Consider the following 57,671-nt stretch of genomic DNA (forward strand, 5'->3'; position numbering starts at 1 on the left):
GACGGCCGATGCCCAGCTGGGCGGAGAACCCGCCGTCGACGCAGAGCAGTTCGCCGGTGGTGTAGCCGGAGTCGGGTCCGGCCAGGAACACCGCTGCCGCGGCGACCTGCTCGACGGTGGCGAAGCGGCGCAGCGGTATCTGCCGCTTGATGCTGCGGCCGCCGTCGCGCTGCATCACCCCGTCCACCAGGTCGGTCGGGGTGAACCCGGCCAGGACCGCGTTGACCCGCACGCCGAAGCGGGCGAGTTCGATCGCCGCGCAGCGGGTGAAGGAGTTCAGCGCGCCCTTGGAGGCCGAGTAGTTGGCCTGGCCGATCCAGCCGCGCTCGCCCATGGCCGAGGAGATGTTGACGATCGTGGCGTCGCCGTGGGCCATGAACTGCTCCATGACGGCGTGCGTGCAGTGGTACGCGCCGCCGAAGTTGACTTTCATGACGTTCAGCCAGGCGTCCGGCGGCGCGTCGTAGATGAGGCCGTCGTCGCTGGTGCCCGCGTTGTTGACGAGCACGTCGAGGGAGCCGAGGAGGCGGGTGGCCTCCTGCACCAGGCGGGCGGCCTGCTGCGGGTCGGCGACGTCGGCGCCGATCGCCACGGCCCGGCCGCCCGCGGTCTCGATCTCCTTGACGACCGCGGCGGCGTCCTCCTGCCGGGAGCGGTAGTTGACGGCGACGGCCGCCCCCTGCTCGGCCAGGGCCAGGGCGATGGCCCGGCCGATGCCGCGTGAGGCACCGGTGACCAGGGCGGTGCGGTCCTTCAGCTTCATCTGTCTCTTCCCGTTTCTGCTACGAGGTGGGCGGCGGCTGCCGGGGCCCGCGCGGACAGGGGCCGCACCCCGGCCGGCCGCTGGCAGGGGAGGGGCGGGAGGCGACAGGTGGTGCGCGGGACGCCGCCTGCCCGCACACCACCGGCCGGGTGGGGTCAGGCGGCGTTCTGCGCCGCGGCCCGCTCGGTCAGCAGGTCGGTCAGGTTCTGCACGGTGAACAGGCCCAGCACGCCCTCGGCGGTCAGCGGCTCGGCGAGCTGGCTGCGGTCGAACTGCGGCAGGACCTTCTCCAGGTGGGTGAGGCCGGTGTCGTTGACGACCTCGTTCTCGTCACCGAACTCCTCGTCGGGGATGCCGCCCTGGAGCAGCGCGGCGATGTCGGCCACGGTGATCTTCACCTTGGTGGCGCGCTCGATGCGGAAGAGGATGTCGAGCAGGTCGATCGACTCGGCGCCCAGCTGTCCGAGCAGGGTCGCCTCGGCAACCGCCTCGGACTCGTCGATGCCGAGGGCGTCGGCGATGGCGGCCTGGACCGCATGGAAGTAGTCGGTCGAGGTGGAAGTCAGGGTTTCGGACACCGTTGGCTGCCTTTCGGATGGGTCGTTCTCCGGTGCCGGCACCGGAGGCCGGCACCGGACGGACGGGAACGGGAGAGGGAAGAAGGAGAAGAGGGAACAGGACGGGAGCAGGACGAGCAGGACGAGCAGGACGAGCAGGACGGGCAGGGGGAGCAGGTGCGGGGGCGGGGGGCGGGGGCCCGTGGGTCGGGGGCCGCCCCGCGCGGCGGGTCAGGCGGCGGCGTCAGGGGCGGACTCCTGCCTCAGCTCGCGCAGCAGCGCGGTGATGCGGCGCGCGTCGTGGGTGCTGCGCACCACGGAGTGGACGCCGGTGCGGTTGGCGAAGCCGCTCAGCACCCGGCCGGGGCCGGCCTCGAGGCAGCCGCCCGTCCCGTGCGCTCCCGCGGCGCCCAGCACGTCCACCCAGCGCACCGGCCCGGCCAGCTGACGGCGCAGCAGGTCCCGGGCGTGCGCGCCGTCGCGCACCAGGGTGCCGGTGACCGAGCTGATCACCGGCAGCCGGGGTGCGGCGAAGGTGACGCGCTCCAGTTCGGCGGCGAACTCGTCCTCGATCGCCCGCATCAGCGAGCAGTGGAAGGGCGCCGAGACCTTCAGCGCCACCACCCGTTCGGCGCCGGCCGCCAGCGCGCGGCGGGCGGCCTCCTCGACCGCCGCGCGCTGCCCGGAGATCACCGTCTGGCCCGGCTCGTTGTAGTTGGCGATCTCCACCACGCCCAGCGGGGCACAGCCGGCGCAGATCTCCTCGATCCGGGCGGGGTCGAGGCCCAGTACGGCCGTCATCGCCCCGCCGGCCCGGCGCGAGACGCCGGCCATCAGCTCGCCGCGGCGGCGCACCAGCCGCAGCGCCTCGTCGGCGCCCAGCACCCCGGCGGCGACCAGCGCCGTGTACTCGCCCAGGCTGTGCCCGGCCACCACGGCCGGCACGAACCCGGCCTCCTCGCGCAGCACTTCGAGCACCGCGAGGCTGGTGGCGACGATGGCGGGCTGGGCAATCTCGGTCGGGGCCAGCTCCTCCTCCCCCGCCGTGCTGCACAGCGCGGTCAGCGGCAGGCCGGTGGCGTCCTGCGCGCGCGCCAGGACGCGTCCGGCGGTGCGGGGGTGCTCACGCAGCAGATGCCCGGCCATGCCCGCGCGCTGCGAGCCCTGCCCGGGAAACATCGTGAAGAAATTGTCGATCATCCCCGTTCCTGCCTCACTGAGTTGACGAAAGCGCCGGAGAAAGGTCATCGAGCCGTCGGCGAGCGGATCTCGATTCTGTGAATCTGGCACGGAGTTCTGGCGCATTCCTCGAATGCGTCTGGACCGGCACCACCGCGCGGGATTTCCTCCACCGGATTCCCCCGTCCCCGGGGGGCGCTTTTCCCGCCGGGGTCCGCCGGGATTCCACCCGGATTCCACCCGGGCCGGGCTTTCCGCCCCGCCCCCCTTGACCGAGTTAGTGATCAACCACTAACTTTCGGTCATGGTGAGGATGAGTGCAGACGAGCGGCGCGAGAGCGTCATCCGCGCGGCCCTGAGCGAGTTCGCCCGGGGCGGGTACGACGGCACCTCCACCGAGGCCGTCGCCCGGCGCGCGGGGGTGTCGCAGCCGTACCTCTTCCGCCTCTTCGCGGGCAAGCGGGCGCTGTTCCTCGCGGCGGCGCGGCGCTGCCTGGCCGACACCACACGGCTGTTCGCCGAGGCGACCGAGGGGCTGAGCGGCGAGGAGGCGCTGGGCGCGATGGCCAACGCGTACACCCGCGTCATTCTCAAGGAACCGGAACGGCTGCTGATGCAGATGCAGGTGTACGTCGCGGTGGCGGCGTGCGAGGCGCGGGGCGACGCCGGGTTCGGCGAGGCGGTCCGCGCCGAGTGGCAGCGGCTGTGGGACACCGTCCATCTGCCGCTCGGCGCGGACACCGGCCGGACCACCACGTTCATGGCGTACGGGATGCTGGTCAACGTCCTGGTCTCCCTGGGGTTTCCGCCCGACCACCCGGTCTGGGACGGCCTGTACCCGGCGGCACGGGCCGCGGCGCGGCCGTCGGCGCCGCAGCGGGCGGCTCCGCCGGACTGACCCGGAGGCGGTGCGGGGTTTCGGCCGGGGGTGTTTCCTGGCGGGGCGTCCATGTCGTTGCTTCGGGTCCTGTTGCGGTTCGGTGCCATCCCGGGGAGCCGGCCCTGGGTGCGGTGTTCCGGGCGGGCTCCGGCGCGTGGGCGGGGCGGGTGCGGTCGGTCCCGGCGTGGATCGTGAGGCCGTGCCCTGCGGGGCGTGAACGCGGGCCGTGGCGGCGGGGAGTTGAGGGTGCGGCCGAGGTCCCGGAAGTGCCGTATCGGGGCGGGGCGGGCGCCGTGGCCGGCCGGTGGCTTCGGGAACGGGCCGGGGTACGCAGGCGGGGGTGCTCGGGCGGGCCCCCTCGACGGCTGCGGCAGGCGGGCGCTCCGGCCGCCGCTGCCCTCCCCGGCGGGAGCGCGGCCCGGGGCCGATGCCTCGGCGGCCGACGCGCGCGGGCGGCCGGGTCCGGAGCGCTCGGGTCCGGAGCGCTCGGGCGCGCCCCGGACCGGAGGCGGAGCCCGGACCGGAGTGCGCCCCGGACCGGAGTGCGCCCTGGAGCAGAGTGCGCCCTGGAGCAGAGTGCGCCCCTGTCCGAGTTGCACCCCTGGCCAGGGCGCGCCCCCGACCGGCCCGGGGCCCGGGCCGGGCCGGGGCGTTGGCCCAGGACGGTGCGGGCCTGGGGCCGGTGCACGGCGGTTCGGGCCTGGGACGGGTCCACGGTGCTGCCGGCCTGGGGTCAGCCCAGCGGGGTTCGGGCCTGGCATCAGCCCATTGGGGTTCGGGCCCGGGGCCGGTCCACCATGGCGCGGCCCAGAGCCGGCCCGCAGTGACACGAACCCGGAGGCGACCCACCGGGGTACGGGCCCGGGCCGGTCCGCGATGGCACGAACCCGGGGCCGGACCACCGGAGTTCGGGCCCGGGGCCGGTCCACCATGGCGCGGCCCAGAGCCGGCTCGCAGTGACACGAACCCGGAGGCGACCCACCGGGGTACGGGCCCGGGGCCGGTCCGCGATGGCACGAACCCGGGGCCGGACCAACGGAGTTCGGGCCCGGCGTCAGTCCACGGTGGTGCGGGGGGCGGGGACCGGGTGGTCCGGGCGGGTCTCGCGGGCCCAGCGGGTGCCGTAGGAGACCTGGCCCTTCTCGGCCGCGGCGAAGGCCTTGGTGTTCCAGTTCTTGCGCATGAACGCCTCGCGCGCCCGGATCAGCAGCGGATTCTCCACCGCGCCCATCCGCCCGATCCGCCACGCGATCCGCTGCAGCGGCGCGGTGCGGGCGCGGCGCTCCTGCTCGTAGCGGCGCAGCGCCGCGACCGGGTCGCCGCCGGCGGGTGCCAGGTGCTCGGCGAGCACGAGGGCGTCCTCCAGCGCCTGACAGGCGCCCTGGCCGATGTTGAAGGTGATGGGGTGCGCGGCGTCCCCGAGGAGGGTGACACGGCCGCGGCCCCAGCGGCGTTCGGGGCGGCGGCCCTCGACGTCGCCCCGGATGATGCCCTCCTCCGGGGTGGCGGCGAGGATGTCGGCGACCGGGCCGCCCCAGCCCCGGTGCCGGCGCAGCAGCATCTCACGCACGCCGGGCTCGTCGCGTCCGCCGGCGGGCCCGTTGGCCACGCTCATCCAGTGCACCAGGCCGGGCGCGACGTCGTAGTAGGTGAACCGGACCCCGGGCCCGAACATCGCGTTGAAGGTCCCCGGCGGGATGTCGGGGTGCTGGAGGGGGGAGCGGCCGCGCCAGGCGATGTAGCCGCTGTAGCGGTTGCCGGCGGGGCCGAACAGGCAGTCGCGGACGGTGCCGTGGATGCCGTCGGCCCCGATGAGCAGGTCGCCCCGCTCGCTGCCGCCGTCCGCGAAGCGCACGGTGACCCCGTCCTCGTCCTGATCGAAGCCGACCACGTGCGCCCCGGTGCGCACCGGGGAGCCCTGCAGGGCGTCGCGCAGCACACCGTGCAGGACGGAGCGCTCGACGGCGATCGTGGGCGCTCCGTAGCGCTCGACGAAGTCACCCACCGGCCAGGCGCCCAGCACCTCGCCGCGGTGGGTGCTGAAGTGCGCGACCTGCTGCGCGGGGGCCGTCTCCAGGACCTGGCCGGCCACGCCCAAATAGTCCAGCGCGAGGACTCCGTTGGTCCAGATGTGCAGGCCCGCGCCGCCGTCGCGCAGTTCCTCGGCCCGTTCGAAGACCACACACTCCACACCGCTGCGCTGCAGCGCGAGGGCCGCGGCCAGGCCGCCGATCCCTCCGCCGGCGATGAGTACGCGACGGGCACGTCCAATGGCCATCTGGGTGTCTCCTCGTGGCGGTGCGGGCGGATGTCCTCGCAGGGCGCGGTACGGCGGACCGCCGCGGCCGGGCCGTCCCACGTCCCCGCTGAATCCCTTGCGAACCAATGCAGTTGTCAACGCTAGCATTCGAAGCACTGAACTTGATAGTGTCGGCAGGACATCTAGCATTGATATATCCACGGGGCGGCAAGGCCCTTGTGGCAACCGGCAGACGGACAAGGGTGGTTGTGATGGAAGCGCTCGTACAAACCCTGGCCGTGGTGGCCACGATGGCCAACGCGGTGGTCTACGGCACCGACGTCTTCTCCGCGATCGTCCAGCGGCCCGCCCTCGCGCACGTCGACGACGCGGTGCTGACCAGCACCATGGGGCAGATCCACCGCTTCGGGGACCGGCGGATGCCCGTCCCGGGCGTCTTCGGCCTGGTCGCCACCGTGGCCACGGCCGTCGCGGCCGGCTTCGGCGGCGAGACGGCGCCGGCCGTCGCCGCGGCGGTGGCGGCGCTGGCCCTGGTGGTGTGGCTGGCCGTCTACAACAAGGTCAGCGCGCCGGTGAACAAGGAGCTCACCGGCGCGGCGCTGGACTGCCGCACCGCGCCCGACGCGCGGGGCCTGCAGCGCACCTGGGACAGCGTCATCAACGCCCGGGTCGTGCTGCAGGCGGTGGCCCTGGGCGCGATGTGCGTGGCGCTCGTGACGTCCTGACGGCACCGGCCGGCGGACGGGACGAGGGGAGACGAGGGGAGGGGACCCGCCGGGCGGGTCCCCTCCCCCGTGTCCGCCCGCCGTCCTGCTGCGCGACGCCGCCCTACTGCAGGGCGATGCTGCCCAGGACGTCCGCCTCCGTGTCCTCGTCCAGACCGTCGGTGACCTCACTGCCGAAGGCGGGGATGAGCTCCGGCTCGGGTCCTGCGGGATTCCTCTTCTTGCTGACCACGATGGTGTCCCTTCGGGCGTGAACGGCCAGTACCGTACCGAGATTCACGAACCGGCACTCCACACGTCAAGGCAACTTCCGCCCCGTCCACCGGAATTCGAGGCGCCGTCGAGAAAAACCCGGAAAAGCGGGAAGGTCGGGAAGGCGGGAAGGCGGGAAAGCAAATCCCCCGGGGCGGCGGGAAATCCGCTGCGCCGGCCATCCGAATTTCCCGCCCCGCCGGCTGCCGGCCCCGGGACCGGGACCGGGACGCACGAGGGTGGGCGTGCCGGGGGGGGTGAGCGTGCCGGGCGGAGTGTGCGGGGTGGGGTGTGCGGGGTGGGGTGTGCGGGGTGGGGTGTGCGGGGGGGGTGTGCGGGGGGGGTGCGGGGACAGTCCTCAGGCCGGCGGGGCGGGGGTGAGGGCGTCCGCGAGGGTGCGCCAGATCTCCGCGGCGAGGTCGATGTTGGCGTCGGCCTGGGCCTGCTGGGCGAGGGTGCGCAGCCCGTCCACGCCGGAGACGTCGCCGCCCAGGATCAGCAGCTGCTGGCGCAGGATCTCCAGCCGGACCCGGTCGCGGTAGGTCATCCTCGGCTCGTCCCCGGCCAGGCCGCCCAGCAGGGCGCGGGCATCGTCGTAGCGGCCGGTGGCGAAGGCCAGATCGGCCTTCAGCGCGGTCAGGTCCTGGCGCAGGGCGGGGGTGCCGACGAAGGTGAGAGCGGCCTCGGCCTGCTCGGCGCAGCGCTGTGCCTGTGCGGGGTCGGCGGGCAGTTTCTGCAGGTGCAGCCGGCCCGCGGCGAGCCGCAGTCTCAGCCACAGCACCAGGTCCTCCTGGCTGCTGAAGCGTTCCAGGGCCTGGTCGAGGCAGTGCTGCGCGCCGGTGTGGTCGCCCTGGCGCACCCGCACGGCGGCGGCCGTCCACATCGCCTCGGCCCACAGCGTGTCGCTGCGGCCCTCGACCAGGGCGGTGAGTTCGTCGGCGTGCACCCGGGCCTCCGGCACCTGCCCGGCCTCCGCCTGGACCGACACCAGGGCCAGCAGCGCGGCGGCACGGTCCTCGACGCCCAGGTCCTCGCCCAGGGCGAGCCGGTGGGCGGCGACGGCCGCGTCCAGGGCGGGGGTGATCTCGCCGAGCGAACGCAGGCAGCGTGCCAGCCGGGTCAGGCCGCGCACCCGCAGCTCGGCCAGGCCCACCTCGTCGCCGAGCGCGACCAGTTGGGCGAGGTGGGCGCGCTCCGCGGCATGGTCGCCCTGCAGGCGTGCGGCCCTCGCCAGCAGCCACAGCGCCTGCCAGCGCAGCACCGCGCTTTCGTGGCCCTCGGCGGCGAGTGCCGCGCGCAGCGCCTCGATGGCGTCCGCGGAACCGGTGGAGGAGGCCAGGGTCAGCGCGTGGGCCAGCGAGCCGGTGACCGGCTCCTCGAAATCGGCGACCTCAAGGCCCAGCCGGTCGGCGAGGTAGCCCACGGCCCGGTCGGTGGGCTGGCGCGCCCCGGACTCCAGACGGGAGAGGTAGCCGGTGGACATGCCCTCACCGGCCAGGGCCGTCTGCGACAGCCCCTGGGCCATCCGGAGCTTCTTCAGGCGGTGTCCGAACGCGGGCTGTCGCAGCATGATTCGAATCCCCTGGGGTGAGCGGGCAAGAAAGTTTCGCCGGGAGCCGCCCCGAGCGTAGGGCGCCGGGCAACACGCGGGCAAACCTTTGCCAGGCCGGGGGCGGAAATCTCGTGCGGACCTCACGCCCGCCTCACGCCCCTCTCACGCCCCTCTCACGTCCGTCTCACGTCCGTCTCACGTCCGTCTCGTGCACTTCTCCAGCGTTCCTCCAGCGCGGCCGGGCACGCTCGGCATCATCCGGCCGGCACACCCGGCCGGCGTGGAGTCCTTGCGCATGTCAAACGTCCGGGAGTCGACGATGAGGCCATCGGTGTGCGCGCACCGGGCGGCGTGGACGGCCGCCGCGGGACACGGCAGCCGGGCCCGGGCACCGGGCGCCGGCGGGCCGGCCGGAGAGGCACCCGCCCCCTCCGACGAGGACATCGGCTGGCCCAGACGGTGCGCCGTTGCTAAGAGCCTCAGCTGCTCTCAGCATTCCGGGCATTTCGGCCCGGAAGGTCCGTCTCGTCACCAAAGCGTGAGGGCTTCGGCGTGAGTACGGTCTCTCGCTTCCTCCTGCCGCTGGTGCGGCAGGGGTGCGCCACCTGCCCGCCCCGCGCTCGCCTTGCGGCGGGTGCGGGTGGCGCGGGTCTTCTGGTCGGCTCTACGAGGCTTCGACACCACCTCGGTGGCGTCCTGGTCTCCAGCCACTCCGGTACCAGTCAGGCAGGCTGCCGCGAGAGCGGCGAGGTTGAGTGCGGCGTTGTCGTCCCGGTCGATGACCAGGCCGCAGGTGTCGCATTCGTAGGTCCGGACGTGCAGCGGCAGCTTGGCTTTCACCGCGCCGCACCCGGAACAGGTCTTCGAGGAGGGGTACCAGCGGTCCGCGGCCACGAGGTGGGTGGTGTGGCGCTGGCGGGTTTTATAGGTGAGCTGGCGTCGGATCTCTGCGAATCCGGCGTCGGCGATCCTGCGCGCGAGGCGCCGGTTGCGGAGCATCCCGGCGACGTTCAGGTCCTCGATCACGACCGTGCCGTACTCGGCCGCAACGCTCGTGGTGAGCTTGTGCAGGGCGTCCGCGCGGAGGTTCGCCACCCGGTGGTGCACGCGGTTGCGGGCGGCGTTGGCCTTCTCCCACCGCTTCGACGGCTTCTGTCCGGTGCGCCGGTCGGGGCCCTGGCGGCGGGAGACGATGCGAGAGGCGCGGCGCAGCTGCTTGCGTGCCCGGTCGTAGTGTCCGGGGTTCGCGACGGTGCGGATCTCACCCGTCGAGTCGGCCATGACCGCGAGGGTCTTCACGCCGAGGTCGATGCCGACCGCCACGTCCGGCCGCGCCACACGTTCGAGGTCGCGCTTGACCTCGGCCTGGAAGGCGACGTACCAGCGTCCGCGCTCGTGCCGCACGGTCGCGGACAGGATCCGGGCCGTCCCGGCCTCAACGCGCGCGAGGAGCTTCACCGTGGGCTCGTGGGTACGGATCGTGCCCAGCCTCGGCAGCGTCACGTGCCGGCCGCCCGTGTCCACGCGGATCGCGCCGGTCGTGAACCGGCAGGAAAGACGGGCCTTCCGCTTCGACTTGAAGCGGGGCGTACCCATCCGCTTGCCGTGCCGCTTGCCCTGCTTGGACTTGGTGTAGTTGTCGAACGCCGCCGCAGCGTTGGCGAGGCCGGTGTTGTACGCCTCTTTGGAGTTCTCCTCCCACCAGGCGGCGAACCTGGGGTCAGCGTGCTTGGTCTCGTTGAACGCCTTCCTCAGTGCGGGCAGCGACCACGGCCGCCACTGCGTCAGCCCGGCCTCGGCGATGCCGTAGGACTCCTCCGCGCGGCGCTGCCACCACGACGCGGTCACCCAACCGACAGCCCAGTTGTACGCGGCACGCGCCGCGCCGCAGTGCGAGCGCAGCGCGTGCTCCTGAGTCGTGTTCGGGTCCAGGGCGAACCGGAACGCCTGAACCTGGAACCCGGGCTGTGGCTGGAATTTCTTCACTCGGCAGCCTCGCCGGTCGCCACGGCCACCGCGCGGGCGGCCCGGTCCTTCGCCGCCCGCCGCCCGTACAGGCGGGCACACATCGAGGTCAGCACCTCGGTGATGTCGCGCACCAGGTCATCGGCGGTCTCGGTGGGGTCGAGGACAACCAGGCGCCGCCCGGAGGCGGACAGGACGGCTTCGAGATGCTCGACGCCGAACCGGGCCAGCCGGTCCCGGTGCTCGACCACGATCACCGCGGCCCGCGGATCGGACAGCAGGCGGTGCAACTTGCGCCGACGCCCGTTCAGCCCCGAGCCGACCTCGGTCACGACCTCCGCAACCGGCAGGCCGAGCCCGGTAGCCCCCTGGACCACGCGGGCCACCTGCCGGTCAAGATCCGGCTTCTGGTCCGCCGACGAAACCCGGCAGTACGCCACGACACGGCCGGACGTCTCCGGGGCGGGCTCGTCGACCAACCACGTACCAGACGGCGTCTGGCGCACCGGGACCGGCATGCGGCCCTCTTTCGCCCACGTCCACGCGGTCTGGTAGTGCACACCGTTGCGCGCCGCCCATTCGGAAAGCTTCACGCGATCAAGATAACAGATGAGAAAAGCTGATATTTACTGATGGATCATGCAACAGTTGAAAGCCCTACCAACTCCACGGCTGGGAACCCGTCTCCGCTTCCAAATGGATCTCCTGGGCCCTGCTGATCAGCGTCACCTTCGTCATCTGCCGGGCCCGTCACCCCGCCCGGCCCGGCGCTCCCGCGGCCGTCCGGCCGAAGACCCAAACCCTGAAGACCGGGCTCGAAGGCCGCACTTGAGGGCCGGGCCAAGCGAGACGGGCTGGAGAGCCGCCTTCGGGGGACGGGCTTGAGGGCCGGGTCCGGGGGACGGGCTTGGGCGGGTCAGGCGGAGGGGCGGGCGGCCGGGGGGCGCAGGCCTGATTCGAAGGCGTAGATGGCCGCGTGGACGCGGTTGCGCAGGCGCAGCTTGTGCAGCAGGTTCTGCACGTGGGTCTTGACGGTGTGCTCGGACAGGGTCAGGGCCTGGGCTATCTCGCCGTTGGACAGGCCGCGGGCCAGCAGGTCGAGGACCTGGCACTCGCGGTCGGTCAGCCGGTCGGGGCTGACCGGTGAGATCGGCGGGATGGGCGCGGCGGCGGATCGGCGTCCGGCCGGGGCCGGGGCGGGTCCGTGCGCGAGGGTGTAGCCGGCCGCGGCCAGCACCACGGCGGAGGCCAGCTGGCCCGCGGTGGCGGTGGCCGGCAGATGCCCGCCGGCCGGCCGGCCGGCACGGTCGGTGCGGGCCGGGCCGCCCAGGACCAGCAGCGGCAGGTCCCCGCCGCCGAAGGCCAGGGCCTCGCGCTGGTCGCCCGCGAACGCGCCGTGGGCGACCAGGACATGGGGCGGCCGGGCGGCCAGCGCGCGCAGCAGTTCCGGCCCCGGTTCGCTCTCGCCGGTGACACGGATACCGGGGTGGCCCTCGAGCAGGGCCGTGATGCCGCGGCGGGCGAGCGGGTCCTCGCCGACCACGTGCACCCGCACGGCGGCCGTCGCGCCGGGCCGGGGGGCCGGGGCACGGCCGGCGTGTTCGTCGTGTGCGGGGGCTGGCGCGGGGAGCACCCGGAGTGCGGCGTGCCGCTCGTCCATGGCGGCCTCCTCCCTGTCGTCCGGGGATGTCCCGCCGGATCCCGGGATGTCCCGCCAGGTCACCGTAGGCGGCGGGCGGCGCCGTGTCCGGTGCGCTCCAGCGGGCCACGACCGGTCCGCTACCACGTCTCACCCCGCCGGCCCGGCCCCCGCCTGCGGCCGGCCTCCGATCTCTCCGGCCCTGTGTCCCCGGCCCGTTGACCTCCGGGCCGCCGGGGCCGGGATGCGCGGGCTCCGGCCCGGTCTCCTCCGGGCGGCGGGCGCGGGGCCGTTGCCCGCGGGGCGGGTCCGGGGTCCGTCGCCCTCAAGTCCCCTTGTCCGCAAGTCTCCTTGTCTTCTTGTCCCCGGGCTGGTTGTGCCGCGGTCCGTACCGGGGGTGCCGGCCGGGGTGGGTCAGGCGGCGGCTTCCCCGGCGGCCAGGGCGTGCAGCCGCAGGCGCAGTTCGCGGCGGGCGGGCCGGCCGCCCGGCCGGCGGGGGACGGCGTCGAGGGCCTCCAGGCGGCGGATCTGCTCGCCGGGGCCGAGCCGGGCGTTGGCCTGTTCGGCGACGGAGTCGAGGACGTCGAGGAGACCGGGGGCATCGCCGTCGGGCGCCTCGCGCAGCACCACGCCGGCCCAGACCAGGGCGCCGCGCGCCGGGTCGGGCCAGTCCGCGACGATGCAGTCGGCCACCCGCGGGTCCTGGCCGATGACCCGCTCCACCACGCTGGGCGCGACCAGCGCGTCGTCGCAGGTGAACACGGAGCGGTGCGCGTCCACGAGGTGCAGTCCGCCGTCCGCGTCGAGGTAGCCCGTGTCACCGGTGGCCAGCCAGCCGTCCGCGTCCCGCGGTGCCGGGCCGGGTCCGTCCGCCGGGCCGGGGCTCAGCTGCGGTCCGCGGATCTGCACCTCGCCGGTCGACCACACCGCGGCGGGCCGGGTGCTGCCGGGCAGGACGACCCGGCACTCGGTGCCCGGCAGCGGCACCCCGACCGCGCCGAGACCGGGCCGGGAGCCGGGCGGCTGGTGGTGGGAGAGCGTGAAGACCTCGGTCAGGCCGTAGCCCTGCAGAACGGACACGCGCAGCGCGTCGCGCAGCGCACGGGCCCGTTCCGGCGCCAGTACCCCGCCGCTGACATGGATGGCGCTCAGGTGCCGGCCGGGCAGGTGCGCCCGGCCCGCGGCCAGCCGGGAATCACCCGCCAGCCGGTCCAGCCGGGCGGGCAGCCCGTAGTAGTGCGTGGCCTCCGCCCGCGCTGCCTCCGCCAGCGCCCCGAAGGGGTCGGGGTCCGTGCACAGCACCTGCCGGGCTCCGGCGTGCACGGCCGAGTTGAGGTGCACGGCGTGGTACTGCGGCAGATGGTTGAGGACGACGGAGGAGGCACCGAGCCGGTGGGCCAGGGCGGTCTGGGCGGCGCCCGCGACGAGATTGCGGTGCGTCATGCGCACACCTTTCAACCGCCCGCCGCCGTCCGGCGCGAACTGCAGGCACGCCACCGCGTCCACACCGGGCCGCGCCCTGCGTACGGACCCGGTGGCGGGCACCGCCGCCAGAGCCGCGGACAGCGCCACCACCGCGCAGGCCCCCTGCCCACCGGACACCGCAGCACCCGACACCGCAACATCCGACACCGGGACACCGGACGGCTGGACACCGGACAGCTGGACACCGGACGGCTGACGGTCCGGCACCCAGCCGCCGGATACCGAGCCGCCGGGTGCGGGGCGCACGGGTGCGGGGCGGCCGGTGGGGTCCGTGGGGTCGGTCACCACGATGGTGTGCAGCCGGGGCAGCCGGTCCGCGAGTGCGGCGAGCAGCGCGGCCAGCGCTCCGGGTACGAAGGCGATCTCGACCCCGGCCGCCGCGCACACCTCGTGCAGCGCGGCCGGCCCCATCCGCGGATCGAGCAGGGCCAGCAGCCGGCCGCTGCGGACGGTGCCGTAGTACACGGCGGGGAAGGCGGTGTCGAGGGTGGTGGCCGCGGCGACGACGGCGTCGGCCCGCCGGACGGTGCGCCCCACGTAGCGGGCGATGCGGTCCGCCTCCCGGTCCAGGGCGGCGTACGTCACCGCGGCCCCGGCCGTGACCACGGCCGGGGCGTCGCCGTCACGGTCCGCGGCCCGCCGCAGCAGGTCGTCCAGCGGGCTCTGCGGATACCTGAGGATGGGCACGGCGGCCTCCTGGCTGCAGACAGCAGGAACAGCGGACGCCTCACGGTAGGTGTCCCGGCTCAAGAGGTCTTCGAAGCCCGCTGGAGATGCCCCCGGGCCGCCGCACCGGCCCGGGAAGTCACGCCGGGACCGCGGCCAGGCGGCCCCCCACCGGCCGGGGCAGCGGGAAACTGCGGAGCTCCGAGCGGCTCCAGGGGAAGCCGTAGCCGAGGTGGAGCACCGGGTCCTGGGCCGCGTCGGCGGGCACGGCGACGGCGACCAGCACGCCGGGCACCGGCTCCAGTTCGACGAACCGCCACGGGCGGGCCGTGTCGTCGGCGGGCGGCGTGAAGGCGCGTACGCCGCGTTCGTCGTCCAGGGTGAAGACGAACGCGTCGAAGGGCAGTCCCAGGCCGAGCCCGCGGGCCTTGGAGTAGGCCTCCTTGAGCGTCCACACCCGCAGTGCCCGCCGGTCGCGGTCCGGGCCCTGTGCCGCCTGCTCGACCCACTCCCGCTCCGGGGCGGCGAAGGTGCGCACGATGGTGGTGATGGCCCGCTCGTCCCGGTCCTCCAGCCGCTCCACGTCCACACCGATGCGGTGGCGGCGCACGATACCCAGCAGGCTGTAGCCGCCCGCGTGGGAGAGGTTGAAGTCCAACTGCGCTCCGCCGCGCGGCAGTTCACCCGGAGCGGGCCGCAGGAAGGGACGGCCCCGCGCGGAACGCCAGATGACCAGCTCGGCCTCGGCCAGGCCCGCCTCCAGCGCCAGCGCGCGCCGCACCAGGGTGTGCGCGAGCAGGTACTGGCGCCGGTCGCGTTCGAACAGGAAACGGCTCGCGGTCTTCTGCTCCTGCGCGTCGAGCCAGTGCGCGGCGAGCAGGCCGGCGACCGCGGGCGGCAGGCCGTCGTTGGGACACAGCCACAGCTTGACCGGCTCGTCCGTGCCCGCGTCCGCACCCGCGACGCCAACCGGAACGGACGCCGGGACCAGGGCCGGAGCCGGGGCCGGGGCCGGGAACGAGGACGAGGGTGCGACCGCGGACAGCGACGGTGACGGGGGCGGGGATGTCAGGGGTGCGGTCACCGCCGTGCTCCGTCCGTGCCGCCGTCGGGTGCGGGCACACCCGCGCCGGACGCCGTCGCGTCCGGGCCGGACTCCACCGGCCGTTCCTGAGGCCCGCGTCGAGACCGGAACTGCACCTGAGACCGGGCGTGGACCTGAGACTCGGGCTCGGGCTCGGGCTCGGGCTGAGAGTGGGGCTCAGGCTGAGAGTGGGGCTCGGGCTGGGGTTGGGGCTCGGGCTGGGGTTGGGGCTCGGACTGGGGTTGGGGCTCGGACTCGGGTTGGGGCTCGGGTTGGGGCTCGGGTTGGGGCTCGGGTTGGGGCTCGGGTTGGGGCTCGGGTTGGGGCTCGGGTTGGGGCTCGGGTTGGGGCTGGGGTTGGGGCTGGGGTTGGGGCTGGGGTTGGGGTTGCAGGACGGTGGGGGGCAGTTCGATGCCCGCGGATCCGGGGTGCGCGGGCAGTACGGCGCAGATGTCGGTGCCGGCCAGCCACAGCCGCGCCAGCTGTTCGAGGCGGCCGCCCTGCCACAGGGCGGCCACGTAGGTACGGGTCTCCGCGAGCCCGTCGAGCAGCAGCGGGTCGCCTGCGTCGCGCAGGTCGGCGCTGTGTACGCCCGCCGGGTGCCGGCCGGGGCCGGCGGCCTCGGCGAAGGCGGCCAGCTGTGCGGCCAGGCCGGTGACCGTGTGGGCGACCACCGCCAGACGGCAGCGCAGGGCCGCGCGTCCCAGCCGCAGTTCGTGCGCGACCGCGGCGAGGTCCGCTCCGGGCGGGCCGCCGTGCGCAGCGGCGCCGGTCAGCCAGCGGGCGAACCGCGCCGCGGTGGCGGCCAGTTGCCGGGGCGTGGCGGCGGACAGCAGTACCAGTTCCGCGTCTGCGGGGCGGCGGGCGGGCCGCGCGGGGGGACGGTGGGCGGGGGGTGCCTCCTCCACGACCAGCACGGCGTCCGCGGCCGGCGGCCCGGACACGCCGACCAGGGCCCTGCGGGGCACCGTGGTGCCGTCGTCGCGGCGGGCCGGCTCCCAGCCGGCGGGCGCCGCCCGGCCGGGCCCGGGCAGCAGCGTGGCGTGGCGCAACTGCCCCACGGCACGGACCAGGGCGGCCGCCCCGGCGACCACCCCCGGGCCGTCCCCCGTGTCACCCGCCGGGTCCGCCGTCCGGGCGCTCTCCCGCACAGCGATGCCCAGCGCCTCCAGTCCGGCCCCCGCCACCAGGCCCGCCCCCGGGCCGTCCGGACCGGGGGCGGCGGCCGGCGCCGGCTGCCGAGTGATCTGCGGCGGCGGCCCGGTGCGCGTCCCGTGCGGATCGGCGGCCGGGGCGGTCAGGCCGGCCGCAGCCAGCGCCCGGCCGACCAGCCGGGCGTGGTGCGGTACGGCTCCCAGGCGGCCCGGGTGACCGGCCGCGCCGGCGCGGATCACCGCGTACACGCGGTCCCCGGCGGCACGGGCCGCGGCCAGCGGCTTGAGCAGCACGACCACCACTCCCCCGCCACCGTCCCCGACACCACCACCCCCACCATCGGCATCGACACCGGCATCCGTGCCCGCACCGGTGTCGGTGTGGGTGCCGGTGTCAATGTGGGTGCCGGTGCGGGGCGGCCGAGGTGCCGGACGCGGTGGCAGCTCGACGGCGCCGGCCAGCGCCGCCTCGCACTCCCCCGCGCGCAGCGCGCCGAGTGCGAGGTGCAGCGCGGTGAGGAAGGAGGACGCGCCGGTGTCGACGCTCAGGCTGGGCCCGCGCAGGTCGAGCAGCCGCGACAGCCGCCCGGCCGGTCCGGGCCCGCCCGGCGTGTCCCCGCCCGGCGCGTTGTCTGCCGGGCCGGCGGCGAGGTAGACACCGACGCTGCGCCCTGCGTGGTCGGGGCCGGTGAGCCGGTCGGTCCGTACTCCGGCGTATCCGGCGCTCTCCAGGGTCTGCCACGCGCTGCGCGCCAGCAGGCGTTCACGGGAGTCCAGGACGGCCGCGCCGGCGGTGTCGAGGCCGAACAGGGCGAGCAGGCCGGCGTCGAACTCCCGGATGCCGTCCGCGAATCGGTCCCCTCCCCGCGGGGACGATGCCGTGGGGGTGTGCTGTTCCAGGGCGTGGCGCCAGAAGGCGTCCAGGTCGTCGGCGTGCGGGAAACAGCCCTGCATTCCCACGACGGCGCACGGCTCGGCGCCGCCGGCACCGGGGCCGGCCGGTGGTTCACGCTCCGCCGCGGGCCGCACCGCGGGGCCGGGCCGCGGCGGTGCTCCGGCCGGCGATGCGGCGCCGCGCAGCAGGGCCACGGCGTGCTCGCGCTGCAGGGTGCCGCCTTTGAACCGCGTCAGGATCTCGCGGGTGTCCGTCACCGTGTGCCCTTCGTGTCAGGCGGAACGGGCCGCCAGCAGGGCAGCCGCCTCGTCGATGCTGAGCACCTCGTCGCGCACCGCGTCCAGCAGGGCGTTCAGGTCGATCTCCACGGCCCGCGGCGGCTGCGCGGGGGCGGGGCCGGACGCGGGTGCGGGTGCGGAGCCGGACGCGGGTGCGGGGCCGGTGGTGCGGGTGTCCGTCACCTGCGCGGTGACGTGTGCGGCCATGGCCGCGAGGTCGGGGTGGTCGTAGAGCAGGTCGGTCTGCTCGCTGAGGCCGTAGGTGCGGTTGATGCCGGCCAGGAACTCCGCGGCCAGGATGGAGTCCAGTCCCAGCGCGGCGAACGGCGCGCTCACGTCGATGTCCTGCGCGGCGCAGTGCAGGATCCCGGCGAGCTGCGTGCGCAGGGTGTCGGTGACGGTGTCCGGCCCCGCGACGGGCCACGGGCCGGCACCGCGCACCGCAGCCGCAGCCTGAGACGGGGCCTGGACCGGGTCGGGCTGCCCGTCACCGTGCCGCGGGGCGGGGCCGGTGCGCGGCAGGGGCCCGGGCGCGGCGAGTTCGGCCGCGACGTGCCGGGCCAGTGCCTCCGGGGTGGGGTGGTCGTACAGCGCGGTGGCCGCAATCTGGGTGCCGTAACGGGCGTTGAGCGCCGCGACGAACTCGAGGGACAGCATCGAGTCCAGGCCCAGCAGCCGGAAGGACTCCTGCGTGTCGAGGGACTGCGGCTCGACCCGCATCATGCCCGCCAGTACCGCGGTGAGCTCGGCGAGCACGTCGGCCGCCGGCGTCGGCGAGGCCGTGTGCGGATGAGGGGCGGAGGTCATGGTGGGCGTCTCCAAGGGTCGGATCCCGGGTGGCCGTCCTGGCATTGTGGGCGCCGCCGCCACCGCGCCACATCCCCGGCCGTGGTGATCCCGCCGAAGGCGACTGGCTCCCGGGAACCAGCCGGCGCCCAAACCCTCCGCCCAAAGAATGAGCCGCCCGCCCACCTGCCTGCCCCTGCCCGCCCACGGCAGCCGCAACGGCGGCTGCCGGCCCGCGCGCCGGTCTCCCGGCGGGCATGGGCTGCGTGCGGCGCCCGCCGGGCCCGTCCGGCAGGCGACCCGCGGTCCGGGCAGGGGAGTCGCGCCACTGGTCCCGTGGCGCCGGGGGTGCCGTCCATCCGGCCCGCGGATACGGCGCGTTCAGCCGCTTCCCGCATCCGCGGGCAGCCCGCGCACCACCCGCACCACCCACCCCGTCCGTCCGCACCATCCGCTCCGTCCGTCCGCACCATCCGGCCCGTCCGCACCGCTCGGACGGTCGGTGCGGCCGGACGGTCGGGGCGGCCCGAGGTGCCCGAGGTGCCCGAGGTGCCCGAGGTGCCCGAGGTGCCCGGGCGGCCCGAGGTGCCGAACCGCCTTGCAGTCCGGCGCAGTTGCTGCCGGCCGCCCGCACGGCGGTGGCCCGTGCCGCCGCCGCGTGGGCGGTGCGGGTTCAGCGGGCCCGTGCGGGCGCGGGGGGTCCCGCGCCGTCGAACGGTGCGGGCGCCGCCGCCGTCTCCGGCGCCGCCGTCTGGATGGAGTGCTGCAGCCGCCGCAGCCGCGGCGAGGGCTCCAGGCCCAGGTCGTTGACGAGGGTGGCGCGCAGCTGGTGGTAGACGCTGAGCGACTCGCTGCGCCGGCCGGAGCGGTGCAGGGCCAGCATGAACTGCGCGTGCAGGTTCTCGTGGGTGCGGTAACGGCTGGTCAGCACGGTCAGTTCGGGCAGCAGTTCACGGTGGCGGCCCAGCCGCAGATCGGCCTCGATGCGCTGGTCCAGCGCGCACAGCCGGCTCTCCTCCAGCCGCCGGGTCTCCATCGCCAGCTGCGCCCCGGCCTGCACGTCGGCGAACGCGGCCCCCGTCCACAGCCGCAGCGCCCCGGCCAGGGTGCGGGCCGCCTCGGCGAAGGCCCCCTGGTCCATGGCCCGGTAGCCCTCCCCCGCGAGCCGCTCGAACTCGCGCACGTCGCTGCTGCCGCCGCCGGAGACGAGCAGATAGCCGCCCGGCAGGGTCATCAGGACGTCCTTGGCGCCGCTGCGGCCGTGCTCGAGCGCCTGCGCGATGAGCTCGCGCAGCTGCAGCACGTACGTCTGCAGGGTGGTACGGGCGCTGCGCGGCGGGGAGTTGCCCCACAGTTCCTCGATGAGGGCCGCGACGGGCACCACCTGGTCGGCACGGAGCGCGAGCAGCGCCAGGACCTGCCGCGGTTTCGGCGCCGTCGGGGTGATGGACACCCCGTTCTCCCGCACTGCCAGTGCGCCCAGTACGTCGATGTCCACGCCGTCTCCCCTGCTCGGTGTCCCGTGCCGCACCCCCGATTACAAAACAGCGCATCCGGTCTGTCAATACCCGACCGGTCGTGCTGTTTTAATGGGGGTGGGGGAGGCTGTCCGTCCGCGGCCCGTGCGCCGCCGGGGAGGGGCGGCTGCCAGGCGTCCTGCGCAACTCCGGTCCGGTTCCGGCCTGTTCCGGCCCGCTCCGGTGGGGCGGGGAGCGGCGGGGCGGGACCGGTCGGCGTCCCGCAAAGCAGACCGTGGGGTCTGCTCCTGGTGCGGAATGCCGGGCGGAAAGCGGAGCGGCGGGGAGTGCGGGGGGCGGGAAGTGCAGGGGCGCGGGGGCGGGTGCGGTGCGGGCGGGTGCCGTGGCGGTGCGGGGCGGTGCGGGCGGGTGCGCCGTGGCCGGTCCGCGGGGTTACTGCGGGGGGTTGCCGTGTTTGCGGGAGGGCAGGTCGGCGTGTTTGGCGTGCAGCATCGCCAGCGCGCGGATGAGGACCTCGCGGGTCTCGGCGGGGTCGATGACGTCGTCGACCAGGCCGCGCTCCGCCGCGTAGTAGGGGTGCATGAGTTCCGCCTTGTACTCCTTGACCATGCGGGCGCGCATGGCCTCGGGGTCGGCGGCGTCGGCGATCTGGCGGCGGAAGATGACGTTGGCGGCGCCCTCGGCGCCCATCACGGCGATCTCGTTGGTGGGCCACGCGTACGTGAGGTCCGCGCCGATGGACTGGGAGTCCATCACGATGTAGGCACCGCCGTACGCCTTGCGCAGGATCAGCGAGATCCTCGGCACCGTCGCGTTGCAGTACGCGTACAGGAGTTTCGCGCCGTGCCGGATGATCCCGCCGTGCTCCTGGTCCACGCCGGGCAGGAAGCCGGGCACGTCCAGCAGGGTGAGGATGGGGATGTTGAAGGCGTCGCACAGCTGCACGAACCGGGCGGCTTTTTCGGAGGCTTCGATGTCCAGGACGCCGGCGAGGGTCTGCGGCTGGTTGGCGACGATGCCCACCACCTGGCCGTCCAGGCGGGCCAGCGCGCAGATGATGTTGCGGGCCCAGCGTTCGTGGACCTCGAGGTAGTCGCCGTCGTCGACGAGTTCCTCGATGACCTTCGTCATGTCGTAGGGCCGGTTGCCGTCCGCGGGCACCAGGTCGAGGAGGATCTCGCCGCGCCGGCCGGCCGGGTCGTGGGCGGTGGTGTGCGGGGGGTTCTCGCGGTTGTTCTGCGGGAGCATCGACAGGAGGTAGCGGACCTCGGCGAGGCAGGTCTCCTCGTCGTCGTAGGCGAAGTGGGCCACGCCGCTGGTCTCGGCGTGCACGTCGGCGCCGCCGAGCCCGTTCTGGCTGATCTCCTCGCCGGTGACGGCCTTGACCACGTCCGGGCCGGTGATGAACATCTGCGAGGTCTCACGGACCATGAACACGAAGTCGGTCAGGGCCGGCGAGTAGGCCGCGCCGCCCGCGCACGGGCCGAGCATCACCGAGATCTGCGGGATGACGCCGGAGGCCTTGGTGTTGCGCTGGAAGATGCCGCCGTAGCCGGCCAGCGCGGAGACGCCCTCCTGGATCCGGGCGCCCGCGCCGTCGTTGAGGGAGACCAGCGGCGCCCCGGCCGCGATGGCCATGTCCATGATCTTGTGGATCTTCGTGGCGTGCGCCTCGCCGAGCGCGCCGCCGAAGATACGGAAGTCGTGGGCGTAGACGAAGACCGTACGGCCCTCCACCGTGCCCCAGCCGGTGATCACACCGTCCGTGTACGGCTTCTTGGCCTCCAGGCCGAAGCCGGTCGCCCGGTGCCGGCGCAGCTGCTCGACCTCCTGGAAACTGTTCTCGTCCAGCAGCAGGGCGATGCGTTCCCGGGCGGTCAGCTTGCCCTTGGCGTGCTGGGCGGCGGTCGCCTTCTCGCTGGGGCCCAGCCGGGCCGCCTCACGGATCGCGTGCAGTTCCGCCACGCGTCCGCGGATGTCGGTCGGCCCCGGCTCGACGGGGGCGGGGGCAGTGGTCATTGCCATGTCAGATCCCTTTCTGGGCGAGGTCCGTATCACTGCCAGCCGCGCGGGCCGCGGTAGGCCCGGGGCCTCCTCCACCAGCGGGAGCCGTTGACCGGCCTGCCCCGGCGGGCGGGTGCGCCGCCCGCGCTGAGCGCGAGCAGCACCACGGTGAGTGCGGCCAGTTCCTCTTCGCCGGCCCGCCCGCGTTCCACGCGCAGGACGGGCTCGTACTGGTTCGGGGTGCCCATACCTCCTCCCTCCTCCTCCTTCTTCTTCAGCCTTGGGGGACACCATCGGTCACCGCGCTCAAGAACCGCTCTCACTGCGCTTGAAGAGCGCTCCACGCCGCCGCCCGCGACCACAGGACGGCCCGGCACACCCGCGCCGCGGGGCCGCGGCGGCCGGACACGGCCCGCACGCAGCAGCACAGGCCGGGACGGGACGGCCGGGGCGGGGCGGGGCGGGGCGGGGGGAAACGCTTCGGCCAGTTGCCGTGGGTGCGGGGCGGGCGGGAGGTGTCCGGCGGGGCGGGCCGGGAGCGCGGGGGCGGGGCGTGCGCTCCGGTGCGCGGCGGGTGCGGGGCGGGGCGCGGACGTGATGTCTTGACGGCGCCCGCGGCGGTGATTACGGATGCCGCCGGCAGCGGCGCGGGCGCGTGGAAATGGCCGACGGTAACCGTCTGGAGTGCGGCGACGGCGGAATCAGGAGTTCGATTCGAGCCGCGCTGCAAGCGTCCTCCAGCGCCCCGGACAGCGGGCGTGACACCGGACTTGGAAGTCCGCTCGAGAACGGCTCCAGGAAATCGCTGGGGAGGGACGGCCGCGGCTAGCGTGAGCGGCGGCGCGGATTTCTGGCCACAAAAAGGAACGGGACAAGGAGCTCGACGACATACGGAGGAGACCGGTGAGGATTCAGGTTCTGGGTCCGTTGAGTGCCGAGGTCAACGGGGGATCCATCGTTCCGAGCGCGGGCAAGCCGCGGCAGATCCTGTCGCTGCTGGCGTTGTATCCCGGACGGGTGATGCCCGTCCCGACCCTCATGGAGGAGATCTGGGCGACGCAGCCCCCGCAGAGCGCACTGACGACCCTGCAGACCTACATCCTGCAGCTGCGCCGGCGGCTGGGCACCGCGATGGGGCCCGGCGCGCCGGGCGGCGCCAAGGAGGTACTGGCCACCCGGCACGGCGGCTACCTGCTGCAGATCCCGCCCGACAGCGTCGACGTGCACCAGTACGACCGGCTGACACGGGAGGGACAGACCGCGTTCGAGAGCGGCGACGACGAGGTCTCCGCCGCCCGCTTCCGCGAGGCCCTGGGACTGTGGGAGGGACCCGCCCTGGTCGACGTACGCCTGGGGCCGGTCCTGGAGATCGAGGTGGTCCGGCTGGAGGAGAGCCGGCTGGTCACCGTGGAGCGGCGCATCGACGCCGACCTGCGGCTGGGCCGGCACGCCGAACTCATCGCCGAACTCATCGAACTGACCGCCCGTCACCCCCAGCACGAGGGGCTGCACTCGCAGGCCATGGTGGCGCTCTACCGCTCCGGCCGGCAGGCCTCCGCCCTGGAGGTCTACCGCAGACTGCGGGTCCGGCTGATCGAGGACCTGGGCGTGGAACCCTCCCCCCAGCTGCAACGGCTGCACCAGGCCGTCCTCACCGTCGACCCCCAGCTGGACGTACTGGCCGGACCGCGCCACAGCTCCACCTACGACCTGTTCACGGCCTGAGCCCGAGCCCGAGCCGAACCCGCGAGCAGGAGGGGCGAAAGCGGGAACGGGAGCGTGGACGGAGGCGGAGGCGGGGGACGGGCGACACGGCCGCCGCCGGGCAGCCTGCGGCCCCCGACCGGCCGGTGACAGCACGACAGGAAACCGGCCCGGGCCCGCCACCCCCGCCCCTGACCCCGGCCCCGGCCCCGGCCCCGGCGCTGGTTCGGCACCGGGTCTGGGCGGGGCGCGGGGGGCCGCCTGCATTTCCGCCCGCCACGGGCCGGGGGCCGCGCGGGGCGCGGGGCGCGGGGGCCGCGTGACTTCCCCGCCCGGTCCCGGCTCGGCCCGATGCCGGGCGGTGCCGGGACCGGGCGGTGCCGGCACCGGGCCGTTTTGGGCGCGTGCGGATGCCCCGCGGAACCGGCGCGCTCTCCCCGGCCCTTCAACTCCTCGACGGGAACGGGGTACGGGCGCATCCGTGCCGTGCGGGTCCGCCCACGGTCCCCGAACCTGCCGCAACGGCGGCGGGCAACGACGGCAGGGACGGTCCGCCCCGGCGGTGTCCCGGCAGCGCCGCGCAGCGGTGGCCGCCGGGACACCGCCGTCCGCGCCCCGCCCGGCCCGCCCGGCCCGCCCGGGGCGGCCGGGCGCGAACACACCGCCGCAGCCCCCTCCTTCACGGCCCCCTCCTTCGCGGCCCCCTCCTTCGCGGCCCCCTCCTTCGCGGGCCCCCTGCTTCGTGGACCCCGCTGCTTCGCGCGGGCGGCGGGGCCGCTGGTGCGCCCGCCCGGGCAACGCCCTGCCCCCGCCCCGGCAGCGCCCTGCGCTCACCGGACTTGCGCGCGACGCCGGCCCGGGGCCGGGTTCAAAAGGGCGGAGTTCAGGGGGGCAGGGTTCAGGGGGCGGGGTTCAGGGGGCGGGGTTCAGGGGGCGGGGTTCAGGGGGCGGGGTGAGGACGGCGCGGACGCCGCGGGCGAGGGCGGACGCGCTGGCGGCGGCATCGCCGATGCCGGTCATGACCACGGCCGGAGCGGGGCCGGCGGCATACGGCATGTGCTGGGCGAGTTCGTAGGCCGCCCGCCCGCCGGGCCCGCACCCGCACAGCACCAGCCGCCGGCCCGGCCCCCGGGCCTGGTGCAGTACGGCCTGCGGGGCGCCGGGGGCACCGTCGGCGTGCACGGCCACGATCTTCTCCGGGCCCCGGTGGCCGCGGACGAACAGGTCGTAACCGCCCCTGGGCACACCGGGGACGACGACCAGGCAGATCACGTCCGCGTGGGGGTGTCCGGGCCGCAGCACGCTCAGCGCGGGACGCGGCGGGGGCGGGGCGGGGCGGGCCATGCGCGGGACCGCGGCCCGGGCCAGCACGTCCAGCAGCTGCCCGGCGGTGGCCGCGGCATCCCGGTGTCCGGGCAGCGCGCCCAGCAGACGCACGCACTGGGCGTGCAGGGCGGCGGCGTCCTCGTCGGCCAGGCGCGCCCGGTCATAGACGGCAGTGAGGGCCAGACCGCCCCCGGTGTCGTGGCGGGCGGTGAGGGTCAGGGGCCGGCCGGTGGCGCCGGCCGCGGTGCGCGGGCTCTGCACGTCGATGCCCTGGGCGGCGAGTTCACCGCGCAGCGCCTGCGGCAGCAGGAGCGGGCCCTCGAACCGCACCAGGGTGTCGGCGCAGGGGTCGGTGAACGTGTCGGCGAACAGACCCGACCCCGCCCCCGACCCCGACACCGACGCAGACACGGACCCGGACACGGCTGGGGGCGGGGAGGGTGGTCTGCCGCTCCACGCGCGGATCGACTCGGCGCCGGCCCACGGATAGGCGGCCAGGTCCAGGAGTGTGTCGCGGACCTGGTGCAGCAGGTTGGTGAGGGGTTCGTCGGGGTCGACGGTCACGGTCATCGGCAGCGGCCCGTCCAGCGGGCCGGGGATGCCCGCGGCGCCCGGCAGGGCGATGTCCCGGCCGGACAGCTGCACCCCGAAACTCACCGGCAGCGGACCTTGCGCGTCCGCCGCCCGGTACAGCAGCAGCGCCCACACCAGGTGCAGGGCGCTGCTCTCCGCCACGCCGCGCAGGGCCGCCCAGGAACGCAGCCGGAAGGTCTGGGCCGCCCGCAGCCGGGTGTGCAGGAGTCCGGGCCCGTGCTGCCCGGTTTCCCCGCCCGCCCGGCCCGGACGGGTCGCGGCGTGCCGCGGCGGCGCGGCCCGCGCCCACAACTGCCGTGCGGCGTCGGTGTTCTGGCCGGCCAGCCAGCGGGCGTGATCACGCAGGTCGGGGCGGCGTTCCCCGCCGGGCAGCACACCGCCCGCGGCGTAGGCGCGGTAGAACTCCCGCAGCAGCAGGTGCACGCCCCGCTCGTCCAGCAGCGCCGGGTGGTAGGTCAGCAGCACCCGCGGGGGCGGGGCCGGCACCGCGGCCGAGGACGCCCCCCGCAGCAGGGCCAGGCGCAGCAGGCCGGGCCGGTGCAGTGCAAAACCCCGCGCCCGGTCGCGCCGCAGAAGCCGCGCCCAGGTGACGGCGGTACGGGAGTGGACGGCGATGTCGGCATCGGCGCGGGCGTGCAGCACCAGACGCGGTGAGGCGACCCAGTCGAAACAGGCCCGCAGCACCGACTCCCGGTCCACGACCGACTGCCACGCCGCGGCGAACCGGGCCACGTCCAGCGGCCCGGACCAGTCCCAGTACAACTGCTCCAGCTGACCGTCCCCGCCACCCGCGCCGCCCGTACCGTCCCCGCCGCCGGTGCTGTCCCAACCGTCCGTACCGCCGGTGCTGTCCGTGCCGTTGGCGGGGCCGGTGTGATCAATGTGGTCGGTGTGGTCGGTGGCGCCGGCGGGGGCGAGGGCCGCGATCAGCAGGGTCTGCTGGTGTCCGGTGACCGGGAGGACCTCACCGCCCGGCGGGGGCGGGGCCAGCACGTCGGCCAGCAGTTCCGCGGGCAGCGGGACGGGGCCCGGCGCGCCGGCGGGCGGGGTCAGGCGCAGGGTGTGACGGCCGGGCCGGTGACTGTCCAGCGCGACGTCGAAGGCACGGTGGCGCTGCGCGAGGCGGGCGGCGACGCTCTCCGCGTCGGCCGGGCCCAGCGGGCCGCACAGTTCCAGCACGAGCGGGCCCCCCGGCGGGGGCGTACCCGGCTCGTGGACCACGGCAAGAACGGCGCCCCGCGGCGCGTACCGGCTGCTCATCCGCCCTCCCGCGAACCAGGGACCACACCCGCGGCACACCAGCGGACCGGCCCCCCGCTCCCCCTACCGCACCCACCGCACCGGCCAGACCGGCCGGACCGGCCCCGCGCAGCCAACACACCCGGCACACCCGGCAGTACCGGCTGGGCGGGCAGTAACGGCTGGGCGGGCCGAAGGGATCGTGGGGACAGGCGGGATCGTGGTGCCCGGCCGGTATCCGGCCGGGCGGCGGCGAAAGCTGCCGCCCGGCCTGCCGCCGGCGGCACGGGGCCGCGCGGGGGCGGGCGGGGCGGTGTGCGGTGGGGTGGCTGCACGGTGGTTCACGACGCCCGCCTCTCGTCATGTCGGCTGTGCGCCGGAGCTGCCCGGCAGCGGCCAGCCTAGCGTCGCCGCAGGTGGGAGGCCTGTTTCCTCGAGCGGGTGTGGAGCGGGCCGCGAAGGGGTCTCGACCGGGAACAGCGGATGGTGGGCGGCACTGACCAGATAGCGGCCGTGGACGAGGTGGGTGGCGAGAATCCACCGCGGCGCGCCGGCCGGTTCGTCGGCCAGGACCGTACGGCCCTGCTCGTCGCGGCTGAAGCCGAACGCGGCGAAACGGCGCCGCATGCCGTGCCCGAGTGCCTTGGTGTAGGCCTCCTTGAGCGTCCACAGGTGCAGCAGCCGCGCCGTGCGGTCGTCCTCGGGCAGCGCGGCGAGTTCGGCGGCCTCGGCGGGGGTGCACACGTAGGGGTGCAGCAGCTCGAAGGACGGCCGGCGGGTGACGGGCTCGGCGTCCACCCCGATCGGCCCGGTGCGGCTGACGGCGACCACGATCAGCTCGTCGGTGTGGGCCAGGCTCACCTCGGTGCCGGCCAGGCCGCGCAGATGGGGGCGGCCGCCGGGCCGGTAGGCCAGGTCGAGGGCGTCCGCGGGCAGTTGCAGGGCGGCGGCCGCGGTGTGTTTGAGGACCATCCGCGAGGCGGCGAAACGCAGCCGGCCGGCCGGCGCGGCCGTCTGCCGGTAGCGCGGCCAGTCACGGCCGAGCAGGCCCCGCAGTCCCGGATCCAGCAGCGCGGCCGCCAGCCACTGCCCCCAGGTGGTGTGCACCAGGACGTGACCGCGGCCGGTGAGCTGGTCATGGACCTCCTCCCAGGGACCCTCGGGACCCGCCACGTGCAGCGGCGGCCCGAGCAGCCCCCCGCTGCTCCCCCGCCCCTGCCCGCCCCCCGGACCCACCCGGCCCACCCGGCCCACCAGATCCGCCGGTTCCGCCAGTTCCGCCGGTTCCGGCAGACCCGGGCCGCCCGTACCCGGCCCGCCCGTGCCCGGCCCGTCCGGGGCGGGGACGTCCGGGGCGGGGACGTCCGGGGCGGGGACGTCCGGGTGGGAGGGGTGCGGGCGGGACGACGGGCGGGGGCGGGCGGGGCCGGTGCTGCCCGGGGCGGCCGGGCCGTGTCCGTTCACCACAGCAGCCGGGTCGCGTAGATGTCGCAGTCCACGCCGTGCCGGACCCGGTCGGCGAGTTCCGCCCAGACCTGTTCGCGCGGGTCGGCGGCCGGGCCGGGCAGCGGCACCCCGAGCCGTTCGGTGATGCCCGACAGTGCCAGCAGCGCCCAGTGCGGGCCGCCCAGGAACAGACCGCGCCCGTCGTCGGCCGCCTCCTGGACCCCGAGCACGGCCGCGGCCAGCCACAGCAGCGCCTGACGGTCCGCCAGCGCCCGTACGGCCGGACCGTCAGGACCGTCCTGGCCCGCCGCGCGGCACGGACGGCGCAGCGCGCGCTGCTCGCTCAGCAGCCGCCGGGCCGCACCGGCCAGCGCGGCACGGTCCGGATCACCGCCGCCCGCACGGGCGGCAGCACGCAGCAGCCCCGACAGCACCACACCGTCCCCGCCCTGCCCGCCCCCGCCCTGTTTGTCCCCGCCCCGCCCGTCCCTGTCCTGCCCGTCCCTGTCCCGCTCCTGCCGGTCCTGCCGGTTCGCGGCGGTGACGGCGGGGTCGGAGCCGGGGTGGGGGTCGGAGGCGGAGCCGGGGTGGGGGTCGGCGAGCCGGAACAGGGCCGGGAGGGCGGTGGGGTGCGGGGGGCGGGGGCTTTCGGCCAGCGCCGGCAGAGCCCGTACCAGGTGGGTCTGCCAGGACCCGGCGGCTGCCGCGTCCACGCCGGCCGCCGGGAGGTCACCGGCCAGTTTCGCCAGCATGCGGCCCTCAGGACCGGCGGGCCCGTGGCCGCACTCGGTCAGCACCAGTTCGAGCTGGGCCAGTACGTCCGCCACTACCGTCGGCACCACGTAGCCGGCCACCGCGGGCAGCAGCGCACCGGACGCGGGACGCATCGGGCGGCGCAGCGCCACGCTGGTCAGGCTCTCGCAGGCCAGCAGGTCGGCGAAGACGGTGGCGAGCACCGGCCGCCACTGCCGCAGGGCCGGCTCGCTGTGGCAGCGGCCGGCCACGATCCGCGCGGCCTGGCGCAGCACGGTACCGGTGGCGGCCAGCAGCGCGGCCGGCCCCAGCAGGGCGGCGGGCACCGGGCACGCCCGCACGGCCGATGCGCAGGCCTGTCCCAGGGCAACGTCCCGGCGCAGGACCGGCCGCAGGGCACGGACCAGCTGGTCGGCGGCCCGTATCCGGCCAAGGCCCGCCGCCGCCAGGAGCCCGGCCCGGTCCTCCCCCGCACCACCCGCACCACCCGCACCACCCGCACCACCCGCACCACCCGCACTGCCGGCGGTGCTGCCGGTGGTGCTGCCGGTGGTGCTGCCGGTGGTGCGGGTGGTGCTGCTGCCGGTGGTGGTGCTGCCGGTGGTGGTGCTGCCGGTGATACGGGTGGTGGTGAGGGCGGGCAGGCCGTAGGGGTTGGCGGCATCCCGGGGGTCGCCGAGCAGGGCGTCCAGGCGCAGTGCGGCGAGTGCCACCTCCAGGGGCGGGGGCAGTGCGGCATAGCGGTGCGCGACGCCCCGGCGGGGCCCGGGTATCACCGCACCACTGCCACTGCCACTGCCACTGCCACTGCCGCTGCCTTGGCCTTGGCCGTGGCCGGGCCGGGCGGGCGGGAGGCCGGCGGGGACGGTGCGGGGGGCGGGACGGGTGACGGCCATGGGCGGCCTCCTGTTCATCTGTTCATCGCAGACGGCGGACGGTGCTCTCCGCATGCCACTTGGCCAGGCCCAGTGCCTGTCTGTCGGCCCGGGACAGCCAGCCGTGCACGTACCGGCGGGCCTCCAGGAGGCTGGTGTTCTCGCCGAGTTCCCGGGCGACGGCGTCCTGCCGGAGCATCGCCCGGTGGGCGGCGACGACCGTCACCCCGGAGGCGTCCGGCAGCAGGGACCACTCGCCGCTGTGGGCGGCGAGCAGGCGGGGCGTGAGGGTCTCCTTGTAGACGATGCGACCGGCGTGCGGGAAACACAGCCGTACCGCCCGGGTGGTGACGGTCCCTGCGTCCTCGGCGGCGCAGGTGTCCACCTGCACCACCTGGACGCCCGGCGCGTCCTCGCGCACGCGGGTCCCCTCGACGTGCGGCAGCCGTTCCTGCCAGTCCCCGATCCGGTAGAGGAAGTCGTAGACCAGCTCGGCGGGGCCCTCGACACGGATCCGGTCCTCGAAGGACAGCAGCAGCTCGTCGAGTTCCTCCCACCGTTCGGCCGCCCCGCGGACCTCGCCGAGCCGGCGCCGTACGCCGGCGGCCGCGTCACCGCGCAGGCGGCTGTCGCCCGCGGCGAGCAGCACGGGCAGCACCCGTTCCTGACGCAGGCTCAGCACGCACCGGGTCTCACCCGCCGGGCGCACCGTCCACACCCCCGAGGTCACCATGCCCGGGCGGGCCTGGTCCTCCTCCTCGAAGACGACACTGCGGTCCTGCGGCCGCAGGACCCGCCGGGTGTGCCGGGAGCGGACGTGGCCGCCCGGGGCACCCGCCTCGTCGGCCACCTCCCACACCAGCAGCCGTTCCCGCACGCCGTCGAAGTCCAGCCGCTCGACGTGCACATGAGAGGGCAGGAACACCGGCCAGCGCACGGCATCGGCCAGCAGGCCGTAGACCACACCGGCCGGAGCGGCCACCTCCACGGCGTCCTCGCCGGCGTGCACGCGCGACGACATGCCTGCCCCTCCTCCTGCGGATACCCCCACCCTGCCCCACCCCACTCGAGCCCGCCTCGCGCCCGCACCGACCCCCCGCACCCCGCCACCCCGGCCGGCACCCCGAACCCCGAACCCCGAACCCCGAACAACCACCGACCCCGCCAACCCCGCCGGCCCCGCCAACCCCGCCGGCCCGAACAACCCGGCCGACCCGCACGGCATGCACCGGCATGCACCGGCATGCACGGCACGGGACACGACAGGTACTGGCTCGGCACTGGCGGGGAGCGGCTTCGCGCGGCCCGGCCCAGGCTTCGCACGGCACCGCCGGTATCGCACGGCCGACGCGGCACGGCATGTCCAGGCCCCCGAGCGGGCGGCCCGCGCCACGCCAAGCCCTACCGCGCCCCCGGCCGAGCCCCGGCCAGATGCCCGTACCCCGGGGGCCCGCGCCAGGGACCGGACCGCCCGGACTTCCCGGCACGGCCTGGCGGTCCAGTCGGTCCAGTCGGTCCGGACGGTCCAGTCGGTCCGGGCGGTCCGGGCTGTGCCTCTCGGCACCGGGGCCCGCCCGGGGAGGAACAAGAGCCCCGGGCCGGGGAGTTGGGGGCCGCTGCCAGGGGATCGGGGCCGGTGACCAGGGGGTTGAGACGGAGCCCGGGGGGCGGGACGGTGCTGGGCCGGGGCGGGACGGTGCTGGGCCGGTGCTGGGCCGGGGTGGGGGTGGGGGTGGGTCAGCCGACCGGGGCGGCGAGCCGTCCGCTCCCGGCGGGGCCCGTACCGGGACCGGCGGACCCGGATCCGGCCGTGGCGGTTGCGGCGGGTGAGCCGTCCGGCCGGGCCATCAGGATGGAACGCTGCAGCTTGCCCAGGGCCGCCGACGGCTCCAGGCCCAGACCGCGTACCAGGGTGGCCCGCAGCCGCTGGTAGGCGTCCAGGGCCTCGCCCCGCCGCCCGGAGCGGTACAGGGCCAGCATGTACTGCCCGCACAGGCTCTCGTGGGTGGGATACCGGCTGACCAGCACGGTCAGCTCGGCGAGCAGTTCACGGTGGCGGCCCAGGCGCAGATCGGCCTCGATGCGCTGGTCCAGCGCGCACAGCCGGCTCTCCTCCAGCCGTTTGACCTGGGTGGCCAGGTGCGGGCCGGCCTGCACGTCGGCCAGCGGCGGCCCGCTCCACAGCGCGAGCGCGGCCCGCAGGTGCCGGGCCGCCTCGGGGAAGTCCGCCCCGTCCATCGCCCGGTAGCCCAGCCCGGCCAGCCGCTCGAACTCCCGCACGTCACTGCTGCCCTCACCGCTCTTGAGGAGATAACCGCCCGGCACGGTCAGCAGCACGTCCTTGGCCGTACGGTGCCCGCCCGGATCCCTCTCCAGCGCCGCGGTGATCAGCTCACGCAGCTGCAGGATGTACGTCTGCAGGGTGGGCCGTGCACTGCGCGGCGGCTGCGCGCCCCACAGTTCCTCGCTCAGCATGCCCACCGGCACCATCTGGTCGGCATGCAGCACCAGCAGCGCCAGCACCTGCCGCGGCTTGGGAGCGGTCGGGGTGATCGAGATGCCCTTCTCCCGCACATCAAGTGTGCCGAGTATGTCGGTGTCCACGCCGTCTCCCCTGTCCGTTCGCTGCCATCTGCCAGAGCCCGCGGCCACGCACCGGCCACCACCGCCCCGCCGCCCGCCGCAGAGCCGGCCGGCCCGGTCCCGGGCCCCGTACCGGCCCACCGGCCCACCAACCCGCGGACCGGTAGGACCCGTGAGCCCGTCCGGCCGGCCGCCGGCCCGCCGGCCGCTCTGCGGCTCGTCACCGGCCGGCCGGCCTTCAGACCCGCCGGCGTCAGATCCTCAGATCATCCGCCCAGCCGGTCCGCCGGCCTCCAGGTCCGCCGGGCTCCAGGTCCGCCGTCTTCAGGTGTGCCGTCTTCAGGTGTGCCGTCTTCAGGTGTGCCGGCCGAGGGTTCTGCCGGTCCGTCAGCAGGCCCCGTTCTGCCGGGACTTGCCGGGCCGCGGACTGACCGCCGCCCCCGTGCTTCCCGGCACACCCGAGTAAAAAACAGCATGGACGGTATGTCAATCTCAAACCGGTCGTCGTGTTTTCTCTCCGCCGGCACTCGAGACCCCCTCCAGGGAACGCGACTTTTGCCGCACAACGCCCCGGCCAGGCGGAACACCGGCCCTGCGGGCCCGCTCCCCGCACGACTTGACCTCTCCATTGCCGGACCATGCGGTCTGTTTACCCGGAGGCGGGTGCGGTCCCCCGCACGGAACGAGCCGGATCCCCGCCCCGACGGGCAGAACCGGTCCGCCGCCCGCAGGCGGACTCGGCCTGCCGCCGCAGACGGAACCGGCCTGCGCCCGGGGGCGGGACCGGAGATCCGCCGCCGGGGGGCGGGGCCGCTAGCGGGGGGCGGGGCCGGTCTCGGCGGCGGGTATGCCCGGCCGTGCCGGGCGCCGGGGCGGGGGCGCGGCGAGGCCGGGCAGCAGCAGGGCCCAGAACTGTTCCACCAGATGCGGGGAGAGGTGGAAGCGGTGGCGGGAGGCGAGACCGGCCAGCCCGAGGGTGGCGGCGACCACGGCCACCGCGGCCGCCTCCGGGGAGACCCCCTCCGCCAGTTCACCCGCACCATGGGCCTCGCGCAGCAGCGCGTGCACCCACTCGCTCCACCACCGGCCCGGCCCCTCACCGCCCTTGCGCGAGGGATCACCGCCCAGCCCGAACCCGGCCCGCAGCACCGGGTCGGCCGACAGCCCCAGCACCAGGTCACGGCTGACCTCCACCAGCAACCGCAGCGCCGCACCCCCCGCACCCGCTCCGGCGGGGCCGCCCGGCACCCCGCCCGGCGGCGCGTCCTGGCGCGCGGCCAGCCGCTGCAGGGAGACGGTCGCCGCCGCCTCCACCTCACGGGCCAGCAGATCCTTGCTCGGGAAATGGAAATGCAGCGCCCCGGTACTCACCCCGGCCCGCCGGCTGATCGCCGGCAGCGAGGCGAGGGCGTACCCGTCATCGGCGAACACCTCGGCCGCCGCCCGGACCAGGGCCTGGCGCGTACGTGCCGCCCGAACCTGCTTGACCATCCCGCCTCCTCCCGGGCCCGCACCGGCCGCCGCCACGGCGGACACCCCCGGGCACTCCGAGGCCATACCCTACCAAACCGCACGCGCGGTATGTTTCACTGCGGGGATGCCCCGCCGGCACCCCGCCCCACCCCGGCCCGCAGACACCGCCACCGGCCGCCACCGGCCCGGAAACCCCAGGCCACCGCCCCCGGCACCCACCAACGGCCGCCCGGCCACCGGACACAGCCCCACGGAACAGAAACCGGCCGCACCCCACCCCGCCCGCACCGGCACCGGCACCGGCACCGGCACACCGCGCGGGCAGCCACACGGCCCATCCCGCACAAGCCACCCCGCCCGGTCCGCACACACAAACCGGCCCACAGGCCGAGGCACGGGCCCCGAGTCACGGGCCGGTCCACGACTGCGAGGAGGGCCGTGCGGGACGGGCGCCGGCCTGCCCGCCCGCCGCCCTGCCGGTCTGCGGGCCTGCCGGTCTGCGGGCCTGCGGGTCTGGGGGTGGGCGGTGCGAGCGGGCCGGGTGTCAGGCGGTCAGGCGGGAGCGGCGACCTCGTCCAGGTCCCCCAGCTCTCCCGCCTCGGCGGCCAGCCGCTCGCCCTCGGCGGCGACCTCGGCGGCCCGGGCCGGGTCGGTGACCAGCTTGCCGAGCACCGCGGGCACCGCGATGCTCGGCAGCAGATGCTCGAACAGCGCGGAGACCCGCCGCTCCAGATCCTCCCGGCCCGCCAGCGTGTGGGAGTAGACCTGCACACCCGTCCACGCGGCCGAGAACACCCACGCACTCTCCGCCGGGTCCACATGCGGCAGCAGTTCACCCTGCTCCCGCGCCTCGCGCAGCACCTTCTCCGTCGCATCCAGCCAGGTCGTGATCGTCCAGGTGCCGAAGATGGCCCCCATCTCCTGGCCCAGCGAAAGTCTCGCCGAGGCACTGACCACCGGGTTGCGGCGCATCCGGTACGCCAGCGACAGCCCCATGTCCACCAGCTCCTGCAGCTTGCTCGCCCGGGGCGCCAGCGTGAAACCCGAGAACTGCTCCGCCAGCACCCCCTCCGCCAGCGCCTGCTTCGAGGGGAAATGGAAGTACAGAGCCCCCTTGGTCACACCCGCCCGGGTCAGCACCTCACCGATCGTGGCGGCCTCATACCCGCGCTCGTCGAAAACCGACGCCGCCGCATTCAAAATCGCCCGCCGGGTGCGAATCGCACGCTCCTGCCGCACCACGAACCCTCCAGTGGTCGTTCCTCACTCCATCGCAAGATGTTTTCCTTGCAACCACTCCAAACCAAACCAGGTAGTCCGTATTTTCACAAGGGCGGCGCCCCCGCCACCACCCCGCCCCGGCTCAAAACCCCGCCCCCGCCCACCCCCGCACCACACCGCCCCGCCCGCCCCCTCACCGGGCCGGACAACACCTCCACCCCCCACCCGCCACCCCCCGCACCCACCCAACCGGAAGTCCGGATTCAACCGGTCCCCGCCCACCCCGCCCCGCCCCGAACCACCACACCCGCACACCCCGACCCCACAACAACCCCACCCGCCACCCCCACCCACACCCGACAGCCCAACAACCAACACCCGGCACGGCAGACCCCGGCACTACAACCAGACGCTCACCCGACCACACCAGGAACGGACACGGCCCACACCCCACCCGCACCCCCCACCCCGTGCCGCCACGCTCACCACCCGCACCGCCGGGCCCACACCCGAAAACCCCGGCGAACACCACCCAGCCGCCCGCCCGCCAACAGCCCCCAGGCGCCCCGGCACCCGGCAGCACACCCCCCGGGACCAAGACGCCTGACCCACCCGCCCAGACAGCACACAACCGCAGACAACCGCAGACAACGACGGGGCGGACACCGGCACCCGCGCACCACCGGGCCCCTTCCCCGCACGGCCCGGCACACCGGAGAAACCGCATCCGCACACGGCCCGGCAGAACGACGTCTGCCACCCCACCCCGGCCCTGCCGCCCGGCACCCCTGGGCACCCCGGCACCCCTGGGTGCCCGCGTCTCCTGCCGGGGCCGCACCGCAACACACCACAGGCGCCGGCCGGTTCACACAGCAGGAAAATCCCCTACACCCACAACGTCACGCAGACGGTCGCCACCAAGCCCACCCGGCACCAGGCCCCCGAACACCCGGACCGGCCGCACCCGACAGGACCGGAACCCTTCCCCCGGTCCGCGAACCCCCAACCGGCCTCCCGGACCGGCCACCGGCCACGAAACCCCCCGCCCCCGGCCTCCCGCGCACCGTCACAACCAGCAGCACCCCACCCCCACCGGCGCCGGCCCCGTCCGGGCAGCACCAGCCGAAAACTCCGGCAACCACCGACCGGAGCCTCCCCCTCAGCCCGCACTCCACCCACAGCACCCACAGCGCCCACAGCAGCGACAAGCCACAGGCCAGAACCGGCCGGCCCCACAAAAACCCGCCCGAGACAGCCACAAGGAGAGCGCCGGGCGGCCGCCACCGACAACCACCCACCACAGCCGGCAAACCCGAGACAAGACAACACCAGGCCCCACGAGACAAGACAAGGCACGACGAGGCAAGGCAAGCCCGGATGACGGAACTTGACGCAGCCGACACCCCCGGACCCACGCCATCCCCGGCACCGCCCGGCCCACCGCCCCAGAACGGCCACCACCACCACACACACCGCACCCGCAGGGCGACCCGGCCCGCGAAACAGACAACACACCGCCCCGCACCAGCCCCTGGCCGGCACCGGCCAGGACCCCCACCCCGGTCAACCCACCAAACCCACCAAACCCACCAAGCCAAGCGGCCCTGGCGGGCCTGGCGGAGTCCGGCAGGCCCGGTCGCTCACCCGGCCGCAGCAGCCGGGTGAGCCGCCGGGCCCGGCACCACGGGCAGCACCCGCGGCCCGTTCGAAATGAACGACTCCGTACGCGGCAGCTCCCCCGGCCCGAACGCCGCCCGCATCCGCGGGAAACGCCCGAACAACGCCCGCAACGCGATCTCCGCCTCCAGCCGCGCCAGCGGCGCCCCCAGGCAGTAATGCACCCCATGACCGAACGACAGATGCTCCCGACGCGTCTTTCGCGTCACATCGAACACATCCGCATCCTCCCCGTGCACCCCCGGATCCCGGCCCGCCGCCGCGAACGACATCACCAGCGCATCCCCCCGCCCGATCACCGTCTCCCCCACCCGCACATCCTCCACCGCATACCGCAAAATCGCATTCGCCCCCGGCGCCTCCACCCGCACCGCCTCCTCCACCACATCCCCCCACGACGCCCGCCCCGACCGCACCAACTCCAGCTGACCCACATCCCCCAGCAACAACGCCACCGCATTGCCCAGCAGATTCACCGTCGGCTCACACCCCGCACTCAACAACATGATCAAGTTGTCGACCAGCTCCTTCCCACCCAACCCCCCACCCCCACCCGCACCACCCGCACCACCCGCACCACCCGCACCACCGGCATCACCCGCCGCGATCAGCGCACTGGTCAGATCCTCACCCGGACAACGCCGCTTGAACGCGACCAACTCCCCCATCGTCGAATACAGCGCCCGGTAATTGGCCTGCGCCTCCACCGACGACACCGCCGTATCGAAAAACCCGTCAATGATCTCCCGCAACGGCCCCCGGAACTCCTCCGGAATCCCGAACAACTCCAACATCACCAGCCCCGGCAACGGCAGCGCGAACAACTCCCGCACATCCACCACCCCGCCCGCAGCCCGCCCCGCCGCCTCCTCCACCCCATCCAGCAGACCCCCCGCGATCTCCTCCACCCGCGGCCCCAGCAACGCCACCCGCCGCGCCGTGAACGCCGACGCCATCAACCCCCGCAACCGCCGATGCTCCGCCCCGTACGACGTCACCAGATTCTGCACCGACACCCACACCGCCAACGGCCAACTCCCCGACACCTCCCCCCGCCGCCACGCCGGCCAATGCCGATACGCATCCTTCGACACCCGCCCATCCGTCAACAACCCACGCATCACCCCCGCATCCGTCACCACCCACGCCCCCACCCCACCCGGCAACACCACCCGCGACACCGCACCCCGCCCCCGCAACACAGCCGCCTCCCCCTGCACATCCCGCCCCAACACATCCAACACAAACGGACACCCCCCACCACCCGAACCACCCACCCCAACCACCCCACCCGGACCACCCAGCACCCCCACACCCGCCCCACTCCCCGCCAGCCCCGCCAGCCCCGCCACCACCGCCGCCTCACTCCCCGCAAGCCCAGCCGACCCCGCCGACCCGGCCACCGCCGTCACACTCCCGGCCGTCCCACCGCCCCCCGACCCAGCCACCGCCGCCGCCTCACTCCCGGCCGTCCCGGCCACCCCGCCCCCGGCCACCCCGCCCCCGGCCGCCTCGCCCCCGTCCAGCCCGTCCAGCCCACTGCGACCCTGCTCACGCCCATCCAGCCGACGCACCATCAGACCCTCCCCGCAGACAGCGAAAACACCGGAAAAACCACAACGACACGAACCAACACAGCAATACAAACAATCACCAACAACACAAAACCGGCACAAAACGCCAGCCCACAACACAACACAGCACGGCACGGCGCGGCACACCCAGCGCCACCAAGGCCGCCCCGCACCCACGCACCACCCGACACCCCCGCCACCACGAACCGCCCCGCACCGAACCGCCCGGCACCGAACGGCCCGTCACCCCACCACGAGGAAACCGGCAACGCACCACCCCCGCACCCCCACCAGGAACGAAGCAGACACGACACCCACACCGGCACCAGACCCCACGCCCGCCCCGACCCCCGCACGGCCACCCCCAACCCGCACCCCCCGACCCCCGCACCCCCGCACGGCCACCCCCAACCCGCACCCCCCCGCACCCCCGCACGGCCACCCCCGGCCGGCACCCCCCGACCCCCCACACCACCAGCACCGCACCATCCCGGCCCCGCCACCAGCACCGCCACCCACAGCACCGGCCCGAACCCTCACACCACCCACACCCACACCCGCGCACGCGCCCACGCCCACGCCCACGGCACAGGCCCGCACCCGCCCAAAACAGCACCCAAACCAAACCGCTCAGCCGGTTTCACCATAGCCCCCGAACCCGCCACCCGCGAGAGCCCCACCCCACCCCCGCCACCGAACCCGAGCCTCGCACAGCACCCCGCACCCACGGAAGACACCACCAGAACGGAATACAACCCCCCGTTTACCCGGAAAGATCCCCACCCCGCCCGCCCCCGGCCACCGACCCCCGCCACCCCGCCCGCCCGGACCCTCCACCCGACCGCCGGCCGCGAAATTCCCCGCCCACCCTTGAAAAGAAAACCGGTAGGTTCGTATCTTATGACCCTGCACGGTCGATCCCAGCCCATCCAACGGCGCAACGGAGACACCCATGACCCTGCTCACCGTCCACCAGGACAACCACCCCACCCCACCCGCCACCACCCCACCCCCGCACCCCGCCCCCACCACCCCCATGCCCCGCCTCACCACCACCGTCCCCCGCGAATACGTCCACCGCTCAAGCCTCGCCGAGGTCTTCCTCACCGGCAGCGAAAAAACCGGCGACAACCACTACACCCTCACCGCCCAATGGCCCCGCGCCCACACCTTCTACACCACCCCCGACGGCACCCACCACGACCCCCTCCAAGCCGCAGAAACCATCCGCCAAACCGGCCTCTACCTCGCCCACGCCGAACTCGGCGTCCCCCTCGACCACCACTTCCTCATGTGGAACATCCACCTCACCACCCACCCCCAACACCTCCACATCGGCCCCACCCCCACCGACCTCACCCTCACCGCCACCTGCACCACCCTCCGCTACAAAGGCAAACGCCTCGCCGACTTCACCATGCACATCCACATCACCCGCAACGGCCACACCACCGCCACCGGCGGCGGCCAATTCACCTGCCTCACCCCCACCACCTACCAACGCCTCCGCCAACCCCACACCACCCAACCCACCCCCCAACCCACCCCACCCCCCACACCCCCCACCGACCCCACCCCCTACGGACGCCACCTCCCCCTCGACCTCGTCCTCACCCCCACCCCCCAACCCCACACCTGGCAACTCACCCCCAACCCCCACCACCCCATCCTCTTCGACCACACCACCGACCACATCCCCGGCATGGTCCTCCTCGAAGCCGCCCGCCAAGCCACCCACACCCACACCCACCCCACCCCCACCCACCTCACCACCCTCCACGCCACCTTCCACCGCTACACCGAACACCACACCCCCACCTACATCACCACCCACACAACCAGCGACACCCCCACCCCAAACACCAACCAAAACACCACCACCAACAACAACCGAACCAACAACAACCGAACCCACAACAACCGAACCCACACCACCCCCACCACCAACACCCCCACCAACACCCCCACCAACACCCCCACCAACACCCCCACCAACACCCGCACCATCCACGTCACCGGCCACCAAAACAACCACACCGTCTTCACCGCCCACATCACCACCACCCCCACCCACCACCCCTAACCCACCAACCACGCAACCCAACCCCCACACCCAACCCACCACCAACCCCCACCACCCACGCAACCCAACCCCCACACCCAACCACCACCCCGACCAACCACGGCCAACCACGGCACCCACCACCCACGCCAACCCCGCCCCGAAAACCTCCACCTCAGCCCCAGCAGCGAATGCCGACCACCGCACTCGGCCTCCTGGCCGCCCAAGGAATCGGCGCACCGTCTGTCGCCAATGTGGCGCGGCACTCGCAAGTCACCAGCCCGGCGCCCGACCGCTATTACGCCAGCCGGCAACCACTCCTCATCGCCTGCACGGCGACACCGGTGCCCACGGCCAACCGCCTCACCAGCGAAATCCCCCGCACACCCAGGACACCTTGGCCCGCGACAGCGACATCCCACCCCGGTGACGAGCGACGACCGTTGGCGGATGCGGCCGCAGGCTGCCGACCGCAGGGTGAAGTGGAGCCGTGAACCGCGGGTTGAGCCGCCCAGCCGACAGCGGCGAGCACAGCTCAGTACAGCGAGGCACAGCACAGGCACAGCACAACCTAACCCCTCACTGATGCCTGGCAGGTTATATACTTGATGGTCAACTCCAGAAAGAAGTAACCACCAAGATCCCGCGGCCGCGTGCCAGCCTTCGCATACTCGTGTGTTCCTTGCCGCCACTCCAGGCCCCCGAAGGCGCGCTCACCTTCCGAAAGCCGGAAAGGACGCGCCCGGCACCGAGACCTGCTCCTCGACGGCGGCCATTCCCAGTACGAACGCCATCTCAAGCCCGTCGCCGCCGACGTCCGCCACCTCCTCGAAAGGACATCGCCATGACAGGACCTCTCAAGGGCAAGACTGCGCTGGTCGTCGGTCGAGGCGGGGGTATCGCCCACGCCATCGTCATCGCTGCTCGAGACGCGGGGGCCGACGTCGTAGCCGCCGGCCGTGATCACAAGGCCCTCGCCGACGCCTACGAGGACGAGCCCGGAATCACGAGCGAGACCGTCGACCTCACCGACGAAGATTCCATCGCCGCCCTCGGTGAGCGGCTCGGCACCGTCGACCACGTGGTCTCCACCGCCTCGGCCCGGGCGCGCGGCCTCGTCGCCGACCTGGACCGCGACGCGGTGAGGCTCTCCTTCGACACCAAGGTCATCGGCCCACTCATGCTGGCCAAGCACCTGGCCCCTCGCATCCCCGCGTCCGGGTCGCTCACCACCTTCTCCGGCGTCGCCGCGGCGAAAATCGCGGTAGGCACCCTGGCCGTGGCCATCACCAACGGTGCCGCGGAAGTCCTGGCCCGTTCCCTCGCCCTGGAGCTGGCGCCCATCCGCGTGAACGCCATTTCCCCCGGTGTGATCGACACCGGCGCCTGGGACGCTTTCGGGGAAGAGGGCAAGGCGGAGTACTTCGCTCGCATCCGCGCCCGTAACCCGTCCCGGCGCATCGGTACCACGGACGACGTCGCCAGCGCGGTGCTCTTCGCGATGACCAGCACATTCCTGACCGGAGAGACGGTGCACATCGACGGCGGCGAGCCGCTCAGCTGATCTCCGCCACTCCACGTACCTCCACGCCACGCCACCCCACGCACCGCGCAGCACCCGGTGTCGAGCCGCGGCTTGTCACGCCGGGTAGGGAACGGCGTCCCGCGCCGCTCGGAGCGCGGCCGCCCACCACGCCAACTGGTCGAGGACCGTCTTGGCGTACCCCACGGCCTCGAGGCCGACGGGGCGGCCGTCCTTCCATGCCGTGAAGTAGTTCGGGAAGATGAGACCGTCGCGGATCGTCACGGCATGCAATTCGGTCAGCACGTTCTCCAGGTGCAGCACCGCGTGCCGCCCGCCCGCTGCTCCGCCGTAGCTGACGAAGGCGACCGGCTTGGCCGCCCACTGGGTGAAATGCCAGTCGATGGCCGCCTTCAGCAACGCGGGATAGCTGTGGTTGTACTCCGGCGTGACGATGACGAACGCGCTTCCGACGACGATCACGAGCTTGTGCCTGTTCTCCATGCCCACCACGATCGGGCCCCACCACGGCTCCAGCCGGACCGCGCTCAAGTCCGCCGGGCCGAGTTCATGAGGCGTTCGGCGAACGCCTCGACCAGGTCGCGGAGTTCGTCCGGGCGGTCGATGACGAACGGCCTGTCCAGCGAGGCGAGCACGGCAGGAAGCCAGTCGAGCCGGTCCACACGCAGGTCGACGCGGGACCACGCCTCGGTCACCGGGTCTCCACCGCTCGGGGACGGGAGTTCCTGCACGATCGCGACGCCGGCGGGAAGCCGGGTGTGGATCTCCTCGGCCGTCCCCTGGACTCGCAACGTCACCTCATGCTGGTACGGAGCCGTGGCGAGCCCTGTCAGGACGCGCTTCGCCGGGTCGAGTCCGCCGGGTGGTTCGAACGAGCCGGGAAGAGTCCTGACATCGGTGATGCGGTCCAGCCGGAACGTCCGGTCGTCGTCGGCCGTGAGATCCGCGGCCGTCAGGTACCACTTGCCCGAATGAGCGACAACTCCGTACGGGTGCAGCGTCCGTTCGCTGCGCCGGCCGTCGGCCGCCGTGTACCGGATCGCGATCGGCCGGTGGTGACGTACCGCGTCGGTGATCGAGAGCAGGACCGTGGATTCCGCGGCGACCGCCTCACCGGGCGGGGCGGTGAAGGTGAGGGATCCGGATACGGCGTCGAGTTTGCGCCGCAGCCGCTCCGGCAGTACCCGCCGGATCTTGGCCGCCGCTGTCTCACTCGCCGCGCCCATGGCTGTCGTCAGCCCGGCTCGCCGGCCCGCCATCAGTCCCAGGAGCACGGCGAGCGCTTCGTCGTCGCTCAGCATGAGCGGAGGCATGCGGTAACCGGTGGCGAGCCGGAAGCCGCCGTAGCGGCCGCGCACCGACTCGACGGGTACGTCGAGGTCGACGAGGTGGTCGACGTAGCGCCGTACGGTCCGTTCGTCGACGCCGACCCGATCGGCGAGTTCGGCCGCGGTCCGGACGCCGCCCGACTGCAGGAGCTCCAACAGGGTGAGTACGCGAGCGATGGGCCTGGGCATGCTCAGAAGTCTCCCACCTATACCGGGCGGGTTCCGCCCGGTACAGGTCGTAGCCTGCGATCAGGAACACCGACCGACCAGGAGAATTTCCATGAACTTCGTCTCCGTCCGCATCATCACGGGCGACGTCGCCCGCCTCGTCGACTTCTACGAGCGCGCCACCGGGGTATCCGCCGACTGGTCCAACGAGGACTTCGCCGAGATCAGGACGGCCTCGGCCACTCTCGCGATCGGCAGCACCCGCACCGTCCCTCTGTTCGCGCCCGGCTCGGCCCGTCCGGCCGACAACCACAGCGTCATCGTCGAATTCCTCGTCGACGACGTGGACCGGACGCACAAGAACCTGACCGACTTCGTGGAGGACTTCGTCAACGAGCCCACCACGATGCCCTGGGGAAACCGCGCGCTCCTGTTCCGTGACCCCGACGGCAACCTGGTCAACTTCTTCACCCCCGTCACGCCGGACGCCATCGCGAAGTTCGCTCGCTGATCACGCCGACAACACCGATCACGCGGTGGCGACAGGCAGCCAACTCCCCGGCGGCAAACGAAGGTTGGCCCCACGCCTTCCCCTTACGCGGCGGTGCCCGCCTCCATCGCGGAGACGGGCACACAGTGGGCCGTGGTCGGGAGCGATCAGACCTCTGTCGATTTCTGCGCGTACGGAGACCTGGCCGCTGGTTCCGTCACCACCGCGGGCCCGGGTCCGCCTTCGCTGAGTCCGTACCGTCCGTGGAGCTTCCGCAGGAAGCGGGGCGCGTACCACGCCGAGCGGCCGAGCAGGCGCATCGCGGCGGGTACGAGGATGCCGCGGACGGCGACGGCGTCGATGAGGACGGCCAGTCCGCTGCCCAGTCCGAACATCTGCATGAAGCTGAGCTTGGCCGTCCCGAACGCGAAGAAGCTCACCGCGAGCAGGCAGGCCGCGGCGCTGACGATGCGCCCCGTGTGCCCGAGGCCGTTGGCCACGGCGGACTCGTTGTCCTCACCCGACTCGTGGAGTTCCTTGATCCGGCTGGTGACGAACACCTCGTAGTCCATCGAGAGGCCGAAGGCGATGCAGAACATCAGCACCGTCATCGACACCTCCATCGGCTGCGCGGTGAAGCCGAGCAGCGAGGAGAGGTGGCCGTCCTGGAAGATCCAGGTCATGACGCCGAGGGTCGCTCCCAGGCTGACCATGTTGAGGACCAGCGCGCGCAGCGGTTGCACGATGCTGCCGGTGAAGAGGAAGAGCAGGAGGAAGGTGGTGAGGACGACCAGGGTCACCGCGAGGGGGAGTCTGCCGGCGATGGAGGCCTTGGCGTCGACCAGTACGGCGTCGGTTCCACCGACCAGGGGATGCGACCCGGCGGGCGGCGTGACCGCTCTCACCTCGTCGACCAGGCTCTGTGCCTCCGCCGACTTCGGCGGCAGGGCGCTCACCACGTTGATCTGCTGCGCGCCTGGGCGGCCGAGCGTGGCGCTGCCGGAGCCGGTCGCCGTGGAGCGTCCGTCGGCGTAGGTGCCTGCGCTGGTCTCGACGTGGACGACGCCTTCGAGTCGGGACAGCGCGACCGCGTACGACTGCAGTGGGGCCCTCCTCAGGGGCTTGTCGATGACAACGTGGAGGGCGGCGTCGTCGTTGCCCTTGAAGTTCCGCTGCAGTGCCGAGGCGACCTGGCGGCTGTGGGCGTCCTCGGGCAGCACGCGTTCGTCCGGCGTGCCGAAGGAGATCCCGAGCAGCGGGCTCGCCGCCAGCAGCAGTACCGCGAGCACGGGCAGCGCGGTGAGCACCGGGCGCCGCATGACGATGCGGGCCAGCCGTCCCCACGGCGGCACGCGGGCGTCGGTGCGGCGGAGCTTCGCCCACGGCAGCCGCCCGCTGTTGACGCGGTGGCCCAGGACGACGAACAGGGCCGGCATGACGAACAGGGTGCTGACGGCGGCGATGGCGACGACACCGACCCCGGCATAGCCGAACGAACGCAGGAAGTACTGCGGGAACACCAGGAGGGCGCCGAGAGCGGCGGCCACGGTCGCGGCGGAGAACGCGATCGTACGGCCCGCGGTGCTCACTGTGCGCCGGACGGCGTCGTCCACACCCGCCCCTGCCGCGAGCTGTTCCCGGAATCGGCTGACCATCAGCAGGGCGTAGTCGATGCCGAGGCCGAGGCCCAGTGCCGTGGTCAGGTTGACCGCGAAGACGGAGACGTCGGTGACGCTGCCGAGGACGTAGAGCTCCGCGAACGTGCCCGTGATGGCGATGGTGCCGATCACCAGCGGCAGCAGAGCCGCCACCGCGCTGCCGAAGACGACCAGGAGCAGCACGAGGGTGAGCGGTACGGCGATGGACTCGGCCAGTACAAGATCCTCGCCCGACTGCTTCCCCATCTCGCTCGTGACGGCGTCGTCCACACCCGCCCCTGCCGCGAGCTGTTCCCGGAATCGGCTGACCATCAGCAGGGCGTAGTCGATGCCGAGGCCGAGGCCCAGTGCCGTGGTCAGGTTGACCGCGAAGACGGAGACGTCGGTGACGCTGCCGAGGACGTAGAGCTCCGCGAACGTGCCCGTGATGGCGATGGTGCCGATCACCAGCGGCAGCAGAGCCGCCACCGCGCTGCCGAAGACGACCAGGAGCAGCACGAGGGTGAGCGGTACGGCGATGGACTCGGCCAGTACAAGATCCTCGCCCGACTGCTTCCCCATCTCGCTCGTGACGGCGGCGCCACCACCGGCCCGGACCGTGAGCGCGCCCTCGTACGGTCCTGAGTAGGCGTCGATGACGCTCTTGGCGTTCTCGTCCCGCTCCGTGCCGTCGCCCTTCACATGGGCGAGCACCAGGGCCTCGCGGCCGTCCTCGGAACGGAGATCGGCACTGGCCGTGTCCCAGTACGAGACCACGTTCCCCAGATTCCGCTCCTTCTTGAGGTCGGCCACCAGAGCCAGGCCGCTCCGCTGGGCCGCCGGTGCGTCGACACGGCCCCCGGAGGCGCGGACCAGCAGGACCAGGTTCGTCTCCCCGCCGAACCTCTCGTCGATGACGTCCATGGCACGGCTGGACGAGGAGGCCGGATCGTCGTAGCCGCCCCCCAGCAACCTCCCGAAGGCGCCGGCGCCCGCCGCGCCCATGAGGGCCACAGCCACTACAGCGACGACCAGTACCAGCCGGGACCGGCGGATCACCAGTTCGGCTATGCGTTCAAACACGCACGATCTCCTTTGCGTCCTTCGTGAGGACAAGGTCAAGCGACCGACGCCGCGAGGGGACGCCGACTCGGGTCCCCGCAACGCCTGTTCGTCCCCACAGGGGCAGATGTGATGGCGCACCTCGTCGCCGCTACGACGCTAGTGAGAGAGCGGAAGATTTGGCAGTGTCAGATTTTCTCCACAGTCCTCAACTTCGTGATGCGCGGGTCGAGTTGCCGTCGTACGGTCGCCGCATGCCCACTGACGAACACGCAGCCGCCCCGCCCTCTCTGCGCCAGCGGCGGCGGGCGGCGGCTGTCCAGGAGATCCTGGACGCGGCTGAGCGCCATATCACCGAAAACGGTCCCGCGGCTCTGTCCCTGCGCGCGATCGCCCGTAGCCTGGGTATGACCGTGCAGGCGCTCTACCACTACTTTCCGAGCCGCGACGACCTTGTCACGGCGCTCATCGCCAAGGCATACGACGACTTGACCGACGCCGTGCAGGCCGCTGTCGACGCCGCCACGGAGGACTCGGCCCAGGAGCGCGTGCTCGTCGCGGCCGAGGGGTACCGCCACTGGGCCATCGCCCATCCCGAGCGGTTCCAACTCCTCTACGGAACCCCGCTGCGGTACTACGCGGCTCCCGTCGAGGGCCCGACCACCCAGGCCGTGCGGCGGATGAGCGCGATCTTCGAGCGCGAGCTGTTCGACGGGTTCACCACCGCGCAACTCGCCGCTGCCGACACCCCTGGTCTCTCGGCTGCGCTGCTCGCGTACCTGGACCAGCTGCCGCCGACCGGTCGGCGAGACCTACCGCCACCCGCGACCGCTCTGGTCCTGAGCGCGTGGGGGCACCTGCACGGCCTGGTCGTCCTCGAGGTGTTCGGGCACACCTCGTTCCTCGCCGATCACCAGGCCGAGATCTTCCGCATGGCGATGCGGAACCTGTTCCACGACATCCACAGCCGGATTCCCCCCGGGGGACCAGAAACCGCCGCGGCGGTTCCGCATCCGCGGGAACACCCCTCTTCGGCCGGCCGATGACCTGTGTGGCGGAGGCTCGGGAGTCCCGAACGGTCCGTCGACTCGATGTACTCGTGCGGGTGTTCCTACGTTCCCGGTCGGCCGCCGCGTCGGGGCGACGGCGTCCTCAGCCCAGCGCTGCCGCACGGTAGGGCCGGAAGAACGCCCGCAGTTCCTCCGCGTACAGTTCGGGTTCCTCGAACGGCGCGAAGTGCCCGCCGCGCGCGGGTTCGTTCAGGTACACGACGTTCGCCGTGCGCTCGAGCCAGGCCCGCGGCGGGCGGACGATGTCGCCGCGGAACAGCGAGAACCCGGACGGCACCTCGACCCGGCGGGCGAGCTGCCGCGGCGGGATGGCGGAGTTCGCGTGGTACATGCGCATCGACGAGCCGATGGTCCCCGTGAGCCAGTACAGCGTGACGTTCGTAAGGATCTCGTCCTTCGTGAAACTCCGTTCGATGTCGCCGTCGCAGTCGCTCCAGGCCCGGAGCTTCTCGACGATCCACGCGGCGAGCCCTGCCGGTGAGTCGGTGAGCCCGACGGCGGCGGTCTGGGGCTTCGTACGATGCATGGCGCCGTAGGCACCCTCGCTCGCGCCCCAGGCCGCGACCTCGTCGAACCAGGCGCGCTCCTCGGCGGCGAGATCGGCCGGATCGCCGGTGAAGACGGGCAGGCCCCCGTCCATCCGGTGGACGGCCACTACCCGGTCGGGGTGGTCGAGCGCGAGATAGCGACTCACGTGGCTGCCGACGTCGCCGCCCGCCGCGCCGAACCGCGCGTATCCGAGAACGCCCATGAGCTCCGCCCACAGGCCGGCGACGGTGATGGAGTCGAGCGGCGGCCCGGTGGGCCGGTCGGAGTACCCGTAGCCGGGCATGTCGGGCACGACCACGTCGAACGCGTCGGCCGGGTCGCCGCCGTGCGCGCCGGGATCGGTCAGGAGCGGGATCACCTTCGAGTAGCGCCAGAACGAGTCCGGCCAGCCGTGGCTGAGGACCAGCGGCAGGACGGGCCCGGTCGGCGCGACGGCCCGGGCGTGCACGAGGTGGATCCCCAGGCCGCCGAGCCGGATGCGGAAGTGGGGCAGCCGTGCGAGCACGGCCTCCTGCGCCGGCCAGTCGAACCCGTCCGCCCAGTAGGCGACGAGTTCACGGAGGTAGGCGATGTCCGTCCCGAGAGCCCACCCGGCGTCCTCGGGCGCGTCCGGCCAGCGTGTCGTACGCAGCCGGGTGCGCAGGTCCTCGAGCGCCGCGGGCTCGGTTTGCAGGGTGAGGGGCTCCAGGCGGGGCAGTGCATCCGACATGTCCCGCATGCTAACGCTCCGGAGACGATCGCCGGATCGGGGCCCGGGTACGGCAACCCCGCCGGTGTCTCCCTCGGGTATGTCCACGAAACCCCAGGCAGGACGGCGTCCCCTGCGGGGTGCCTCGCTCGCCCAGCCGGCTGCGCCTGGAGAGGGACTGCGGGTCGTGGTTGCGCAACAGTTGCTGGCACTCGCGCCCGGCCTCGCACGATCTTTCGTACCGGTGCCGCCGCAGCGATCGCGGGCTGCGTCACGCTCGCCCCCGACCATCCGTTTATTCGGACGGTCGGGGGTGCGTACGTCCCCTGTGCCGCCGGACGCGCCGCATGGGCGGTGAGTCCTCAGTACCGTGCCGGTGTCTTCGAATTCCATCGACATGGTGGCCGCGGACGAGGCCATCCAGTACGAACTACCGCTGCTGCGGCGTGAGGGAGGGCGTCGAGCCACGCAAACGCGAACGCGTCACCCGCCGCGCAGCACCCCTGCGCGGCCGCGCTCTCAGTCCTCCCGGCATCACTGCGGAATCCCTGCGCTTTCGGCAGACGAAGCAGTCCTCAACCCCCTGGTGCTCTCGTGTCATGCCGGAAATAGTGGCCGATCTTGCCGTTACCGCCTACCTGAACGTCCGTACACCGTCGATGCGAACCTGCTGAACAGTTCCTGCCAGCAGGCGGGTTGCCGGTGTGCTGACGGCCGCCCGGCGGATCCGTACGAGCCTCAGGACATGCTGCCCCGGCACACCGTCCCCGGGGCCGGGGTGCGGCCCGTGCGGAGGTAATGGTCGACCGTCCCCGTGACGCAGCGGTTCTGCGGGTATGTGCCGTGGCCCTCCTCCTCCGCCGTCAGGAGGACGCCGACGCCGTCGCCCAGGGCGCGGGCCATATGACGGGCGCCGGAGTAGGGGGTGGTCGGGTCGCCGGTGCCGCCGACCACCAGGACGGGGGCCGCGCCGTCGGCGTTCACCTGGAGCGTGGCGCGCTCGCCGTCGAACGGCCAGTCGTAGCAGAGGTAGACGCCGGTGGACCAGGCCGCGCCGAAGACGGGTGAGGCGGCTTTGATGCGGGCCTCGTCCCGGTCGAGGCGTTCGAAGCCGGGGCGCAGGCTGGAGTCCGCGCAGGTGATCGCGGTCCGGGCGGCGCGGCTGTTGTCGCGCGGGGTCGCCGCGCGGTCGGCGGAGCCGATGTCGTCCGCGCCCTTGCTCAGCGGACGGCCGTCGTTGTGGTCGATCAGCGCGGTGAGGGCCTTGGCGAGCGGCGCCCAGCCGTCCGTGCCGAGATCGAGATGGTCGCTGACGGCGTACGCGAGGTGGTCGGCGTCGAGGTTCCTTCCGGCGCCGGCCGGGGCGGGCTTCTTCGCCAGGCGGTCGGCCAGGCGCGCCATGCGCCGCGCGGCCTCCTCGGGCCCGTCGCCGGTCGGGCAGTGGCGGATACGCGCCGCGCAGTACGCGGCGAACCGGTCGAACGCCGCTTGGACCGCCTTGACCTGCGATACCTGCTCCTCGTCGAGGTCCTCGGTCGGATCGACGGACGCTTCGAGGACGAGCCGTCCGACGTGTGACGGGTACATGTGGGCGTAGACCGCGCCGAGCGCCGTTCCGTACGAGACGCCGAAGTAGTGCAGCCGCTCGTCGCCGAGGAGGTAGCGCATCAGGTCGAGGTCGCCCGCGGTGTGCGAGGTGCCGATGTACGGGAGGAGCGCCCCGGAGTGCTCGGCGCAGGCGTCGGCCCCGTTGTAGCCGGTGTCGTCCGCGGTCTTCCCGCATCGCACGGGGATGGTCGCGCCGACACCGCGCGGGTCGAAGGAGACCAGGTCGTAGCGGTCGAGGAGCGGCTCGTACTGGTTGAGGAATTCGGGCAGTCCGCTCACGCCGGACACGCCGGGGCCGCCGAAGTTGAGGACCAGTGAGCCGATGCGCCGGGCGTTCGGGCCGGTGGCCTTGCGGCGGATCAGGGCGACGTCGATCGTCCTGCCCTCGGGTTTCCGGTAGTCGAGGGGGGCCTTCATGGTGGCGCAGTCGTAGCCCGTGCGTGCGGTGGACGGCGAGGTGCAGCTGGACCAGTGGAGGTGCTGGCCGGTGGTGAGCGCGGTGGGCAGACCGGCGGGCGGGTTGTTCGCGGTGAACTCCGTACGCGGCTCCGCACTCCGGCCGGGAGCGTCGTGCTGGAGCCAGGCGCCGAGGGCCCCGATCACGGCGAGGACGACCCCGGCGATTATGCGCGCGCCGACCGAGAGGCCCGGTCTGCGGCCTCGTATCGGATGTGCGTCACTCATCGAGATCCCCGCGCTCCCGCCCTGGACGCCCGCCCCGTGCCCGCATGCCCGTACCCGTGATCGTCCGATCGTCGAATGCGTGCAGGATACAAGCCGCCTCCGACAGCACGGCCCCAGCCGTTTATGTCGACGCAAGCCACGGCAGCCGGGCATCCGACAGGGAGTCTGCCGGTTACCGGTCACACGCAGATGGTGGCGCACAAGGGTGCAGACGGCTGTCATTGTCGTTGACGACGGCGGAGTCATCGTCTCGGCCAACGACGCGGCCAAGGCCACAGCTTCGAGGAACTCGTCGGGCAGGGTTTTCACGAGCTGCTGCATCGCGACGGTCACGGGCACGCCATGCCCCGCACGCGCTCTCCCCTGAGAAACGGGTGGGACGCGCTGCGCGGCATCTGGAAGGCGACCGACATCCAACCCGGCATGTGTCGGAACCGATTGCCCACTGGGCCGCCCGCACCGGACAACCGTGCTCCGACATCCGCACCGAGCTCGACCGCCAGCTCACCCAGCACGCACCGCACGCACCCGCCGTCGGGGTAACCAGCCCCCTGGCGGGTCAGGCGCTGAACGCGGCGGCCTGTGGGCGCGCCGCAGGCGGCGCTCTGCGCCGGGACCTCGGGTCCGCTGTCGCCCGTCGAGTCCCGCCTCCGGCACGGAAGGCTTGATGATGCCCCCCGGGACGCGCCTGTCGTCAGTCGGCGGCCTCCTCCGCCAGGGTGGTGTACCGCTGCCGCGCCCACAACGGCAGCACCACCCAGCACGCGAGGTACCAGGCCACCACCCCGCCGACCAGCCACGGGACGAAGCCGTCATGCGTGGCCACCCGCAGGATCAGGAACAAGGCCGAAGTGAGCGTGGCAATCAGCAGCGCCAGGCCGATGAAGGTGAGCCGCGCGGCCCAGCGCACTGCCTGCGCCTTGATACTGCGGCCAGACACCCACCGGTGAAACGGGACCGGTGCGATGAGTGCACCGGTCGCAGTCGCGCCGAGCACGACCGTGGTGATGTAGATGATCCGGTCTATGTCGGACAGGTGTCCGAAAGCCGGCGTAAAGGCCACGCTCAGCAGGAAACCGAAGAGGATTTGGACACCAGTCTGCGCGACCCGAATTTCCTGCATCAGTTCGTTCCACTGCCGGTCGGCGCGCTCAGCCTCGGACTCCTGTCGGCGCGCCTGCTCGGCTCCTTCTGATACCCAAGCCGCTGGTATCGCTTCCGAAACTCTGCCGTCCACCACGACCCCTCCCGGTGTCTCGTCCGTGTCGGCATGTACCCCCGATCGCCGCATTCGTGCACACCGAATTGACCATGTCTTGACCCCTCGACGCGGTCCGCGGCCCGGCCACAGCAGCGTGCAGGCGCAGAGCGTGGCACCGTCGAAGCCCTGCGGGGCCCGTCCCCAGGCCCTCAGTCAGGGATCCGCAGCGGCGCGGTCAGCGGGTTGGCAGAGGAGCGGGCGTGGCTCGGTGCCGATGCCGGCCGAGGAGACCGTTCCGATCGCGGCAGCGCTCGGCCGTCACGCGTGCTCGGGGCGGGATCTGCGCTGGACGGTGATCGCCTGGTACGCCGAGGCGGGTGGGGCCTCTCCTGCCGGGTGCGATGTCGGTGCCGGAGCCGCCATGGCCGGCCGTGCGGGAGGCCCTGGTGCGGGCCGCCGGGGTGGGAAGGCCTGTCAGTTCCAAGGGCACGGCGGAGCACACGGGCATGGAAGGAGAGCGGCCCATCTATCCGTGGTGGAGAACGAAGTAGGGCGGGGCCGGCTTCCCGCACAGGCCGTTGGCTCGCCAGGGCCACAGCCTGAGCTCGGATCCGGTGAGCCTTGCGGGACAGAGCGAAAATTGCTCGTCAGGCGTTGGAGTGAACACCGACGCCGCCGGAGACGGTGAGGTTGTCGCCGGTGATGTAGCCGGCGGCGTCCGAGGCGAGGAAGGCCACGGCTTCGGCGATGTCACGGGGAGCGCCGACGCGGCCGAGCGGGACGTCCCGGGCCCAGGAGTCGATCATTTCCTGGGAGACACCCATCTTGCTGTAGGCAGGGGTGTTGATCATTCCTGGGCTGACCGCGTTGACGCGGATGCGGCGGGGGGCGAGTTCGAGCGCGAGGGACCGCATGAGGGGCAGCAGAGCGCCCTTGGCCGCTGTCATCACGGCCCCGAGCCCTTCGGCGGCGCCCACGGTGAACACGACCGAGGCGCCCTCGTTGAGGAGCGGCAGCGCCTTTTGCAAGGTGAAGAAGTTTCCCTTGACATTGATGTCGAACAGGGCGTCGAAAGCGTCTTCGTCGGTTGATTCGATCGGGCCGGGGCGGGAGATGCCCGCGTTGAGGAAGAGCAGGTCCAGGGAGCCGAGTTGGCGGCGCGCCTGGTCCATCGCCCGGTCGATGTCCGGCAGGGACCGTGCGTCGGCCCGGACAGCCGTGACGTCTTCGGGAAGTCCGGCGTCGGCGACATTGCCGAGGCCAGTGACCATGACGCGGTAGCCGCGGGAGTGGAGCAGTTCGGCGGTCGCCTTGCCGATGCCGCTGGTTCCACCGGTGATCAAAGCTGTGGGTGCAGGCATGATGCGCTCCTTTGCGTACTTCTGGGCGGGGGGATGCCTCTGTCCGTGGGGCAGTGGGCGGTGCTGGGCCACCGCTCTGGCAGCGTATGGCAATTTGGCAGCGACTGCCAAGCACCATGTGACTGTCGGACTGGCAGTGCTGGGCTAGTCTGGTGGCATGAAGCAGGAAGCCAAGTCAGCGAGGGGCGCACCGACCACGCTGTGGGACCGGACACGGCAGCTGGCTTCCCAGGAGATCCTCGAGACGGCGCTGCGCCTGTTCACCGAGCAGGGCTACGACGAGACGACCATCGCCCAGATCGCCCGGGAGGCCGGCGTCTCCCAGCGCACCCTGTTCCGCTACTTCGGCACCAAGGAGGACCTTCTCGGCGGCGACCAGGACCGGTTCGGGCAGGTCCTGATGGACACGATCAGCAAACAGCCCGCCGATGCCGGTATCTGGGAGGCCCTGCGCGCAGGGGTTGCTGCCGTACTGGCCTTGCACGACAGCCGAGAACACGCCCTGGAGCGGTTCCGCCTCCTGCACAACACCGCCTCGCTGCGTGCCGGTTGGCTCGAAAAGCGACTGCGGTTCCAGGAGAACCTGCTGCCGCTCATCGAAACCCGGATGGACGCAGCTACCGGCACCGAGGGCGCGAAGGCCCGCGCGGTGATCGCGACGGCGTTCGCGTGCCTGGATGCCGCGTCGATGACGTGGGTCGCCAACGACGGCAAGAGCGAAATCATGGACCTATACGACGAGTGCCTGGCTGCCGTACGCGGCTGACACGCAGCGGCCAGCCAGCCCGGAAACCGTGGACGGAAACTAGGCGGATCCGCTGCCCCAGACAGGTTCCTCATCCGGATCTCCCAACTGGGCACAGATGGGCCACGCTGGCGTCATGCGCAACGAGATGGCACGTCCGTTCCGCTACCTGGACTCCGCAAGACGAGTGCTCAAGTCAACCCCCGAAGGACTTCCGGAGCCGACCACTTGGCACGGTTCTGGCACATGGCTTCACGTGCCAGAACCTCGCGGTCGGTCTCACGGCCTGCTGGCCAACCGCGAAGATCTGCTACCCAGGATCCGGACCTCGGCCCCCATCAGCAGCCGCCGCTGCCGCTCGTCCAGATGCGGAAACAACACCTCGAACTTCACGGCCAGTTGGTTACGAACTTCACCAGACATACCCATACCAGATCGACGATCCGAACCACGCGGAGCAACACGGCAATTTCCGACAGGCCCTTACTTGGATGCGGAGATCAACGGGCTGCGGCTCGAGGCCCGGTGGTGGAGCGCGGTGCTCAGGTGTCCCATAGTGCGATGCCGACCATGCTGGCGGATGCGCGTCCATTTCACCCGTCGGCGTAACCTCGCCGCGGAACGCTAGTGGCGTGCCGCCGGCAGCGGGGCGAATGGACGGAGTCCCGGACCGAATCCGGCCCGTACTCCCGGTTCTTAAGACGTCGCCGCCCGCCCCGGCCTGGTCTCGTCGACAAGGAGAGCTGACGCCGGCGCGCGACGGGGAACGTAAGCGGGTGCGGATCGACTCCGTACAAGGAGTGGATGCTGCGTGCACCTCGTTCTGACCGACACCGACCTATGCGCCGCCACAACACTTCCCGCACCACGAAGGGCGAACGCCGCCTGCGGCCAGCGCGAACGCCTGGAACAGCTCGGCATCACGGCACTGGTCCGGAACTGGAAGCGGCCGTAAAGCCATGGTGGGTGTGAGCGCCTTCGAACAGGGCGGTTGCGGCCCTCGCGCAGTACAAGGGCCCGTACCGTCCCCAGAGGGCACACAGAGACAATCGTCCTCGACGGCCTGGAGCATCCCGTGAATCTCGGGCTGTCCCTGTCGAACGCACGATCCAGGCGGGCCAAGCTCACGGCGGACAAGCTCACCGACTCGCCGCCCTCGGACAACTGTGGGTGGGGATGCCGTGCGCGGCCGAGGGGGCAGAAAGCCGCGCACGGCAGGGGCACCCTGTGCTGTGCCGGGCGGAGGGCACCCGACAACATCGTGGCACCGGCCAGGTGGCCGTGCCGCGTTGAGGAGGGCATCTGTGTGACGGCATGCCTCAGGAGGCTTACCTGGCCGGCGAGGGAGGCCGGCGACCGCTCGCGTTCCTGCTCACGCCGGGGCAGTGGGGCGACGCCCCGCAACTCATCCCGGTCGTGGAACGTGTCAGGGTGACCCGACAGGAAGGCGGGCGTCCCCGCACCCGGCCCGATCACCTCGGCGGCGTAAGGCGTACTCATCCCGCGGAAACCGCCGCTACCTGCGAAGACGCCAGATCAAGCACACCATCCCCGAGCCGAGGGACCAGCGGGCCAGCCGCAAGCGCCGTGGAAGCCAAGGCGGCCGGCCCACCAGTTTCGACAAGACAAGGGGCGATCCATGCGGTCGGCCGGGATGGAGCGTCACTGATCCACGGCGTTCTGTGGAAAGCGTCGGTGGGCGTGGTGGTCAGCCGCCCGGTGACCAGATTTCCGGGCCGCCTCCGTGCCACTCGACAACCGGCAGGACGGCCACGTCGACTTCGTCCAGGTCTTCCCAGCCGGCACGCCGCAGCAGCTCGGTCAGATCACGCAGACTGTGCGCCGCGCCCACAAGTTTCCTGTCCACCCACACGCGCCGACCTTCACCCTTCACGGGCAGGCAGACGATCACGGAACGTTCCCTCATTTCTCCAGCCTCACCCACTCCCCTTCACTGCGCACTCGGGACAGAACCCCGAGCCGCTCTGAGGTGGGTGCGTCAGTTCCAGGGCCGCGCGGACTACCCTGCGCTTAGCACCCTCGTGACAAGGGTCCTCCGCGGACTTCGCAGGGGCGTGAAGACGGTGCGGGTGTCGGTTCGGGTGGCTTCGGCGCCTTGTACACAGCCGGGTGGAGAAGCTGCTGTGACAGCGCCGAGAAGAGCACCGGTCATCGTCGCCACGCCGACGCGGCCAGCGAGGACCACGGGCGGGAGACCCTGAGCTTTCGGGTTATGACTGCCCAGGGCCTCCGGCTGCCCGGCCACAGACCGGCAGGTTCGTGGCCCTCCATCCGACGCGAGGGACGGACAGGGACCACCGGCACCGTGCCGCGTGTCACATGACCACCGCTCACGGCACTATGCCGGCACGCCCGCGTCAACAGGAGAACCGGGAAGCACACCATCTTCGGCGAAGTCACCAACGACGCCGGGAAGAGGGTGGTGGGCACCATCGCCACCACCGACATCAACCCTCGCAACGATCGCCCCGCCGGCGACATCGTCATCAAGTCCGTCACGATCGAACCCATCGAAACCCGCTGAGAGCCGACCCACCCCGACAAGGTCCGGCTCGGCGACAGGCCGGTGCGACGGTTGCGTTCGGCGCCATGAGGCTGGCCGGGCCGGGGATCCGGGGGCCGCCCGGGACCACTCGATCGATCCGGCTGGGAGGGGGCGCACCCGGGTCCCCACGACTCCCCCGGCTGGCTGCACACGTCGCTGCCGGAGACGACGAAGGTGCCCCCCACCTCACCGTCGAGCTGGACGCCGAGTGCGCCGAGCCAGGTAGGCGACCTGTGCGGAATCCGAACGTCGTCGAACGCGCAGAAAGCTGAGCCCTGTCCCCCAACCGCCAATACGGCGCGGCGCCAAGCACGTGGTGAACTGCTGGACTGCCATATGCGTCAGCGGTGAGGATGTCCTTGCTCCGGGTCGTCCTCGGGGGTGCTCCATCCGTCGCCGCGGTGTGCGGGGTCCGCCAGGTCGCGGCGTGCTTGTGCGGCCTGCGGCGGAGACGTTGACACACGGCGCCGGGCGGAGTGTCGGGTACCGATGAAAAATCCGGCGACCAGGACGACGACGGCGACACCCGCCACCATCAGCCACAGCGCGCCGCCATACGAAGCGGCCTGTACGTTCAGCGTTTCGGCGTTCATGCGCCCCGTCTACCCCACAGGAGAGCAAAATCCCGCGCCGACCTCCGACCGTGCAGTGCCGCAGGCACCGGGCGCTGGTATCGGAGCCCGATCGAGGCTGCCGCTGCTGGGATCGGGCTCTGCTACCAGGGGCGCTGCGGTCGTCACTCTGCGGGCAGTGCGTGCGCGGCGTGTCACAGGTGGCCTGAGATGCCACGGCTGATCTTGTCCGTCGCTGTCGGCGCGCGGAGGGGTACCTTCGGGTAGGCC

General features: G+C 73.1%; 42 protein-coding genes and 3 pseudogenes. 11 read left to right on the forward strand and 34 right to left on the reverse strand.

Annotated elements, in window-relative coordinates; all coding sequences use genetic code 11:
* From OHB41_RS00005 to fabD, 3 genes are all read right to left on the reverse strand, one after another.
* The coding region (locus OHB41_RS00005) for an SDR family NAD(P)-dependent oxidoreductase (RefSeq protein ID WP_266695895.1) at positions 1-763 on the reverse strand (763 nt) is incomplete at its 3' end.
* Positions 764-918: 155 nt separating this feature from the next.
* Entirely contained in the window at positions 919-1,341 is a 423-nt protein-coding gene (locus OHB41_RS00010) for an acyl carrier protein (RefSeq protein ID WP_266695896.1), read from the reverse strand.
* Between the two features lie 210 nt (positions 1,342-1,551).
* A complete protein-coding gene (gene fabD / locus OHB41_RS00015; RefSeq protein ID WP_266695897.1) occupies positions 1,552-2,520 on the reverse strand; it encodes an ACP S-malonyltransferase in 969 nt (322 codons plus the stop codon).
* 283 nt (positions 2,521-2,803) lie between these two features.
* Between fabD and OHB41_RS00020 the strand changes: the two genes are divergently transcribed.
* Positions 2,804-3,397 (forward strand): TetR/AcrR family transcriptional regulator, encoded by a 594-nt coding sequence (locus OHB41_RS00020; protein WP_266695898.1) that lies wholly within the window; start codon positions 2,804-2,806, stop codon positions 3,395-3,397.
* Positions 3,398-4,433: 1,036 nt separating this feature from the next.
* Here OHB41_RS00020 and OHB41_RS00025 read toward each other — a convergent pair.
* Positions 4,434-5,657, reverse strand: coding sequence for an FAD-dependent monooxygenase (locus OHB41_RS00025; protein WP_266695899.1), 1,224 nt, complete (start codon positions 5,655-5,657; stop codon positions 4,434-4,436).
* A gap of 233 nt (positions 5,658-5,890) precedes the next feature.
* Here OHB41_RS00025 and OHB41_RS00030 point away from each other — a divergent pair, with 233 nt between their 5' ends.
* Positions 5,891-6,364 (forward strand): DUF1772 domain-containing protein, encoded by a 474-nt coding sequence (locus OHB41_RS00030; protein ID WP_266695900.1) that lies wholly within the window; start codon positions 5,891-5,893, stop codon positions 6,362-6,364.
* Positions 6,365-6,467: 103 nt separating this feature from the next.
* Here the strand turns inward: OHB41_RS00030 and OHB41_RS00035 are convergent, their stop codons facing one another.
* The 12 genes from OHB41_RS00035 to OHB41_RS00090 form a co-directional block, all read right to left on the reverse strand.
* Positions 6,468-6,644: a hypothetical protein gene (locus OHB41_RS00035; protein ID WP_187286092.1), complete on the reverse strand. Its 177-nt coding sequence runs from the start codon at positions 6,642-6,644 to the stop codon at positions 6,468-6,470.
* 330 nt (positions 6,645-6,974) lie between these two features.
* The gene (locus OHB41_RS00040; RefSeq protein ID WP_266695901.1) at positions 6,975-8,186 is read right to left on the reverse strand and encodes a helix-turn-helix domain-containing protein; all 1,212 of its coding nucleotides are present in this window, start codon (positions 8,184-8,186) and stop codon (positions 6,975-6,977) included.
* Positions 8,187-8,696: 510 nt separating this feature from the next.
* The gene (tnpB, locus tag OHB41_RS00045; RefSeq protein WP_266695902.1) at positions 8,697-10,154 is read right to left on the reverse strand and encodes an IS607 family element RNA-guided endonuclease TnpB; all 1,458 of its coding nucleotides are present in this window, start codon (positions 10,152-10,154) and stop codon (positions 8,697-8,699) included.
* Complete coding sequence (locus OHB41_RS00050) at positions 10,151-10,726, reverse strand: IS607 family transposase (protein WP_266695903.1); 576 nt, start codon at positions 10,724-10,726, stop codon at positions 10,151-10,153. The genes tnpB and OHB41_RS00050 overlap by 4 nt, the downstream gene beginning before the upstream one ends.
* A gap of 323 nt (positions 10,727-11,049) precedes the next feature.
* Positions 11,050-11,793, reverse strand: coding sequence for a response regulator transcription factor (locus OHB41_RS00055; RefSeq protein WP_266695904.1), 744 nt, complete (start codon positions 11,791-11,793; stop codon positions 11,050-11,052).
* 393 nt (positions 11,794-12,186) lie between these two features.
* The gene (locus tag OHB41_RS00060; protein WP_266695905.1) at positions 12,187-13,944 is read right to left on the reverse strand and encodes a class I adenylate-forming enzyme family protein; all 1,758 of its coding nucleotides are present in this window, start codon (positions 13,942-13,944) and stop codon (positions 12,187-12,189) included.
* Between the two features lie 118 nt (positions 13,945-14,062).
* Positions 14,063-15,007 carry a 4'-phosphopantetheinyl transferase family protein gene (locus OHB41_RS00065; RefSeq protein WP_266695906.1) on the reverse strand — a complete coding sequence of 315 codons (945 nt, stop codon included), beginning with the start codon at positions 15,005-15,007 and terminating at the stop codon, positions 14,063-14,065.
* Positions 15,004-17,313: a beta-ketoacyl synthase N-terminal-like domain-containing protein gene (locus OHB41_RS00070; RefSeq protein WP_266695907.1), complete on the reverse strand. Its 2,310-nt coding sequence runs from the start codon at positions 17,311-17,313 to the stop codon at positions 15,004-15,006. Before OHB41_RS00070 ends, OHB41_RS00065 begins: the two co-directional genes overlap by 4 nt.
* Before the next feature lie 15 nt (positions 17,314-17,328).
* The gene (locus OHB41_RS00075; RefSeq protein ID WP_266695908.1) at positions 17,329-18,141 is read right to left on the reverse strand and encodes an acyl carrier protein; all 813 of its coding nucleotides are present in this window, start codon (positions 18,139-18,141) and stop codon (positions 17,329-17,331) included.
* Positions 18,142-18,793: 652 nt separating this feature from the next.
* Positions 18,794-19,618 carry an AfsR/SARP family transcriptional regulator gene (locus OHB41_RS00080; RefSeq protein WP_266695909.1) on the reverse strand — a complete coding sequence of 275 codons (825 nt, stop codon included), beginning with the start codon at positions 19,616-19,618 and terminating at the stop codon, positions 18,794-18,796.
* Positions 19,619-20,030: 412 nt separating this feature from the next.
* Complete coding sequence (locus OHB41_RS00085) at positions 20,031-21,617, reverse strand: acyl-CoA carboxylase subunit beta (RefSeq protein ID WP_266705540.1); 1,587 nt, start codon at positions 21,615-21,617, stop codon at positions 20,031-20,033.
* A gap of 35 nt (positions 21,618-21,652) precedes the next feature.
* A complete protein-coding gene (locus OHB41_RS00090) occupies positions 21,653-21,850 on the reverse strand; it encodes an acyl-CoA carboxylase subunit epsilon (RefSeq protein ID WP_266695910.1) in 198 nt (65 codons plus the stop codon).
* Positions 21,851-22,505: 655 nt separating this feature from the next.
* Here OHB41_RS00090 and OHB41_RS00095 point away from each other — a divergent pair.
* Positions 22,506-23,327 (forward strand): AfsR/SARP family transcriptional regulator, encoded by an 822-nt coding sequence (locus OHB41_RS00095; RefSeq protein WP_168525349.1) that lies wholly within the window; start codon positions 22,506-22,508, stop codon positions 23,325-23,327.
* Positions 23,328-24,218: 891 nt separating this feature from the next.
* On the opposite strand, the gene OHB41_RS00100 is transcribed toward OHB41_RS00095, so the two are convergent.
* The 8 genes from OHB41_RS00100 to OHB41_RS00135 all read right to left on the reverse strand — a co-directional run bounded on the left by OHB41_RS00100 (position 24,219) and on the right by OHB41_RS00135 (position 37,515).
* Entirely contained in the window at positions 24,219-26,486 is a 2,268-nt protein-coding gene (locus OHB41_RS00100) for a condensation domain-containing protein (protein ID WP_266695911.1), read from the reverse strand.
* 339 nt (positions 26,487-26,825) lie between these two features.
* Positions 26,826-27,929: a 4'-phosphopantetheinyl transferase family protein gene (locus tag OHB41_RS00105; RefSeq protein WP_266695912.1), complete on the reverse strand. Its 1,104-nt coding sequence runs from the start codon at positions 27,927-27,929 to the stop codon at positions 26,826-26,828.
* Positions 27,926-29,560: a hypothetical protein gene (locus OHB41_RS00110; RefSeq protein ID WP_266695913.1), complete on the reverse strand. Its 1,635-nt coding sequence runs from the start codon at positions 29,558-29,560 to the stop codon at positions 27,926-27,928. The genes OHB41_RS00105 and OHB41_RS00110 overlap by 4 nt, the downstream gene beginning before the upstream one ends.
* A 22-nt stretch (positions 29,561-29,582) precedes the next feature.
* Positions 29,583-30,560 carry an SRPBCC family protein gene (locus tag OHB41_RS00115; protein WP_266695914.1) on the reverse strand — a complete coding sequence of 326 codons (978 nt, stop codon included), beginning with the start codon at positions 30,558-30,560 and terminating at the stop codon, positions 29,583-29,585.
* Positions 30,561-31,276: 716 nt separating this feature from the next.
* Entirely contained in the window at positions 31,277-32,143 is an 867-nt protein-coding gene (locus tag OHB41_RS00120) for an AfsR/SARP family transcriptional regulator (protein ID WP_266695915.1), read from the reverse strand.
* Between the two features lie 792 nt (positions 32,144-32,935).
* On the reverse strand, positions 32,936-33,613 hold the full coding sequence (locus OHB41_RS00125) for a ScbR family autoregulator-binding transcription factor (RefSeq protein WP_266695916.1): 678 nt from the start codon (positions 33,611-33,613) through the stop codon (positions 32,936-32,938).
* A gap of 534 nt (positions 33,614-34,147) precedes the next feature.
* Entirely contained in the window at positions 34,148-34,834 is a 687-nt protein-coding gene (locus tag OHB41_RS00130) for a ScbR family autoregulator-binding transcription factor (protein WP_381240001.1), read from the reverse strand.
* Positions 34,835-36,456: 1,622 nt separating this feature from the next.
* Positions 36,457-37,515 carry a cytochrome P450 gene (locus tag OHB41_RS00135; RefSeq protein ID WP_323138445.1) on the reverse strand — a complete coding sequence of 353 codons (1,059 nt, stop codon included), beginning with the start codon at positions 37,513-37,515 and terminating at the stop codon, positions 36,457-36,459.
* 1,504 nt (positions 37,516-39,019) lie between these two features.
* Here OHB41_RS00135 and OHB41_RS00140 point away from each other — a divergent pair.
* Positions 39,020-40,150, forward strand: coding sequence for a ScbA/BarX family gamma-butyrolactone biosynthesis protein (locus OHB41_RS00140; protein WP_266695918.1), 1,131 nt, complete (start codon positions 39,020-39,022; stop codon positions 40,148-40,150).
* Positions 40,151-40,973: 823 nt separating this feature from the next.
* A complete protein-coding gene (locus OHB41_RS00145) occupies positions 40,974-41,693 on the forward strand; it encodes an SDR family oxidoreductase (protein ID WP_266695919.1) in 720 nt (239 codons plus the stop codon).
* Between the two features lie 75 nt (positions 41,694-41,768).
* On the opposite strand, the pseudogene OHB41_RS00150 reads toward OHB41_RS00145, so the two are convergent.
* A pseudogene (locus tag OHB41_RS00150) lies at positions 41,769-42,116 on the reverse strand (NADPH-dependent FMN reductase); the annotation flags it as partial.
* An 83-nt stretch (positions 42,117-42,199) separates the two neighbouring features.
* A complete protein-coding gene (locus tag OHB41_RS00155) occupies positions 42,200-43,189 on the reverse strand; it encodes a helix-turn-helix transcriptional regulator (protein ID WP_266695920.1) in 990 nt (329 codons plus the stop codon).
* A gap of 91 nt (positions 43,190-43,280) precedes the next feature.
* Between OHB41_RS00155 and OHB41_RS00160 the strand changes: the two genes are divergently transcribed.
* Positions 43,281-43,679 carry a VOC family protein gene (locus tag OHB41_RS00160; protein WP_266695921.1) on the forward strand — a complete coding sequence of 133 codons (399 nt, stop codon included), beginning with the start codon at positions 43,281-43,283 and terminating at the stop codon, positions 43,677-43,679.
* Positions 43,680-43,825: 146 nt separating this feature from the next.
* Here the strand turns inward: OHB41_RS00160 and OHB41_RS00165 are convergent, their stop codons facing one another.
* On the reverse strand, positions 43,826-46,378 hold the full coding sequence (locus OHB41_RS00165; RefSeq protein WP_266695922.1) for an MMPL family transporter: 2,553 nt from the start codon (positions 46,376-46,378) through the stop codon (positions 43,826-43,828).
* Between the two features lie 233 nt (positions 46,379-46,611).
* Between OHB41_RS00165 and OHB41_RS00170 the strand changes: the two genes are divergently transcribed.
* Entirely contained in the window at positions 46,612-47,403 is a 792-nt protein-coding gene (locus OHB41_RS00170) for a TetR/AcrR family transcriptional regulator (protein ID WP_266695923.1), read from the forward strand.
* Positions 47,404-47,509: 106 nt separating this feature from the next.
* On the opposite strand, the gene OHB41_RS00175 is transcribed toward OHB41_RS00170, so the two are convergent.
* The 4 genes from OHB41_RS00175 to OHB41_RS00190 form a co-directional block, all read right to left on the reverse strand.
* The gene (locus OHB41_RS00175) at positions 47,510-48,685 is read right to left on the reverse strand and encodes an epoxide hydrolase family protein (RefSeq protein WP_266695924.1); all 1,176 of its coding nucleotides are present in this window, start codon (positions 48,683-48,685) and stop codon (positions 47,510-47,512) included.
* A gap of 717 nt (positions 48,686-49,402) precedes the next feature.
* Positions 49,403-50,956, reverse strand: a complete 1,554-nt coding sequence (locus OHB41_RS00180) for an alpha/beta hydrolase (protein WP_266695925.1) — start codon at positions 50,954-50,956, stop codon at positions 49,403-49,405.
* Between the two features lie 694 nt (positions 50,957-51,650).
* Positions 51,651-52,196, reverse strand: coding sequence for a DUF6328 family protein (locus OHB41_RS00185; protein ID WP_526024866.1), 546 nt, complete (start codon positions 52,194-52,196; stop codon positions 51,651-51,653).
* 608 nt (positions 52,197-52,804) lie between these two features.
* Positions 52,805-53,518, reverse strand: coding sequence for an SDR family NAD(P)-dependent oxidoreductase (locus tag OHB41_RS00190; RefSeq protein ID WP_266695926.1), 714 nt, complete (start codon positions 53,516-53,518; stop codon positions 52,805-52,807).
* Positions 53,519-53,675: 157 nt separating this feature from the next.
* Between OHB41_RS00190 and OHB41_RS00195 the strand changes: the two genes are divergently transcribed.
* Positions 53,676-54,284, forward strand: a complete 609-nt coding sequence (locus OHB41_RS00195; RefSeq protein WP_266695927.1) for a TetR/AcrR family transcriptional regulator — start codon at positions 53,676-53,678, stop codon at positions 54,282-54,284.
* A 258-nt stretch (positions 54,285-54,542) separates the two neighbouring features.
* On the opposite strand, the gene OHB41_RS00200 is transcribed toward OHB41_RS00195, so the two are convergent.
* The gene (locus tag OHB41_RS00200; RefSeq protein ID WP_266695928.1) at positions 54,543-54,686 is read right to left on the reverse strand and encodes a hypothetical protein; all 144 of its coding nucleotides are present in this window, start codon (positions 54,684-54,686) and stop codon (positions 54,543-54,545) included.
* A gap of 388 nt (positions 54,687-55,074) precedes the next feature.
* On the opposite strand from OHB41_RS00200, the gene OHB41_RS00205 reads away from it, so the two are divergent.
* On the forward strand, positions 55,075-55,218 hold the full coding sequence (locus OHB41_RS00205) for a hypothetical protein (protein ID WP_266695929.1): 144 nt from the start codon (positions 55,075-55,077) through the stop codon (positions 55,216-55,218).
* A 374-nt stretch (positions 55,219-55,592) separates the two neighbouring features.
* A pseudogene (locus tag OHB41_RS00210) lies at positions 55,593-55,888 on the forward strand (IS5/IS1182 family transposase); the annotation flags it as partial.
* Between the two features lie 83 nt (positions 55,889-55,971).
* Here OHB41_RS00210 and OHB41_RS00215 read toward each other — a convergent pair.
* Positions 55,972-56,175 carry a hypothetical protein gene (locus OHB41_RS00215; RefSeq protein ID WP_266695930.1) on the reverse strand — a complete coding sequence of 68 codons (204 nt, stop codon included), beginning with the start codon at positions 56,173-56,175 and terminating at the stop codon, positions 55,972-55,974.
* A 477-nt stretch (positions 56,176-56,652) separates the two neighbouring features.
* Between OHB41_RS00215 and OHB41_RS00220 the strand changes: the two are divergent.
* A pseudogene (locus tag OHB41_RS00220) lies at positions 56,653-56,808 on the forward strand (peptidylprolyl isomerase); the annotation flags it as partial.
* Between the two features lie 362 nt (positions 56,809-57,170).
* Here OHB41_RS00220 and OHB41_RS00225 read toward each other — a convergent pair.
* Complete coding sequence (locus OHB41_RS00225; protein WP_266695931.1) at positions 57,171-57,422, reverse strand: hypothetical protein; 252 nt, start codon at positions 57,420-57,422, stop codon at positions 57,171-57,173.
* Between the last annotated feature and the right edge of the window lie 249 nt (positions 57,423-57,671).

This window comes from Streptomyces sp. NBC_01571 (assembly GCF_026339875.1).
Lineage (GTDB): Bacteria > Actinomycetota > Actinomycetes > Streptomycetales > Streptomycetaceae > Streptomyces.

What these genes read in the sequence shown, in the direction of transcription:
- fabD (WP_266695897.1), bottom strand. Translation starts at nt 2,520, where the DNA reads ATGATCGACAATTTCTTCACGATGTTTCCCGGGCAGGGCTCGCAGCGC.
- OHB41_RS00020 (WP_266695898.1), top strand. Translation starts at nt 2,804, where the DNA reads ATGGTGAGGATGAGTGCAGACGAGCGGCGCGAGAGCGTCATCCGCGCG.
- OHB41_RS00025 (WP_266695899.1), bottom strand. Translation starts at nt 5,657, where the DNA reads ATGGCCATTGGACGTGCCCGTCGCGTACTCATCGCCGGCGGAGGGATC.
- OHB41_RS00030 (WP_266695900.1), top strand. Translation starts at nt 5,891, where the DNA reads ATGGAAGCGCTCGTACAAACCCTGGCCGTGGTGGCCACGATGGCCAAC.
- OHB41_RS00040 (WP_266695901.1), bottom strand. Translation starts at nt 8,186, where the DNA reads ATGCTGCGACAGCCCGCGTTCGGACACCGCCTGAAGAAGCTCCGGATG.
- OHB41_RS00055 (WP_266695904.1), bottom strand. Translation starts at nt 11,793, where the DNA reads ATGGACGAGCGGCACGCCGCACTCCGGGTGCTCCCCGCGCCAGCCCCC.
- OHB41_RS00075 (WP_266695908.1), bottom strand. Translation starts at nt 18,141, where the DNA reads ATGACCTCCGCCCCTCATCCGCACACGGCCTCGCCGACGCCGGCGGCC.
- OHB41_RS00085 (WP_266705540.1), bottom strand. Translation starts at nt 21,617, where the DNA reads ATGACCACTGCCCCCGCCCCCGTCGAGCCGGGGCCGACCGACATCCGC.
- OHB41_RS00090 (WP_266695910.1), bottom strand. Translation starts at nt 21,850, where the DNA reads ATGGGCACCCCGAACCAGTACGAGCCCGTCCTGCGCGTGGAACGCGGG.
- OHB41_RS00100 (WP_266695911.1), bottom strand. Translation starts at nt 26,486, where the DNA reads ATGAGCAGCCGGTACGCGCCGCGGGGCGCCGTTCTTGCCGTGGTCCAC.
- OHB41_RS00110 (WP_266695913.1), bottom strand. Translation starts at nt 29,560, where the DNA reads ATGGCCGTCACCCGTCCCGCCCCCCGCACCGTCCCCGCCGGCCTCCCG.
- OHB41_RS00115 (WP_266695914.1), bottom strand. Translation starts at nt 30,560, where the DNA reads ATGTCGTCGCGCGTGCACGCCGGCGAGGACGCCGTGGAGGTGGCCGCT.
- OHB41_RS00125 (WP_266695916.1), bottom strand. Translation starts at nt 33,613, where the DNA reads ATGGTCAAGCAGGTTCGGGCGGCACGTACGCGCCAGGCCCTGGTCCGG.
- OHB41_RS00140 (WP_266695918.1), top strand. Translation starts at nt 39,020, where the DNA reads ATGACCCTGCTCACCGTCCACCAGGACAACCACCCCACCCCACCCGCC.
- OHB41_RS00145 (WP_266695919.1), top strand. Translation starts at nt 40,974, where the DNA reads ATGACAGGACCTCTCAAGGGCAAGACTGCGCTGGTCGTCGGTCGAGGC.
- OHB41_RS00155 (WP_266695920.1), bottom strand. Translation starts at nt 43,189, where the DNA reads ATGCCCAGGCCCATCGCTCGCGTACTCACCCTGTTGGAGCTCCTGCAG.
- OHB41_RS00160 (WP_266695921.1), top strand. Translation starts at nt 43,281, where the DNA reads ATGAACTTCGTCTCCGTCCGCATCATCACGGGCGACGTCGCCCGCCTC.
- OHB41_RS00170 (WP_266695923.1), top strand. Translation starts at nt 46,612, where the DNA reads ATGCCCACTGACGAACACGCAGCCGCCCCGCCCTCTCTGCGCCAGCGG.
- OHB41_RS00175 (WP_266695924.1), bottom strand. Translation starts at nt 48,685, where the DNA reads ATGTCGGATGCACTGCCCCGCCTGGAGCCCCTCACCCTGCAAACCGAG.
- OHB41_RS00180 (WP_266695925.1), bottom strand. Translation starts at nt 50,956, where the DNA reads ATGAGTGACGCACATCCGATACGAGGCCGCAGACCGGGCCTCTCGGTC.
- OHB41_RS00190 (WP_266695926.1), bottom strand. Translation starts at nt 53,518, where the DNA reads ATGCCTGCACCCACAGCTTTGATCACCGGTGGAACCAGCGGCATCGGC.
- OHB41_RS00195 (WP_266695927.1), top strand. Translation starts at nt 53,676, where the DNA reads ATGAAGCAGGAAGCCAAGTCAGCGAGGGGCGCACCGACCACGCTGTGG.
- OHB41_RS00200 (WP_266695928.1), bottom strand. Translation starts at nt 54,686, where the DNA reads ATGTCTGGTGAAGTTCGTAACCAACTGGCCGTGAAGTTCGAGGTGTTG.
- OHB41_RS00225 (WP_266695931.1), bottom strand. Translation starts at nt 57,422, where the DNA reads ATGAACGCCGAAACGCTGAACGTACAGGCCGCTTCGTATGGCGGCGCG.